This window comes from Rhodoblastus acidophilus, from assembly GCF_900187365.1.
In the GTDB taxonomy this organism is placed as follows: domain Bacteria; phylum Pseudomonadota; class Alphaproteobacteria; order Rhizobiales; family Beijerinckiaceae; genus Rhodoblastus; species Rhodoblastus acidophilus.
In genome coordinates, this window is sequence record NZ_FYDG01000018.1 from 1 (window position 1) to 41,107 (window position 41,107).

The 41,107-nt window shown below is 63.1% G+C and carries 28 protein-coding genes and 3 pseudogenes; 17 read left to right on the forward strand and 14 right to left on the reverse strand.

The window, feature by feature from the left end; genetic code table 11:
• Positions 1-96: 96 nt before the first annotated feature.
• Entirely contained in the window at positions 97-17,340 is a 17,244-nt protein-coding gene (locus CFB24_RS19440; RefSeq protein ID WP_206605499.1) for a tandem-95 repeat protein, read from the forward strand.
• Positions 17,341-17,580: 240 nt separating this feature from the next.
• Here the strand turns inward: CFB24_RS19440 and CFB24_RS19445 are convergent, their stop codons facing one another.
• Positions 17,581-18,339, reverse strand: a complete 759-nt coding sequence (locus CFB24_RS19445; RefSeq protein ID WP_088522301.1) for a hypothetical protein — start codon at positions 18,337-18,339, stop codon at positions 17,581-17,583.
• Between the two features lie 262 nt (positions 18,340-18,601).
• Positions 18,602-19,075: pseudogene (locus CFB24_RS19450) on the reverse strand (YrrC family ATP-dependent DNA helicase); the annotation flags it as partial.
• A 140-nt stretch (positions 19,076-19,215) separates the two neighbouring features.
• Between CFB24_RS19450 and CFB24_RS19455 the strand changes: the two are divergent.
• The 5 genes from CFB24_RS19455 (at position 19,216) to CFB24_RS19475 (ending at position 22,392) form a co-directional block, all read left to right on the forward strand.
• On the forward strand, positions 19,216-19,419 hold the full coding sequence (locus tag CFB24_RS19455; protein ID WP_088522302.1) for a hypothetical protein: 204 nt from the start codon (positions 19,216-19,218) through the stop codon (positions 19,417-19,419).
• Between the two features lie 600 nt (positions 19,420-20,019).
• The gene (locus CFB24_RS19460) at positions 20,020-20,316 is read left to right on the forward strand and encodes a hypothetical protein (RefSeq protein WP_088522324.1); all 297 of its coding nucleotides are present in this window, start codon (positions 20,020-20,022) and stop codon (positions 20,314-20,316) included.
• Positions 20,306-20,878, forward strand: coding sequence for a type II toxin-antitoxin system VapC family toxin (locus CFB24_RS19465; RefSeq protein WP_088522303.1), 573 nt, complete (start codon positions 20,306-20,308; stop codon positions 20,876-20,878). The genes CFB24_RS19460 and CFB24_RS19465 overlap by 11 nt, the downstream gene beginning before the upstream one ends.
• A gap of 388 nt (positions 20,879-21,266) precedes the next feature.
• Positions 21,267-21,656: an antitoxin Xre/MbcA/ParS toxin-binding domain-containing protein gene (locus tag CFB24_RS19470; protein ID WP_088522304.1), complete on the forward strand. Its 390-nt coding sequence runs from the start codon at positions 21,267-21,269 to the stop codon at positions 21,654-21,656.
• A 31-nt stretch (positions 21,657-21,687) separates the two neighbouring features.
• Complete coding sequence (locus CFB24_RS19475; RefSeq protein WP_244593318.1) at positions 21,688-22,392, forward strand: RES family NAD+ phosphorylase; 705 nt, start codon at positions 21,688-21,690, stop codon at positions 22,390-22,392.
• Positions 22,393-22,689: 297 nt separating this feature from the next.
• Here CFB24_RS19475 and CFB24_RS19480 read toward each other — a convergent pair whose 3' ends face one another.
• From CFB24_RS19480 to CFB24_RS19495, 4 genes are read right to left on the reverse strand one after another with little or no spacing between them, the layout of a single operon-like run.
• On the reverse strand, positions 22,690-23,991 hold the full coding sequence (locus CFB24_RS19480) for a nitrogenase component 1 (protein ID WP_088522306.1): 1,302 nt from the start codon (positions 23,989-23,991) through the stop codon (positions 22,690-22,692).
• Complete coding sequence (locus tag CFB24_RS19485) at positions 23,991-25,349, reverse strand: nitrogenase component 1 (protein WP_088522307.1); 1,359 nt, start codon at positions 25,347-25,349, stop codon at positions 23,991-23,993. The genes CFB24_RS19480 and CFB24_RS19485 overlap by 1 nt, the downstream gene beginning before the upstream one ends.
• Positions 25,350-25,351: 2 nt before the next feature.
• Positions 25,352-26,221, reverse strand: a complete 870-nt coding sequence (locus CFB24_RS19490; RefSeq protein WP_088522308.1) for a nucleotide-binding protein — start codon at positions 26,219-26,221, stop codon at positions 25,352-25,354.
• 38 nt (positions 26,222-26,259) lie between these two features.
• The gene (locus CFB24_RS19495) at positions 26,260-27,480 is read right to left on the reverse strand and encodes a radical SAM protein (protein ID WP_088522325.1); all 1,221 of its coding nucleotides are present in this window, start codon (positions 27,478-27,480) and stop codon (positions 26,260-26,262) included.
• 163 nt (positions 27,481-27,643) lie between these two features.
• Between CFB24_RS19495 and CFB24_RS19500 the strand changes: the two genes are divergently transcribed.
• A complete protein-coding gene (locus CFB24_RS19500) occupies positions 27,644-28,408 on the forward strand; it encodes an SDR family NAD(P)-dependent oxidoreductase (RefSeq protein ID WP_088522309.1) in 765 nt (254 codons plus the stop codon).
• A gap of 10 nt (positions 28,409-28,418) precedes the next feature.
• Here CFB24_RS19500 and CFB24_RS19505 read toward each other — a convergent pair whose 3' ends face one another.
• Positions 28,419-29,621, reverse strand: a complete 1,203-nt coding sequence (locus CFB24_RS19505) for an MFS transporter (RefSeq protein ID WP_088522310.1) — start codon at positions 29,619-29,621, stop codon at positions 28,419-28,421.
• Between the two features lie 96 nt (positions 29,622-29,717).
• Here CFB24_RS19505 and CFB24_RS19510 point away from each other — a divergent pair, with 96 nt between their 5' ends.
• The 5 genes from CFB24_RS19510 (at position 29,718) to CFB24_RS19530 (ending at position 33,904) form a co-directional block, all read left to right on the forward strand.
• A complete protein-coding gene (locus tag CFB24_RS19510) occupies positions 29,718-30,827 on the forward strand; it encodes an ABC transporter substrate-binding protein (RefSeq protein ID WP_088522311.1) in 1,110 nt (369 codons plus the stop codon).
• A gap of 118 nt (positions 30,828-30,945) precedes the next feature.
• Complete coding sequence (locus CFB24_RS19515; RefSeq protein ID WP_088522312.1) at positions 30,946-31,788, forward strand: ABC transporter permease; 843 nt, start codon at positions 30,946-30,948, stop codon at positions 31,786-31,788.
• On the forward strand, positions 31,785-32,600 hold the full coding sequence (locus CFB24_RS19520) for an ABC transporter permease (RefSeq protein WP_088522313.1): 816 nt from the start codon (positions 31,785-31,787) through the stop codon (positions 32,598-32,600). Before CFB24_RS19515 ends, CFB24_RS19520 begins: the two co-directional genes overlap by 4 nt.
• Complete coding sequence (locus CFB24_RS19525) at positions 32,597-33,418, forward strand: ABC transporter ATP-binding protein (RefSeq protein ID WP_244593317.1); 822 nt, start codon at positions 32,597-32,599, stop codon at positions 33,416-33,418. The genes CFB24_RS19520 and CFB24_RS19525 overlap by 4 nt, the downstream gene beginning before the upstream one ends.
• A gap of 99 nt (positions 33,419-33,517) precedes the next feature.
• The gene (locus tag CFB24_RS19530) at positions 33,518-33,904 is read left to right on the forward strand and encodes an HlyD family secretion protein (protein ID WP_088522314.1); all 387 of its coding nucleotides are present in this window, start codon (positions 33,518-33,520) and stop codon (positions 33,902-33,904) included.
• Between the two features lie 7 nt (positions 33,905-33,911).
• On the opposite strand, the gene CFB24_RS19535 is transcribed toward CFB24_RS19530, so the two are convergent.
• Positions 33,912-34,817 carry a LysR family transcriptional regulator gene (locus CFB24_RS19535; protein ID WP_088522315.1) on the reverse strand — a complete coding sequence of 302 codons (906 nt, stop codon included), beginning with the start codon at positions 34,815-34,817 and terminating at the stop codon, positions 33,912-33,914.
• 109 nt (positions 34,818-34,926) lie between these two features.
• Here CFB24_RS19535 and CFB24_RS19540 point away from each other — a divergent pair, with 109 nt between their 5' ends.
• Complete coding sequence (locus tag CFB24_RS19540; RefSeq protein ID WP_088522316.1) at positions 34,927-35,280, forward strand: hypothetical protein; 354 nt, start codon at positions 34,927-34,929, stop codon at positions 35,278-35,280.
• On the opposite strand, the pseudogene CFB24_RS24095 reads toward CFB24_RS19540, so the two are convergent.
• A pseudogene (locus tag CFB24_RS24095) lies at positions 35,252-35,392 on the reverse strand (hypothetical protein); the annotation flags it as partial. The gene CFB24_RS19540 and the pseudogene CFB24_RS24095 sit on opposite strands and share 29 nt — an antisense overlap.
• Here CFB24_RS24095 and CFB24_RS19545 point away from each other — a divergent pair.
• The 3 genes and pseudogenes from CFB24_RS19545 (at position 35,337) to CFB24_RS19555 (ending at position 37,612) form a co-directional block, all read left to right on the forward strand.
• A complete protein-coding gene (locus CFB24_RS19545) occupies positions 35,337-36,308 on the forward strand; it encodes an alpha/beta fold hydrolase (RefSeq protein WP_425332125.1) in 972 nt (323 codons plus the stop codon). The pseudogene CFB24_RS24095 and the gene CFB24_RS19545 overlap by 56 nt on opposite strands.
• Before the next feature lie 21 nt (positions 36,309-36,329).
• Entirely contained in the window at positions 36,330-36,776 is a 447-nt protein-coding gene (locus tag CFB24_RS19550) for a cupin domain-containing protein (RefSeq protein ID WP_088522318.1), read from the forward strand.
• A gap of 47 nt (positions 36,777-36,823) precedes the next feature.
• Positions 36,824-37,612, forward strand: a pseudogene (locus CFB24_RS19555) (SDR family NAD(P)-dependent oxidoreductase).
• Between the two features lie 29 nt (positions 37,613-37,641).
• On the opposite strand, the gene CFB24_RS19560 reads toward CFB24_RS19555, so the two are convergent.
• The 5 genes from CFB24_RS19560 to CFB24_RS19580 form a co-directional block, all read right to left on the reverse strand.
• Positions 37,642-37,842: a type 1 periplasmic-binding domain-containing protein gene (locus tag CFB24_RS19560; protein ID WP_088522319.1), complete on the reverse strand. Its 201-nt coding sequence runs from the start codon at positions 37,840-37,842 to the stop codon at positions 37,642-37,644.
• 58 nt (positions 37,843-37,900) lie between these two features.
• On the reverse strand, positions 37,901-38,041 hold the full coding sequence (locus CFB24_RS23190) for a hypothetical protein (RefSeq protein ID WP_158255323.1): 141 nt from the start codon (positions 38,039-38,041) through the stop codon (positions 37,901-37,903).
• The gene (locus CFB24_RS19565) at positions 38,038-38,298 is read right to left on the reverse strand and encodes a hypothetical protein (protein ID WP_088522320.1); all 261 of its coding nucleotides are present in this window, start codon (positions 38,296-38,298) and stop codon (positions 38,038-38,040) included. Before CFB24_RS19565 ends, CFB24_RS23190 begins: the two co-directional genes overlap by 4 nt.
• 117 nt (positions 38,299-38,415) lie before the next feature.
• A complete protein-coding gene (locus CFB24_RS23195) occupies positions 38,416-38,604 on the reverse strand; it encodes a hypothetical protein (RefSeq protein WP_088522321.1) in 189 nt (62 codons plus the stop codon).
• Positions 38,605-39,335: 731 nt separating this feature from the next.
• Positions 39,336-39,599 (reverse strand): type II toxin-antitoxin system Phd/YefM family antitoxin, encoded by a 264-nt coding sequence (locus CFB24_RS19580; RefSeq protein ID WP_244593316.1) that lies wholly within the window; start codon positions 39,597-39,599, stop codon positions 39,336-39,338.
• Between the two features lie 339 nt (positions 39,600-39,938).
• Here CFB24_RS19580 and CFB24_RS19585 point away from each other — a divergent pair, with 339 nt between their 5' ends.
• On the forward strand, positions 39,939-41,078 hold the full coding sequence (locus CFB24_RS19585) for an ArdC-like ssDNA-binding domain-containing protein (protein WP_088522323.1): 1,140 nt from the start codon (positions 39,939-39,941) through the stop codon (positions 41,076-41,078).
• Positions 41,079-41,107: the final 29 nt, after the last annotated feature.

Here is a 41,107-nt window from a genome sequence, read left to right on the forward strand (position 1 = left end):
GTTCAGCTCAATCTCGACAATCTGGTCGAGAAATTTGTTTTTTACGACAACACCTCGGATCATCCGAACTACCTCACAGTCGCCGATATCGAGCAGATGCTGCAAATCGCCGGCGGCAATATTGGCGACAACGAGATCCATGGCGTCACCGACCAGCCCAATGTGCTGGACGGCGGTCCTGGCGACGACAAGCTTTATGGCGGCGCGGCCGCCGATTCCTACGCCTTCTCAGCAGGCTACGGCTTCGATCTCATTCAGGAGACCCAAGACAAGCCGGGCGTTGTCGACAAAGTCGTATTTGGGGCGTCCGTGCATCCGGACGCGCTCAAATTCAGCCCCGGAGCGAATGGATCCGATCTTCTCATCGATCTCGGCGACGGCTCGGATGTTCTGACCATTGCGAATGGTTTGGGCGACGCCAGCGTCGAGCAATTCACTTTCGCCGACGGCTCCTCGTTGTCGATCGACCAAATCAAGGCGAAACTGCTGGTCGGAACGGCCAATGACGACAATCTCGTCGGGTTCGACGGTCGCAATGACGCATTTGACGGCGGAGCCGGCTCAGACGCGATGAGCGGCGGAACGGGCGACGACGTTTATAATTTCGGCTTCGGTGACGGCGAAGACAGTATTTTCGACACGAGCGGAACCGACACGGTCCGATTCGGAACCGGAGTAACCGCCGACAAGGTCGCGTTCTCGGTCATCAACAATGACCTTGTCGCAACCCTGTCGGCCACGGACAATCTTGTCATCATCGGCGGGGCCGGCAACACCCCGGTAGAGACTTTTGTCTTTGATGGCGGCGCGAGTCTGACGCTCGCGCAGATCAGGGCGCAAATCGCCGCGCAGCGCACTCTCACGGGCCAGGACGTCATTGACCTGACCACGTATGGCCAGACGGATTATGCCCAAGCCTCGACCGGGAATGACCGGATCAAGGTTGCGCCGGGCGAGACTCTGGTGTTCTCGTCCGGCGACGGCGTCGATGAGTTGCAATATGTGAACCGGGGCCAGAGCGACACCGTCCAGTTCTCTGACCTCGCCGCGAGCGCGGCGCTGGTGCGTCCATCCGGCAATGACGTGGTCATCAGCTTCACCGAGACTGGCGACAGCATTCGTATCGACGGCGCTTTGAACGGCGAACGTCAGACCACGATCCAGTTCGCGGACGGCGTTCGCTGGACGCCCGCGCAACTGGCGCAACAAGCGGTGCTGAGCCAGGAAACTTCCGGCGCTGACGTGATCATCGGCGGAAATGTCGCCGAAACGATCCAGGGCGGACTGGGCGACGATTTCATTCAGGGCGGCGCTGGAGACGACACCTATCTGTTCGCGCGCGGCGATGGCCGCGATGCGATCCTCGACACGACTGGCGGCGTGGACACGCTAAACCTGTCCGGCTACGCTCTGGCCGATCTGCGTGCGGCCTGGCTGGCGCCCGGCGAGAACGCCATCGTGCTGCGCTTCGCCGACAGCGCCGACTCCGTGACGCTCGCCTATGAGAGCGCGTTCAACGGAGTTGACTCCATCGTGTTCAGCGACGGCGCGCTCACGCGCGACCAGCTGCTGGCGCGACTGCGCGGGCAAGGGAGCGACGGCGATGACCGTCTGACCGGGACGACGGCGTCCGAGACATTCGCCGGCGGCAAGGGCAATGACACCATAGTCGGCGGCGGTGGCGCGGACGTCTATCTCTTCAGCCGTGGGGACGGTCGCGACCTCATTACCAGCAGCGGCGCGCCTGACGGCCAAGGCGTATTGAAACTCGGCGCCGGCATTTCGCGCGACGACCTCATTCTCTACCGCGACGCCTCCGGCGCCATCACCATCGCCTTGGCCGGAACGCAGGACAGCGTCACTGTGGCGGCGCCGACGGGATCAATCGACCCGCTGCTGTCGAAAATCATCTTTGCCGACAACTCCTCCTGGTCCTTCGCCGATCTCGCCGCGAGCATCCCGCAGACCTCTGGCGACGACACGATCATGGTCCCCTCGGGTGGATCGACCGGACGCGCCTCGACGGAGATCTTTGGCGGGCTCGGCAATGACATACTGCAAGGCGGACGCGGCAATGACATTCTCGAAGGTGGCCTCGGCGACGACACGCTGACAGGCGGCCCTGGGGCCGACGTCTATAGTTTCGGGCCGGGCGACGGCCAGGACGTGATTGTAGAAAATGGCGACGACGACGCAAACGTGATCGACCGCATCCATTTCGGACCCGGCATCGCCGAATCTGACGTTCGCTTGGTCGAGCGCGGCAGTGATGTCGTCGTGCTAGTTGGCGCAGGCGACCAGCGCATCACGATCCGCAACATGCTTGCGAACGGGGCGCAGGGCGTCGAGCAAATCGATTTCGCGGACGGCGGCGTTGTCTGGACGCGCGCTGACGTTATCGCGCGCCTCGCCACAGGCGGCGACGGCGACGACCGCATCGACATGAGCGCCTTTGGTTCGCGCTCCAACACCATTGCCGGCGGCAAGGGCAATGACACGCTGATCGGCGGCGCGAATTCCGACACCTATCTGTTCAACAAGGGCGACGGCCGCGACACCATTTACGAAGGCAACGAATACTGGTCCAACGCCGACGTCCTGAGGCTTGGCGGCGGTCTCTCAATCAACGATCTCGTGGTCACCCGCAACGGAAACGACCTCACCCTGCATTTCCGTGGCGTGGACGACGCCGTGACGATCAAAGACGAGACCGCGCCGAATTGGTGGAACGCACCAATCAATCAGGTGGTCTTCGCGGATGGTACCCTGACCGCAGACCAGCTCGTCGCTTCTGTCGTCAGCTCTGAACAGGCCGCCGTTCTCCTCGATTTGCTCCCGTCGCAGTCCTTCAATCCCGAAAACGTGACGAAGACGTTCGACGCCGTGGCGGATTTCACCAACGCGAATCCAAACGGCCCCTGGCAATATGGAGAAGGCGTCGCCGGAAGCAGTTTTACTGCGTTCACCAACTATTCGGTTGGGTCAAATGGCGTCAACGTTTGGGTTTCAAACGACGGGACGCCTTTGATCGGCGAGAATTTCTCCGGACAGACGCAGTCCGGGGGCAGCTGGGTGAACCCCACCGGCGTCCTTGTGGTCCATCCCGGTTCCTCGCGAGACGCCATTTTGCGCTTCGCCGCGAAAGACAGCGGGACATATCATTTTACGACCAGTTTCGCGCTTGAGGATCTCTCTCCGACCGGCATCGTGGGTGAAGTCTTCAAGAACAACACGCAGCTTTATTCCGGCGTGCTGACCGGCGCCGGCGCCACCGTCTCGAAGCCGGGCGCGTCCGAGAGTTTCTCCGGAGACGTTCATCTTTTCGCCGGAGAGACGCTGGATTTCGTCGTCAATAACTACGGTTGGTACGGCTACGACACCACAGCCTTGACTGCCAGGATTGATTTCACGCCGGACATCGATCCCAATGCGTTGACGGGTACGGCGGGGGCCGATGTCATCACCGGCGGAGCCGGCGATGACGTCATTTCAGGGATGGGTGGCGACGACACCCTTAGAGGCGGCCTCGGGAATGATACGTACATCTATAATGCGGGCGACGGCGAAGACACGATCGAAGAAGCGGGCGGCGTCGACAAACTAGCGTTCGGCCCCGGCATTTCAGCGACTGACATTGCGGTCCACGAGATCAACGGAACCGACATCGCGCTGCGGGTCAAGGGCGGCGGCGTTCTCATCAAGAACGCGCTCATCAAAACTGAAAGCCGCTTGGAGACCATCGCCTTCGCCGACGGCGCGCAATGGTCGTGGAGCGATGTCGTCACGCGAGCCATGCGGGGCGGCTCTGGCGACGACGCCATTTCAATGCTCAGCGCGCGTCAGCAGACGCAGTCTGAGAATCTCGTCCTCAACGGCAGTTTCGAGCTTTTCGACACCTCACGAGGTTCAAAGCAATCGTGGGGATGGTCGCAGCCTAACGGAACGGTGCCCGGCTGGACCGACGCCAATGGGGCGAATTTCGAAGTTCAGCCGAGCGGCATGGATGGGCAGTCGTCCAGCGACGCCACCTATTGGCTGGACATGGTCAGCTCGCGACCCATGGACATTTCGCAGACCATCGCCGGGCTCACCGATGGCGACAAGCTTGTTCTGAGCTTCGATCACGCCAACAGAACAGGCGCCAGTTACGGCGGCAACTGCGACGTATACTGGAATGGTCAGCTTGTCGGATCGGTGTCCGCGCCTTCGACAAGCTATGTGACGGATCAATTCGTCGTCACGGCGCAACAAGGCGACAATGTGCTGGAATTCAAGGAGACCGGCACGGTCGGTTGGGGCGGCGCCACGCTGGACAACGTTCGCCTTGTGCGCATAGCTGGAGGAACGGCGGATTCGGCGTCGATGACTGCTGACGGTGGAGCCGGCGACGACACAATCACGGGTTCCTCGGCCGCAGATATTCTGATCGGCGGAACCGGCGACGACCTGCTGCAGGGCGGCGGCGGCGATGACATTTACCAATTCCGTCTCGGCGACGGTCAGGACGTCATTGTCGATAGCCAGGGCGCCAATCGCCTGGTCTTCGACGCCAGCATAACTGCGGAGATGGTGAGCCTGGTTTCAGGCAAGCCGAATATCATCCTCCAGATCGCTGGAACCGGCGACCGCATTGATCTTGGCGCGCCGACGGCGGCGCAGACGCTCAGTATAGCGGAAGTGGACTTCGCAAGCGGCGAAGTCTGGACGGCGGCGCAGCTGATCGCGCGAGCGCGCGCGGCCACGCCGGGCAATGACGCGATCTTTGGCGACGCCGGCGCCAACGCGCTGTCGGGAGGCGCTGGCGACGATGTGATCGTCGCCCTCGCGGGCGATGACACGCTCGCCGGCGGCCTTGGCGCCGATATGCTGGAGGGCGGCGATGGCGACGACCGCTACGACTTCGCTCGCGGCGATGGCCAGGACGTGATCAGCGACGCCGGCGGCGCCGACACGATTTGGTTCGACGCCTCGATCGCCCAAGGCGATGTCTCGGTCAGCCAGAGTTCCGACGGCGCCAATCTCGTCATATCCGTCGTTGGAACCAGCGACCGCATCACGATCCAGAATGCGCAGGGCGACGGACGGGTGGAAACCATCCATTTCGCCTCCGATGGCGCGAATTGGACCGAGAACGACATTCTGGCTCGACTTGGATCGTCCGGAGATGATGTGATCTATGGCGACGACGGCTCCAATACGCTGGCTGGCGGCGCTGGAAACGACACGCTGATCGGCGGCGGCGGCGCCGACGAATATTGTTTCACCAAGGGCGACGGCCAAGATCGCATCATCGACGCTTCCGAGTGGAATAGCGGCGATGTCCTGAAAATTTACGGCTACGCGAGCACGGACGCCATTTTCTCCCGCGCCGCGCCAGGCAGTTCTGATCTGGTCATTCGCTTCACGGGTTCAACCGACTCGATTCTGATTCAGAACGAGTTCAACACGTCGCTATTTGGCGTTGAATCCGTCTATTTCGACACAGACAAGGTCTCTTTCGATCCGGCGGCGCTGCGCTCGCGCGTACTCGCCTGTGACGCCGCCGGCGGCGCGCAAACCCTGACGGGCCTGCCGGGGAACTCCGTCGCCGAAACCTTCGTGGTCGCGCCCACGGTCAGGGAGATCGTCGGTAGCGGCTGCAATGACCGCTACGAATATCATAAGGGCGACGGAAACCTTAGGATCGATCTCAGCGCGGGAAGCGACCTACTGAAGCTCATCGACTATGACGCCGGCGACGTTGCTTCGGTGCTGCGCGCTGGTCCCGACAGCTTTGATGTGATCATCACGTTCAAGGATTCGACCGATCGAGTCACGCTGGCGAACGCGCTTCACAATGACAATGGCGGTTGGTTCAACGCCCATATCGAATTCAAGGATCACAAAGACGCCGACGGCAAGATCGTAGCGACCGCCTGGAGCCGCGACGACCTGCGACGTATGGAACTCGCCTGCGTCGATACGGCGGGGAACGACAATGTCCTCGGATTCGACGGGGACGACACGCTGACCGCGGCGGCCGGAGACGACTACATGGCCGGCGGCGCCGGCAACGACACCTATGCATTTACGCGCGGCAACGGCGCCGACACGGTGGATGACGCCGATGGAAACAGCTGGAGCGACAAGATCGTCTTCGGCAACATCAACTCGACCGATGTGTCCGTCTCGCGCCTGTTCAAAGGCAGCACAAGCGTCGTCTTCACCTTTGTCGGCGACGCCTCCGACAGTGTGACCGTTTACAACGCGCTCAGCAATGACGGGCGCGGTGTCGAAACTTACGTTTTCGCCGACATTGACCCGGCCACCGGCAAGCCCGTCACTTGGACCAAGGCGCAAGTTCAGGCTCGTCTCGCCAATGGCGCGCCGACCGCCGTCGACGACGACGGTTTCAGCGCAACGTCAGGCGTTGCGGCGACGCTGTTAGCCAACAAGCTGCTGGTCAATGATTATGACCCCAACAACGACAAGCTCAAGATCGTCTCGGTCGACGCTGGCGCTTCCGGCGCGGCGAGCCTGAACGCGGCGGGGGATGTGGTGTTCACCGCTAATAGCGGTTTCACCGGAGTTGCGACGCTCATCTACACAATTTCCGACGGTCAGGGCGGCTTCGCCGAAGCCAATGTTTCCGTTCGCGTGCGCCCCGTAGCCACCGCCGTGGACGACAACGGTTTCTCAGTCGCCGAAGACGGCTCGATCTCGATCAAAGCCGCGAGGCTCCTCGCCAACGATCCGGATGGCGACCGCATGGTGATCGCCAGCGTGCTCGACGCGCAACATGGCGCCGTCACCCTGTCGAGCGACGGGTCGATCACTTTCACGCCCGAGCTTTATTATCGCGGCCCGGCGCAATTCTCCTATGTCGCCAACACGCCGGAGGGCGGGCGCGCCCAGGCCACGGTTTATCTGACGGTCACCCCCGTGAACCACGCGCCCCAGGCGCAGAATGACGGCGCCTATGTTACGCTCGAGAACCAAGCGTTTTCCATCGACGCGCATGAATTGCTCGTCAATGACGGCGACGTCGATCATGACGTTCTCACGCTTACGAGCGTAACTTCGTCTGCCGACATTCAGGTCGCTATCGCCGACGACGGCTCGATCATCGTGACGCCTGTCGATTATTTTTACGGGTCGAGCTATTTCGACTATACGGTCGCCGATCCCTCTGGCGCGACCTCCACCGCGCGCGTGACGGTCAATGTCACGGCGCGCAACCTGCCGCCGGTGGCGCGCGACGACGCGTTTACAGCCTATCAGGACAAGCCAATCCTCGAAAACGAAGCGGTGATCATCTCCGCCTCTGAATTGCTCGCCAACGACTCCGATCACGAGAACGATCCGATCCGTCTGATTTCCGTTGGCGGGGCATATGGCGGCTCCGCCCGGTTGCTCGACAACAACACGGTCCAATTCACGCCCTGGACCTATTTTAACGGGGCAGCCTCGTTCAACAACACGATCAGCGACGGAATCGGCGGTCAGGCGACCGCCACGGCGACGCTCACCTATCAATGGGTCAACCAACCGCCGGTCGCGGCGGACGATTCTTACAATAGCAACGATCCTGAACTGCAACGCGTCTTGGTCGGAACGGAAGGCCAGCCGTTGGAAATCGCCATAAGCGAACTGCTGAAGAACGACTACGACATCGAGGACGATGACGTGGTGTTCAAGAGCGTCGGCGGCGCCGACCATGGAAAGCTGACTATCACCGACCACGGCACGATCATCTACACGCCGGACGCGGGATATTACTCCTACGCCCAGTTCGCTTACGAGGTTCAGGATCCGCAAGGCCTGCCGGCGGCGGCGCGCGTCTTCCTTTACTTCAATCCCAGCTCGGAAGATGCGCCGCCGATCGCCAATACGGACCAGCTTGTCTCCCAAGAAGACGTTCCGCTGACGATCAAAATTTCCACGCTACTCACCAATGACGCGAGCGCCGACCGTGCGCCGCTGACCTTCCTCGGCTGGTCGCCGCCGAACGGATTCTCCGAGCGCCTGCACGGAACGCTTAAGACCGACGCCAACGGTGACCTGCTGTTCACGCCAGACGCCAATTGGAACGGGTTGTCGGTGTTCTACTACACCATTGGCGACGACAGAGGGCATACGGCGACGGGTAAAGTCACGATCGACACCAGCGCCACGGCCGATGATCCCACGGTGGTGGACGACGAGGGGTTCGTAACGCCACTCGATGTGCCTATGGTGATCCGCGTTTCCGACATTCTCAAGAACGATTATTCCGTCGACTATTTTAACTTGCAGTCCGGCGAACCAATCGTTCCCAACGATCTTCTGACCTTCGTCAGCGTCGATTCCATTGACCATGGCGCGGCGGAGGTAATGACCGTCGGCGGCCAGCAGTACATTGTGGTGCGCGAGGCGGACGGCTTCACCGGCAAGGTCACCCTGAAGTATCGCATTAAGGATTCGAACGGGCTGGAAGGCGCGGGATACGTCGTCGGAACCGTGCTCGACAGCTATTCCGGCGAGTTGAACGGAACGATCGTCAATGATCTCCTGATCGGCAACGGCCGCGACGAACTGATCAAGACTCTGACCGGCGACGACTATGTCGAGGCCGGCGACGGCGACAACGTGATCTTTGGCGGCGCGGGCGTCGACACGATCCTGTCCGGCTCGGGCGCGGACATCATTCACTCCGGGGTCGATCGCGGCTCTTACGCCGCCAATACCAGCAAGGCCGGCGTGATCTCTTCCGGAGGCGGCGACGATCTGGTCTTTGACGGCGCCGGCGCGGATTCGATCGACGGCGGGGCGGGCTTCGACATCGTCGATTATTCCGCCTCACACACTTTCGTCGTCGCCAGCCTGGAGGCGCGTCTCGGACGCAGCGGCGACGCCCAGGGCGACGTCTATTTGAATATCGAGGGCCTGACGGGTTCCAAATTCAACGACACGCTTACCGGCGACGCCAAGTCCAACCTGCTTGACGGCGGCGACGGGGACGATCTGCTGTCCGGCGGCGCGGGCGACGACACATTGCGCGGCGGCGCCGGCGACGACACGCTGATCGGCGGCGCGGGCGCGGATGTTCTCGACGGCGGCGCCGGCGTGAACACGGTTGATTATTCCGCCTCCTCGACAGCGGTGCGGATCGACCTTTCGCAGCAAACGGCCACGGGCGGCGACGCCGCCGGCGACACGCTCATCAACATTCGTAACGTGATCGGCACGCTCTACAATGACCGGATCGTGGCGAGCGACGCCGGCGGGCTGCTGTCGGGCGGACGCGGGGACGATACGTTGATCGGCGGCGCCGGCGACGACACGCTGATCGGCGGACGCGGCGCAGACCTGCTGCAAGGCGGCGGAGGCGTCAACACCGTTGATTATTCCGGCTCCGACGCCGCCGTCGTGGTAGATATGATGGACGCCGCAGCGGAGGGCGGCGAAGCCGCCGGCGACGTGTTCAGCAATATCCAGGTCGTGATCGGCACCGTGTTCGCAGACACATTGCGCGGCGATGACGCCGACAACGTCTTCGTCGGCGGTCCCGGCGCTGATGTCATCGACGGGCGCGGCGGCTTCGACGCGGTGGATTATTCCGATGCGACGGGCGCGGTCCAGATTGATCTCGCGGCGGGAACAGGCAAGGGCGGCGAAGCCGAAGGCGACACGCTCACCAACATCGAAAAGGTGATCGGGTCCCACTACAACGACCAACTCAGCGGCGGCGACGGCGCGCAGACCTTCGACGGCGGCTGGGGCGACGACGCGCTCGCTGGCGGCGACGGGTCCGACAGCTATCTGTTCGGCTTTGGCGACGGTCAGGACACAATCGTGGAGGCAGGCGAGGATTCGGACATCGACCGCCTCGTCCTCAAGCCTGAGGTCACGATCAAGGATGTGTCGATCCTGCGCCAAGGCGACGACCTGCTGGTCGAACTGGAGAACAAGAGCGGTTATATCAATGATATCGTCACGGTGAAGGCTCACTTCGCCGGCGCGTCGAACGGGGTCGAGCAGATCGTCTTCGCCGATGGGACGGTTTGGGACCGTGCGACAATCGCGGCGCTGGCCCGTGAAGGCCAGTTCAACGCGACCGATGACACGTTCCATTATGGCGTCGAGAACGAGACCTCGGTGATCGATCCGGCCAGTCTGCTCGTCAATGACGTGAGCGGCTCGACCGACGGCCTGAAACTGGTTTCGGTGCAGGACGCCGCGGGGGGCGTCGTCGCCCTCGACGGCAATGGCAAGATCGTCTTCACGCCAGACCACAATTTCCGCGGCGACGCCTATTTCTTCTATACCGCCGCGGACCAGTTCGGACGCGAATCGACCGCGCGCGTGCGCGTTCAGGTCAATCCGGTCGACCAGCCTCCGGTCGCCGCCGACCATTCCGGGCTTTACGGCTACGAGAACACCATTCTCAAGATCCCCGTCAGCTACCTGTTGAACGGCGCGACCGATCCGGAAAACGATACGCTGGCCGTGGTCGGCGGCGAGCCGCTGGTCGACGGCAATGGCGAAGCCGTCATGCGTTACAGCGAAACCGGCTATACCTCAGGTACGAATGTCGCCTTCAAGATTGAGGACGGCTACGTCTACATCAAGCCTGCGCCCGACTATTTCGGCTATGCCGGCTTCCAGTACATTGTCGCCGATCCGAGCGGCAAAAAGGGCGAGGCCAAGGTCGAACTCTACATCAAGCCCGTCAATCAGGCGCCGCGCAGCGGCAGGGATGAATATACGGTCCGCCTCGAGAAGACGACGACCATCTCACTCGCCAGCCTTATGGCCAACGATTATGACGTGGAAGGCGACGCCATCACGTTCACGGGGGTGAGCGATCCGACCAATGGATCGATCGCCTACGACGCGGAAGCGAAGAGCGTGAGCTTCACCCCGACCGAACTGGGCGAAGCCACTTTCTCGTACGGCCTCAAGGATGCGCTTGGCGCGACCTCGACCATCACGGTCAGGCTGAATGTCGTTCCGCTCAACGATGCGCCAGTCGCGCACGATGACAGCGGGTTCATGACTGACGAGAACCAGACGCTGGTCATAGATGTCGCGCGCCTGCTGGCCAATGACAGCGATCCTAATAAAGACGCGCTCACGCTAACGAGCGTCTCCCGTTTCGCGATCGATGGCGAGGTTACGCTCCGCGACGACAAAATCTTCTTCGTCCCGCGCGCCGACTACAATGGCGAGGCCGGATTCGATTACACGATCGATGACGGCCATGGCGGCGTCGCGACGGCCCATGTCTCCATCGACATCCTGCCGATCGACAAGGGTGCGACGCTACGCGACGACATTGTCCATGACGTGCAGGACACCCGCCTGACCATTCTGGCGGCGGAAGCGTTCGGGAACGATTCCGATCCGGAAGGCGACGTTCAGTTCTTCAAAACGGCGACCGTGCTCGGCGCGCTCGACGTGAAATATCTGTCGAAGAACGCGACGTTTTCGGCCCTCACCACACGCGGCGAAGCCCTTCCCTCCTGGCTGAGTTTCGACGCGCAAAGCCTGACCTTCCGCGGCGTAGTTCCGACGGACGTGACGACGCCGATCACGATCGAAGTCCGGGTTTTCGACCCTTATGACGCCGATCGCCCTAACGCCTTCGTGCGTTATTTCACCTTCGGCTCCGGCGACGCAAAGGCGCTCGCCGACGGCTTCAACGTGCGCGACGCCGTGCTCAAGGGCTACGCGATCCGAGGCGACTTCAGCCAGATCGACGCCTTCGGACCAGGCGATTTTGACGCCGCAACCAGCGTTCGCGCGACGCTCGCTGACGGCTCGGAGCTGCCGTCCTGGCTGAGCTTCGACGCCAGCGCGCTCAGACTGCAAGGCGTCGCGCCCGAGGGGTCGCCGTCCTTCGACGTGGTCTTAACTTACTCTCACGCCGGGACGACTCCAGCGGAAACAACAAGCTACGCTCAAACCTTCGCCGTGGACCCCGCAAAACTGGCGGGCGGCGTCACACTGAACACCGGTATTGTCGCGCTGGCGCTCGGCGGAGGCAAGTTTACAGCCAGACTGAGCGGCAACCAACCGCTACCGTCCTGGATCGCTTTCGATCCCGATCGCGTTTCTCTCAGCTTGTCCGGCGTCGCGCCGGCGTCCGACGCCCAAACCGCGCATGTGCAGGTCACGTTTACGCCAAAAGCGAAAGTGCTGCAGCCGGATGTCTACGCAGCCGCGACGGGCGCTTTCACACTTGAATTCTTGATTGATCCCAATGCGCCTTTCGATCCTGCGATCAATGCAGTTCTGTCAAATGCCGCCTTTTTCGCGTCGGAAGGCCTGTTTGGGCTCGACCTCAACAAGGCTGCTTCCGTCACGCCGATGGCAGCCAATGACAAGCCTCTGCCCTCGTGGCTGCATTTCAACGCCGCGACCCTCACCTTTTTCGGCTCGCCGCCGCCCGAATTCGTCGGCGCGCTGCCGGTCCGCTTGGGTGTCGTCGGAAAGGACTCGTTGCCGAGCTTCAGCATCCTCACGGAGGTCGTGGTCGACCCGACCTACAAGGTTATCGACGCCGGCGCCTTCTCTGCGACCGCGTCGCCGAAAGAAATCGAGCTGACGGCGCCAAGCCATTACAATGGCGAAGTGGCGGTGACCTATACCTCAGTCGACGACAAGGGCTTCGCCTCGGTCAATTCAGCGATCGACGTCGTCAATATCGCGCCGCGCGCCGTGCCTGTGCGCCCCGTCAACGATACCTTCACCTTGCTGCAGGGGCGCAGCGTGACGTTCACGCTGGACGAACTTCTGGCGAACGACCGCGACGACAATGGCGATTTCTTCCACGCCATCAGCATCGCGCGGCCGGAGCACGGCTCGCTGGTGATGATCACAGACAGTATCGATCTGGCGCCGCCACAGGCTCTCGCCGGGCTGAACGGAGGAACCTTCTCCGCTACGCTCGTCGACGGTTCGGCGCTGCCGGACTGGATGGTTCTCGACGCGGCCACGGGGCATATCTCCGCACGTCCGCCATTTGCTATCTCCGGCAATTACACGTTCGCCTTCGGCTGGACGGATGGGACAGCCCAGAAGCAAGGCAAGGCGACCTACGCGCTCGACGGCAACGACGCTGTTCGTTTCATCTATCGGCCGGACGCCGATTTCTATGGCGTCGACACGTTCGCCTATGCTGTCAGCGACGACAAGCAGACGCCTGTCACCGCGACGGTGGCTCTACAGGTGACGCAAGCGCTTCAGGCCAATGACGACACGTTCTCGACGCCGAGCGACACCGAACTCGTCATTGATCCGGCGACGCTTTTCTCCAATGACGTTAGCGGCGAAAAGCTCTCGCTGACCTTGGTCGGCGTCGGCGACGCCGTTAATGGCGCCGTCAGCTTTGACGGATCGAAGATCGTCTTCACTTCGGCGCATTATTTGGATGGCGAGGCCAGCTTCGCCTACCAGGTGACCGATGGCGACGGCCACATCTCGACCGCCCATGCAAAGCTGAACGTCACCTCAATCGACCACGCGCCGATTGCCGAGGATGTGAAATATTTATCGACAGAGGACGCGCCGCTGACGATCAGCGTCGCTGATCTGCTCAGCAAAGCCAGCGATGTCGACGGCGAGACGCTGCAATTGGTGCGCGTCGTTGCTGACGACGCCGCAAACGCGCGCGTTCTGACGCTGCCCGGGGACTTGATCCAGTTCGTTCCGAAGCAATATTTCAACGGCGACGCCGGCTTCACTTACTTTGTCTCGGATGGCTACAAGAGCGCCAGTGGCCACATCGTTGTGAATTACGCGCCTGTGAACGACGCGCCCATAGCCAATGTCGACGGAGTCTTCACCGGCGACGAAAACTCAACCCTGCGCATCAGCCTCGCCACGCTGGCGGCCAATGACGTTGATATCGAAGGCGACAGCTTCAGCGTTGTCAGCGTGATCAACGGCGTCAACGGATCGGTCGCGATCGATGGAAATGACGCCGTGTTTACGCCGCGCGCAGGCTATTATGGCAACGCCGGCTTTGAATATGTGGTGGAGGACAGCAAAGGAGCGCAAAGCCTCGGTCAGGTGAACCTGCAAATTAAGCCGGCTCATACCCCGCCGATTGCGGTGTCGGATTCCGGTTACACCATGTTGCAGGATACGACGCTCGACCTCGACCCGAAGGCGCTGCTTGCCAATGATATTGATCCTGATGGCAAGGGGCTCGTCTTCCTTGGCTTCACGGACTACCCAGTAACCAAGCTAGATAGCGGGCTCTACCGCGTCACGCCTCCGTTCAATTATTCCGGAAAGCTGAATCTCACCTACGCCATAACAAATGGCTCTGGCCTGGTGGCGACAACCGTCGTGAGCATCGACGTGCAGCATGTCGAACATGCGCCTGTTGGTGTCGACGACGCGTTCGCCATGGTTGAAGACCAGCCGCTGACAGTTTCTGTCAAGGATTTGCTCGCTAACGATTTCGATCTCGACTCGCAGGCGCTTTCGTTCGATGGGGTCGCGGACGCCTACCATGTCACTGCTACGGACGACGGCGCCGGCCATCTCGTGGTCACGCCCGACCTCAATACCGACGGCAAGGCGTGGTTTGACTATCGCATCGTCGATTCCACCGGCCGCACAGCGACGGCGCGGGTCAATCTCGACATAGCCCATGTCAATCACGCGCCAACCATTGGCGAGGCTCCTCTCCTCCAAACCGACGAGGAGCAGAGCTTCTCGATCACACTCGCAAACAGCGTGTTTGCCGACGTCGATGAAGATGCGCTGCTGGTCGACGTTCAGGGCCTCAATGGCGCGGCGCTGCCGGAATGGCTGCGTTTCGACCGCCAGACCCTGACGCTCAGTGGGACGCCGCCGAAGGGTTATTATGGCGAAGTCACGCTCGAACTGATCGCCGACGATGGCCAGGCGCGCGCGGTCAAAGCGACGACGTTCACCGTCAACCGCATCTTCACCGCCCCAACCGCCAGCGATGGCGTACTGATCGCGCCGCATGGCCAGTCAGTCGATATCAGCGAACTTGTCCGGTCTCTGTTCACGCCAGGACAGAACGGGGACGCCGCAACGATCGTCGGATTGACCTCGGCTAATGGCGTCGTTTCTCTCGTTGACGGCCACGCGCGCTACACGGCGCCGCAAAGTGGAGAGGACACACTCACCTTCACGGTTGAGGACAGTCATCTCCAGACAGCCCGCGGAACCATCTCTGTAACCGTTGATCCTGGTCCAAGCGTCGCCAACGGCGTCTTGACCGTTGGGCACGATCAGAGCCGGGATATTTCCACCCTGCTCGAAAGCCTCGTCGCGCCGGGCCTGCCCGGCGACAAGCTGTCGCTCGTCGGGGCGTCGGCCTCAAATGGGATGGTCGCCATCGTCGATGGCAAAGCGTCCTACATATCTCGCACCGGCGGAACAGACACGATCAGTTTCACCTATGCCGACGAACACGGCGACATCGCCACGGGCGTAGTGAATGTGGCCATCGACCCCGGCCCCACGCTGGCGTCGGCGAACGTGACCAAGATAGGCCATGGTCAGGCCACAACGATCGCCGCCGCCGCTCCGGGCCTGGCAGGCGACACCCTGACGCTTGTCGTCGCCACGGCGCCGGCCTTGGGAACGCTGAGCCTCATCGATGGCGCGGTAACCTACACGGCGCCCGCCAATGTTCCCGCGAGCGGCGCAACTGTGAGTTTCGCTTACAGAATTCAGGACGAATATGGCGACCTGTCCCCGCTCGTCACGAGCAGCCTTCAACTGGACCCCGGCCCGACGGCGGCCAACGCCAACATCAGCGTTGGTCACAATCAAACGCTGAACGAGACGGCTCTGGTGAAGAGCCTGATCACAGCAGGCCTTTCCGGAGACGTCGAAACCATCACCGACGTCAGCGGCGCTCATGTGTCTCTCGTCGATGGCGTGGTGAGCTATGCCTCGCCGGCATCTGGAACAGACTGGTTCACCTATACGGTCGCCGATCAACTTGGCGAAATGGCCGCCGGCATGTTGCAGATCAAGATCGACCCCGGCCCAACCGCCGCTGCGGTCAACGCTTCGGTAAATCTGGGACAGAGCCTCGATCTAACCAGCGCGATCCTCGCTGCAGCGAAGCCGGGGCTCCCCGGCGATACGCTCACCATTATCAGCGAGAACGCGACCGGCGCGCGAGGATCTGTGATGCTCGCCAATGGCGCACTGACGTACTCCGCTTCGGGCGCCGGACTTTCCTCGATGCAGGCGGGAGCGACGCTGAGCGATAGCTTCAGCTTCACCATCGCGGACCAGTATGGCGACACCTCCACCGCTGTCGTGACCATCACCGTATCCAATCCGGTGACGATCATCTCGGGCCCGCAATATGGAGGCGGGACGATCCAAGGCACGGGCGGCGTAGAAACCATCAACGCTTATGGCTATGGCAATATAATCTACGCCAACGGCGGCAGCGGCGCCATTAACGCGGGCCTCGGAAATGCAATGGTTTACGCAGGCAGCGGCAATCTCACGATCAATCTCGCCGGTTATTACGACACGGTCAAAGGTGGAGATGGCGATGACATCGTGATTGGTTCCGCCGGCAATGCAACAGTGACGCTGGGCAATGGCGCCAATACAATCAAAACTGGGGGTTATTACAATGTCGTCGTCCTTGGCGACGGCGCAGACGTGGTCAATCTTGGTCTCGGCAATGGGCGCCTCACTCTTGGCAATGGCGACGACAAGATCACTATTGCCGGATATGGAAATATCGTTGTCGCCGGCAATGGAAGCGACGTGCTGCAGGGCGGCGACGGAAACAGTACGCTGACGTTCGGCCAGGGAAATAACGCGATCTCAACGCAGGGCTATGGCAACATCATCAAAGTGGGAGATGGCGCGAATACGATTGTCGCCGGCAGCGGCAACGAAACCGTCAATGCAGGGAATGGCGACAACACCATCACCCTGTCCGGCTACAACAACGTCGTAACGGTCGGTTCGGGAAGGAACATCGTCAAGGGCGGCGCCGGCGGCGACAAGGTCACCGTCGGCGGTGGAACGGCGACGCTCACCTTCAACGGGTGGAGTGACCACGCCATCCTGAACAGCGGCGTAGGCGCGACCATCTACGACAACGGCTACGGATTGGAGGTTGATATCGGTTCAAGCGCCGGCGCGACCACAATCTATGGATTCGATCACGACTATTACGGAGTCATCGACCTGCTGAACAATGCCGGCGGTTTCACAAGCGCCAGCGCCGCCGTCGCCGCGCTCACGAGCGACGGTCATGGCGGAAGCCTGTTGTCGCTTGGAACGAACGGATCAATCGACCTCGTCAACGTCGCTCCCAAGCAATTGACGACCGCTAATTTCAAGATTGGGTAATTCATGCCAACCGGCTGCGCCGCCGTGACGCCGGCGCAGCCAGCTACGGAACAAACACGCCGAGGAGCGGCAACGACACCCCCATGAAATTTCCGCTCGTCGTCTTTCAAGCCGTCGGTGGGTCGGGTTCACATATGGTTGCAACGCCACGGGGTGCTGTCGTGATCAAACGGCCCAAGATAAGCCAACAAGAGCCCTCGCCAACAACCGCGAAGGTCGTTGGCGAGGTGCAAGCCTCCGTTAGAAGATCTCAACCTTGAGCTTGTTGTGAAAAGTCCTGCCGCGAAACTTCTCGAAGATTTCGACGGCGGCGAGGCTTTCGGCGTCGTTGTGAAGCGGCGTGCCCGGGCCGCGATCGCGAATGAGATCGCCGTTTGAGCCGCGCAGATTCGCGACGATGACGTCCACCTTGAACTCCTTGGCGGGGCCGCGGCCGATGCTGGCGGGCTTGGCGACCGTCGGCGTGAATTCAATGATCAGGCCGGCCTTGCGGGCGGCGCTGTTCAATTCGTTCGTCGTATAGCGGGCAGTGTCGCTACGTCCGCGCGAACCGGTCGCGGCGGGTTTTTTGGCGGCGACAGCGGCGGCGGCCTTGGTCCGCTTGCTCGCCGCGTTCACCACCTTGGCCAGCCTCGACGCCTTTTCGGGTTTGGCGCGCTTACCGCGACCGGACTTGACCGCAGTCGGGGCCTCGACCGTGTCCGTCACCTTGGCGGGCTTGGCCGCCTTCGCCGCCCGCACAGGGCTTCTTTTCTTCGTCGGCATCGCGACAGGCTCGTTGATTTCTTCCGAGACGGGCGTCACCGCTTGCTTCGCTTTCGCCCCTTTGCGCTCGCTTGTCGTCTTGGCCGGCTTCGTCGCCTTCGCGCCGCCGCGTGCTGCCCGCCTCGTCTTGACCGGAGCCGTCGTGGTTGAAGTCTCGACCGTTTCCGACGGCGTCGTCACAGTGGTCGGTTCAACGTCAGAAGTTGGGGCGGTGGCCTGCGTGTCGTCCGTCATGCGTCTGTCTCGCGCTTCAAGTATTCAGATGAGCAAATCATCGGCTACAGACGATCTTGCTTGTCAAGGGGCTCGGCGGGTCAGTCGCCATTGAAACTCGCCACGCATCCTTCAATCTCCCCCTCGAAGAGACTACGACCGCTGGCCGTCGACGCACGCGCGGCGCCCATTCGACCGGTTACGTCGACACGGACCGAAGTGGGCGGTGAAGCAACGGTGAGTTCGCGTCTTTCGGTCCTGCGTAGCGCCCCCTCGCCCGTCACACCATGATGTCGCGCACCGCCTTCTGCTCGGCCCAGCCAGCGGCGATCCGAGTCGCGCGCATTTCGCCGATGCCCGACACCTCGCGCAGCCGCGCCGGCTCTGCTTCGATGATCTCGAAGGTTCCCTCGCCGAAGGCGGCGACGATGCGCTGGGCGAACTTGGGGCCGATGCCGCGCACCATGCCGGAGCCGAGGTATTTCTCGATCCCCTCGGCGGTCGTCGGCGGCGTGGTCTTGAGGAAGTCGGCCTTGAATTGCAGCCCGTGCATCCGGTCGGTGAACCAGACGCCGACGGCGTGGATGAACTCGCCAGCCGAAATCGACGCCGCATGGCCCACCACGGGAACGAGGTCGCGGTGGCCGCGCGCCTTCACCTTCAGGACGGCGAAGCCGTTGTCCTCGTTGTGGAAGGTCACGCGCTCGACCGAGCCGACAAGAGTCTCCCTGTGCGGTGGCTCCTGCGGGTCGGCCAATCCCTAAAACCTTTCCTGTGCGTTGTTGCGGCGCCTCATAGTTCGCGTCGATCCGCGGCAATTGCGAATTGATCTCCGACAAAACGCCCGGCGCAAGATCGCGGGTGTAGGCCTCGCTTCGATTTTATACGGAGCTTCGAATGGCGCGGAAAGCATTGGAACTGGCGGGAATCGCCGCCGCCAAATTGCAGACGGCGAAAAACGAGATCATCGCCGCCGGCGACCCCGAAACCATTTCGTGGGCGCTCGATCGGTTCCGCGAGGTGGAAGAGATGCTGCGTGGGGTCGTGGCGTATGACGACACCTCGCCGGGCGAGGTCGAGGCGAAATCCGAAGCGGCGTGAGAGTTGCCGGGGGCATGGTCGCTTGGTAGGCGAACCCGCATCCAGTTTCCCCACGCTTTTGCTGTCGCCAAACGCGGGAATTCTGGTTCGGATTTCTGAAAAGATAAATTATTCTAGAACTGAACCGCTCCGGTCCTTAAAAAAAGCAATGGCCCCGTCGACAGTTGTGATCGGGGCCTAAGAAGTCGCACTTTGGCGCTTGCCGATGAAGATCAGCATCTTATGCGGCATACGACCGCGTAAAAATAGAGGTGTGTTGTCTGATCTGCTTCTCCCTACGTTGGCGTGACCTCCTAAACGTGCAGAAGAGTCGCGCACGTTGCGGCCTATCCTGGGCTGGAAGTCATCACTGATGAGGTGGAGTCATGCTCCCCGTCCATCTTTTCCGGGCGCTCCTGTGGCCCAGAGCTTCAGTTTGGTAGAAGTCTATTCGCTTCACGGCCTTTGCCCAAGCGCGCCATCCCTCCACATGGAGCAGGTGCGTGGATCAAAACGCCAAGCGCCAACAGGAAGGAAGCATTACCGGAGCTTCGCGCACAATAGCGCTGCCTTGCTATTGCGTTCAACGAGTTTTATATATTGTTGAACAAGGAGCAAGCCATGCCGCATCAATCCGTGAAATCCGAGCTTTCGGGCGTCGAGATGACGAAGAGGCGCAACCAGTTGGTGCTGGATCAGGCGAAATCCGTCGGCCTCATTGGCGCCGCCAAGGACGCGCGCGTCTCCGGCCGTGTTTCCGGCCATCTGCTCGCGGCGGCCAAGGCGCGCGCCCAGGTCAGTTCCGACACCGACCTGATCGAACTCGCCTTGTCACGTCTCGCGCTCGAAGACGATTTCGGGGTCAAGCTGCTTCGTCGTGAGGGCTCCGTTCCCAAGGGCCTCGACCTTGAGTTTTGAGCTTTCAAGCGCCCTCAACCGGATCAAGCCGCAAAAACAAAAAGCGGTTCTCATGCGCCGAGCGGATGGCGACCTGCCGTTTGTCGACGACGAGCCTCTTGTCGGCGGCCCCCTGCTTTACGACACCACCGTCTATATCGATGTGTTGCAGGGCAACGCTCCGGACGCGCTCAAGAGCCTCATCGCCATGCGCATCTGTGAGCATTCGGCTGTCTGCCTGTCCGAGCTCACGCATGCTTTCGGCCGCCTCGATCCCGGGCATGCCGACACGAAAAAGAGTTTGGCGGCGATCAAGGGTGTCGTGGACGACATCCCCGCCCATCGGCTGCATGCGCCGATCGCTAGGACATGGGGCGAAGCGGGCATCCTGGCCGGCCTCCTCATACGCCTTGCGGGAACATCGCCGTCGCAAGGCCAGGACCGCAAATTCCTCAACGACGCGCTGATCTATTTGCAGGCGCAAGCGCTGGGCGCGACCGTCCTGACCCGTAACATTCGCGATTTCGATTATCTCAGTCAAATTGCGCCCGGAGGTCGTGTCCTCTTCTATCGCAAACTTTGATCGGAACAACGCGCGCGGTGCGCTGAGAGGCGCGAGGCGGAGCCGCTGGCGTAGGAGCGGAGGCGGCGGGTGGCCGTGAGAAAATGATCAGCAAACGGTTCTTCTCAAGATCGATAACCCGCCCCTTATCGATAGTGAGGAGGCCTGCCCGCCGCGCGAGGAGCGCAGCGGAGAAGCCAAGGTCACGTCGATATTGCTTGCGGGAGAGCACCCTGGCTTCCCCCTAACGACCGCAGGCAGGCCGCCTAAAAACATCAGCGTCAGCGGATGGAAGCCCGAAGGGGCCGAAACTACCTGCGGGTTACGATTCCGTGCTCGGACTTCGTTTCTGATCGTCGACGTTCGCAATTCCATTTCTATTGAAAGATTATTGTGGTATTAATTTCTCATGAAAGCTGCGTCAAAGTCTCCCAAGACCCCGTCCCCATCGAAGGAAACCGCTGTCATTGCAAAAGCGACGCTTCGCGCCGCCGAGCGGCTTGGCCTGACCGCCAAGATGCTCGGCAAGGTGATCGGCGTTTCCGAACCGACGGTTTCGCGGCTCAAGACCGGCGCCACAGTTCTGGAGCGGGATGGCAAGCCGTTCGAACTTTCGGTGCTGTTCGTGCGATTGTTCCGGGCTCTGGACGCGATGACCGGCGGCGACGAGGCCGTGGCCCGCGTTTGGCTCACCAGCCCGAACCTTGTGTTCAACGATGCGCCGATCAATCGGATCATGACGATCGCCGGTCTGGTGGACGTCATCGCCTATCTGGACGCCCGTCGTGCGATCGTTTGATGTTCGACTATACGAAGGCGTCGGTTGGAGATTGGTCGAAGCGCAACATAAGGTTTCAACTCTCAAGCTGACGGATGATCTCGAAGAACAGGAGATTCTCGAAAGCCTGATAGAGCAGACCAAGCCGGATATGCCCGCCGAATGCCGCACGCTCGATTATTTGCTGGCGACGCCTTTTCGCTATGGGGCGATCTACCCGCACGGCTCGCGGTTTCGCCGCGCGGGCAAGACGCCCGGCGTATTCTACGCTGCGGAGCAGCCGGAAACCGCCATGGCGGAACTCGCCTTTTATCGACTGCTGTTTTTCGCGGAGTCGCCCCAGACGCCTTGGCCAGTCAACCCGTTTGAGTTCACCGCCTTTTCGGTGGCGTTGCGGACGGAGCGCAGCCTGGACCTCACCGCGGCGCCCCTCTCCGATGAGCGGGCGACCTGGACGCACCCAACCGACTATTCCGCTTGCCAAGCGCTGGCCGACGACGCGCGCGCCGATCATATCGCGCTGTTGCGCTATGAATCCGTGCGTGATCCGCAACACGGCAAGAACCTCGCCGTGCTCGATCGCGCCGTCTTCGCCGAGCCGCGCCCGCTGGAGCGCCGCACGTGGCGGCTAAAAGTCGGCCCGGCCGGCGCCCATGCGATCTGCGAATTTCCCGTCGGGAAGATTGGTTTTGATCGCGCCGCCTTCGCCGCCGATCCGCGCATCGCGGGGTTTGTCTGGGAGCGGCCGGGAGGGTGATGGCTCCGAGACCGCCGCTTTCGAAGCTTTGACCTATGGCATTCATTCAGGGTAGTTAATGATCATCCCTGCGGATGCGGGGCTGAACTGCCCGCCGAGCCGTGGCGGATTACAATGGTCCCCGCTCCAGCGGGGCTCGCATCTATTTGGCCGAAAGGAAATGTCGTACCTTCAGCCATGCTTGGACTGGCGCCGCCCAGTCCCATCCCATGAAAGAAGGTTCCTCGATCGTTTTCATCGAATATGGCCAGATCGACGTGATCGACAGCGCCTTTGTCGTCATCGACAAGATCGGAATCACGCCCGCGCGGCCGCGCGCTTCGTCTCCACAACCGGCGTCTGCGCCGCCGTGAGTGCGGCGAGCAGGCGAGCGACGCCGCGCGCGCCGGTAAAACCGCCAGACAAGGCGGCGCGGCCGCCGAGATCGGCGATCGGCGCGAAAGGGATGGCCAGTTCGCCGGCCAGCGCGCCGTAACGCGCGCCCGCGATCAGGAAATCCGGTTCGGCGTCGCGGATCGCCGCCTTGACGGCTGCCCCATCGGCCGTCGAGATCACCCGCCCGGCGAAAGCGGAAAGGCCGGAGTCGCCCGTGGGTTCGTCGGTCAGCACCAGCGCCCGCCCGTCCCAGCCCAGGTTCGTGACCAGGAAGCGGGCGATCGGCCCCGCGATCACGCTGTTGCCGGCGATGGCGACACGGCGCCGGCCAAGACGGCTCAACGCCAAAAGCGTTTCGTCGAGCGCGAAATCCTCGAAGCGCCGTTCGGAAATCAGCAGGCGCTCGACCGCCGCATCGTCGATCAGCGAAGTCGCCGCGGCGAGGCGGCGCAGCAGATCTTGGACGGCGTCGGCGCCGACCGGCAGTCCCTCGACCGCCACGATGGGAACGCCGGCCTTGGCCTTCAACGCCTCGGCGGGCGCCAGCCCCCAGGGCGACAGCACGAGGCTCGCCACGGCCTTGGGCAGAGCCGCCAGGGAAGACAGGCCTCCGCCCGGCCCGAAAATCGGATTGGCGACGAGGCCGACCGCAGCCAGCAGCCGGCTGATTTCGTCGAGATCGGACGCCCAGGTCTCGTCATAACGGGGAACGACGCCGAAAATATTGACCAGTCCCGGCGCTGCCGGCGCGGCCGGCAATCGAAGTTCGTCCACCCGCGCCGCCAGGGCGGCGAGAACCCGTTCGTAGCCGCCATGGGCGGAGCCGAGAAAACCGGCGGCCCCGACATCGATCACCGACTCGCCCTGCGTGACGGCCTCCCGCACCATGGCGGGAACGTCGTCGCCGATCATTTCGGTCGGGCATCCCGTGATCACCACCAGCAGACCGCGCGGCAGCACGCTCAGGGTGTTCTTGATCTGCTCGCGCAGCCGCGAGGCGCCGCCGAACACAATGTGCTTCTCGGCCAGATTGGTGGAGGAAATCGGCGACAGATGGATCGGCGCGCCGCGAAACCCTTGCGCGCCCGCCGTGGCGAAAGCGCCGCGCAAGGCGCAGCCCGGCGTCGAGTGCACCAGAGGCGTCACGCCCTCGATCGCTGCGACCGTGGCCAGCGCGCCATGCAGGGCGCAGCCGTCATGGAATCCGACCAGCGGACGGGACATTACTTCACCTCCAGCTTGACGTGCCAGTCCGGGCTGCGGCGCAGCCAGCCGGCGGAATAGCGCGCCGAGCTGCGCGCGAGCCGCGCCGCCAGCGCGGCGCCGGCGAGGGCGTCGTCCACGGCCTTGGCGAGGGCGCGCGCGCCGGGAACGCCTATCACGGCGGCGGGGTCGAGCCGCGCGGCGGGGACGCCGAGCCGCAACGCGGCGGCGACCGCGTCGGCGGAGCCGACGACGACGTCGGGCGCGAGACGCTGCAACACATTGGCGAGTTCGAACCCCTGGGCCTCGCCGACATGGATCTGCGCCCGGGGACGGCGCGCGGAGAAGCGCGCGAGATTTTGGGCGTGAGAGCGGTCGAGATGCGGCACGGTCAAGCCGACCACCTCGCCGCCGGCCTCCTCGACGAGATCGGACAGCGCGAAGGCGAAAGCCGAGGGTCCCGCCAGAACGACGCGCCGGCTCCGCAGGCTTTCGATCGGCGGCGACGACCCGTCGACATGGATTTCTCGGCCAACGAGATCGGCGAGGCCCGTAAGGGCCGTGGCGGTGGCCATCGGCCCGACCGGCGGCGGCGTTTCGAGAACGGGGACGCCGAACCGTTCCGCCAGGCCGGAAGCGAGCGCGTCCAGACCGTCGGGATCGAGCACGACGCTCGCGCTGGCGCGCGCCGCCCGTCGAAGGTCGGCGACATGGGCGCCGGCGGGCAGCAGGTTGACGCGCAAGCCAAGAGAATCCAGTGCAGCCACGAAATCGTCCACGGCGGCGCCCGTCCAGCATGTCAGGACATTGACGAGGTCCGGCTCGCGTTCGCCCTCCGGCGCCCCGATCAGATTGAGAAGGGCGTCGGCGGCGGCGTCGGCGCCGGTGGCGGCGATGTGGGAGCGGAACCCGTCGGTGCGCGCCCAGACCACGGGCTTGCCGATCTGGTCGGCCACTTCGGCGACCACAGCGCGAATTTCATCGTTGTTGATCGCGACCACCGGCGATCCCAGCACCACAAGGGCGGCGGGACCGGCGGTTTCGTCCAGGCGCAGGAGCGCGCGGGCGAGGGCGTCGCCGGCGCCGAGCACGGTGTCGCGCTGGTCGAGATCGGTGACGGCGATGCGCTCCAGGGGCGCGTCGGCGCCCACCGCGCAGCCGCGCGGGCCGTGGACGACGAGACCGAGGTCTTCGACGAGTCCGAGCACATGCAGGGCGACGCTGAGATCGTCATGCGCGGCTTCCGAAAAGGTGCGGATGCGCTTTTGCGGCAGGTCGTCGCCGGCGAAATCGGCGGCCACGGCTTCGGCGTCGGCCAGACGCGCGCCGAGCGCGCCCAGGCGGGTTTCGCGGGGGAGCAGACGGGAGCGGCGCGCCAAGGCTAAAGCCTCGCCTCGTTGTTGGCGTCGCGCTCGACGCCGAAGATGCGGTCGCCCCAGCTCCTGGCCCAGTCCTTCAACTCCGGGCCGTTGAGCGGCCTGGGCAGGCGCGTTTCGTGATCGCCGACCACCCGGCGCGCCAACGCGCGATAGATTTCCGCCTGCTCCGAATAGGGCTGCGCCTCGATCACCGTCTGCCCATAGAGTTCGGACTGCGCGACCGCCTGCGAGCGCGGCACATAGCCGACGATTTCCGTTCCCGTGCGCGCGGCGAAATCGTCGAGCAACTCGCGGGCGTAGGGCGTCTGGATGCTGTTGGCGATGACGCCGCCGAGCCGCGCGCCGCCCGTGGCGGCGTATTTGTCGATGGCCTTGAACAGGTTATTGGCGGCGAACACCGCCATGAAATCCGACGAGGCCACCACGAAAGCGCTTTCCGCGATGCCGTCGCGGATCGGCACGGCGAAGCCGCCGCAGACCACGTCGCCGAGCACGTCGTAAAGCACGTAGTCCGGCTTGAATTTCTCGAACACCTGCAGTTCGTCCAGGAGGTCGACCGCGGCGGCGATGCCGCGCCCGGCGCATCCCACGCCGGGCACCGGGCCGCCGGCCTCGATGCACAGCACGCCGCCGAAGCCGATGGTCGAGATCTGCTCCAGGCTGGGCCGCGCGCGGTCGCGCAGGCTGTCGAGCACGGTGGGCAGTTCGGCGCCGCCGCGCAAGATCACGGTGGAATCGCTCTTGGGATCGCAACCGATCTGGATGACGCGGCGCCCCGATTCCGCGAGGGCGGCGCTGATGTTCGAGGTCGTGGTGGACTTGCCGATGCCGCCCTTGCCGTAAATGGCGATATGCTTGGGTGTCGAGCTCAAGAAATTTCTCCTCGCGCTGCTGAAAGAGGCCGGTCGAATTACTCGGCGGCGGCGGCGAACTTGCTTTGCTTGAAGATCGGCAGCGTCTCGCGCTCGATGCGCCAGATGTCGTGCTGCAACGTTTCAACGCCCGCATTGGAATCGTAAAGATTGGCCCAGGTGAAGCCCGCCTTGCCCCAGATCGACGCGATCTGGTGGGCGAGGTCGATGTACCAGGCCGGCTCCGGCGCGCGATGGCCGTAAAGCTCGGAACCCGGATTAGGGCACCAAACGCTCGCGGTGGCGACCACGCCCTTGTTGGACAAATATTCGACGCCCTTGAGCGTCGAGCGCTTCGGCTCGATGCCGGCGACAATGTTCGAGCGCACATGGCCGTGGCCGAACACCTTGACCGCATATTCCAACGCCGCGCGCCAATGGTCCCAGCCGCCGCTTTCGCGCGACTTGCCGGGGCAGATCACGTCGTAAATGCCCTTTTCCCAGATTTCGATGTTCATCGCCGTGGTGCGGAAGCCGGCCTCCTTGAAGCGGTCGATGTTGCGCAGGTCGATCGGCGCGGCGACCACGGCGGTTCCGTTGAAATCCTCGACGCCGCCATAACGCTGGATCGCCTCGGCCACATCGTTGTAATATTCCAGCTCGCGCCGCTCGGGGATGACGCCGCCGGAGATGGTGACCTTGTCGACGAGGTTGAGGCGGCGCGCCTCGGCGTAAACCTCGCCGATCTGCCGGGCGCTCTTCCAGAAAACGCCCTCACGCTCGCCATAAGTGTCGGCGGTGAAATTGATGTTGCAGAACAGGCAGTCTTCGCCCTTCTCCTTGTAGGAGCATTCGTTGGAATAGGCGACGAACAGCTGCCGCTCGGCGCCGAGCAGGCCGATGGTCTCCATGGCGGCGCCGTCGCTGGTCTTCTTGCCGTAATAGCCGGGGCGCTCGGGGAAGGTCGCTTCGGAAAGCTCATGATCGCCGCGCGCGACAATGACGCGCCCGCCATCGAGCGTCAGGCGGTTCTGCGCCTTGGGATTCCATCGGAACGGCACGACAAGGCCGAGCGGCAGCCGGCAATACGCCGGAAGCTGGCCCTTGTAGACCTCGAAATCCATCGCGAACAGGCAGTGCACCGCTTCCTGCGTCTTCACGCCCGGCGCGATGGATTGCAACGTCTGCGAATCGATGGCGAGGCCATCGGTCTGCAATTCGGCTTTCAGGGCAAGTTCCTGATACAGGCGGTCTTTCAATCCGATTTCCGATGTCGCCATCATGTCTCTCCTGTTCTGGAAAAAGGGTGGCGACGCCTAATGCCGCCTCTATATCACTATAAATCCGATCGATAATATGTTATTTAAAGCCACACGGTCGCGAGCGCAAGCGGTTTGATCGCGCGCCTGCCGGCGCCGCCAGACTTTTGTTCGGAGAGCATTCATGAGTTTCGAAGGAAAGGTCGCCCTCGTCACCGGCGCGTCATCGGGCATTGGCGAGGCGATCGCCCTCGCCTTCGCCGCGAGGGGCGCGGCGGTCGTCGTGAACGGCCGCGACCCCGACCGCATCGAGCGCGTGGTCGGGCGCATCAAGGCGGCGGAGGGCGCGGCCATCGGCGTCCGCGCCGACGTCGCCAGCCGGTCCGAGGTCCAGCGCCTGGTGGAAAGCGCGCTCTCCGCCTTCGGCCGCATCGACATTCTCGTCAACAACGCTGGCGGCGACGGCGGCGCAAAGCGGGTCGAGGACATATCCGAACAGGAATGGGACGCTGTTTTCGCCACCAATCTGAAAAGCGTGTTCCTGGTCACGCAGGCGGTTCTGCCCGTGCTGAAACGGCAGGGCGGCGGCAAGATCGTCAACATTTCGTCGCAAGCCGGACGGGCCATGACCATTCTCGCCGGCCCCGCCTATTCGGCCGCCAAGGCCGGCGTCCAGGCGTTCAGCCGGCAGGTCGCCCGCGAGGCGGCCCCATTCGGGATCAATGTCAATGTGGTCGCGCCCGGAATCATCCGGTCGAGCTCGCGTCTCGATGCGGTCTGGGACGATTTGCCCGACGACCTGAGAGCGCGCATCCTGTCCGACATACCGGCCGGACGCTTGGGCGAGAACGCGGAAATCGTCGCCGCGGCGCTGTTCCTGGCCTCACCCGACGCCAGCTATCTCATCGGTGCGACGCTCGACGTGAACGGCGGGCGCTGGATGCTGTGAGCGCCGCCCGCTAAGCCGTTTCCGGAGCCTCGTCTTCCTCCAGCGGGACGTCCGCCCGTCGGCTGGCGGTATAGGCCGCCAGTAGCAGGCAGGTCGGAACGAAGGCGATGAAGACGGCGCGACACCCGCAGAAAGTGGCGACGATTCCGGCGTAAATCGGCGCGACCACGATGCCGACGCTCACCGCCGTGGAAAACAGCGCCGCCACCTTGCCCTTTTCGCCGGGCAGCGTGGCCGCGCGGGTCGCGGCCGCCAGATTGAGCAGGCCGAGCCCGACGCCGAGCAAAGCGGAAAAACCGATCAGGACCTCTTCGCCCGACGACAGCGACACGCCGGTCAGCGCCAGCGACAGCAAGGCGAGTCCGGACAACGCGACGGCCCGGTAGCCATGGCGCTGCGCGAGCCGTCCGAGCAGGAACAGCGCGAAAATATAAGCGACGCCTTCGGCCCCGACGAACAGGCCGGCTTTCCAGGCCGGCATGGCCAACTCCGTTGTCACGGCGACGCCGATGAAGGCGTTGAAGATGTTGAAACAGCCGGCGCTGATCGCCTCGGCGCCCAGGGCCGCCGGCACGTCGCGATGCGCGAGCAGGCCGGCATAGGCCCGCGCGGCGCCGCGCACGCCAAGGCGTTCCGGCGCCGATGCGCCTTTGCGCCGCATCGGCGCCAGCCGCGCGAAGATCAGGCTCGGAACGAGCTGGATCGCCGCCGCCAGGAAGAACACGACGGCGAAGTCGCCGCGCCCGACCAGCGCCCCTCCGAGCAGCGGCCCGACGAAGCCGAGCCCGATTGAAAAGGACGCGCGCGACCAGCCGACCTTGTCGACGCCGATCAACGGCAAGGCGCGATAGAACGAACTGCTCAGCGCGTTGAACTTGACCGAACGCGCGACGCCCTCCGCGCCCAAGGCAAACAGCAGCAACGACAGCGCCTGGATCGACGGCAGCATGAGGCAACAGAGAATGCCCGCGACATTGCCGATGTGAAACATGGCCTGCGAGCCGAACCGGTCGTTTAGCAAGCCGGCGGGAATGGCGGTGAGCAGCAGGCCGGCCCCGGCCACGGCGCGCATCACGCCGATCTCGGCGGGCGAGGCGCCGAGATGAAACGCGAACAGCGGCAGCGCCAACTGCGTCATGCCGACGGCGATTCCGATCGAGGCGTTGAGAAGGAGATAGCCCAGGAGCAGGCGGCGGGCGTCGGAGGACTGCATGGGGATCTTTCTGGCGCGGCGGAGCGGTCTTGCAATGTTATAATCTATATTTATGATCGGATAACAAGATAATTAGGCCGCAATCGGAGACTTCACATGGTCGCACGCCGTCCTTCCCTGGCCGCCCTCATCCTTCTCGCCCTTTTTCCGGGCGCGCTCGCCGCCGCCGGGGCGGGCGCCGAGACGCAAATTCGGATCGGCATCCCCGGAACAGGGCTCGAAGGCCGGCCCTTCGTCCCCAACAGCCTGGTCGCGGTGGCGCATTCGGAGAAATTCGTCGAGGCCGAATTCAAGGACGAGCCGGACGTCAAAATCAGCTACACCCTGTTCCGCGGCGCCGGCCCGGCGGTCAATGAATCGCTCGCGGCGGGGCGACTCGACTTCGTCGCGCTGGGCGATCTTCCCGCGCTGGTCGGCAAATCGCGGGGGCTGCCGACCAAGCTGGTGCTCGGCGTCGGCGTGCGCGAACCGCTCTATCTGGTGACGCTCGCCAATTCCGACATCAAGTCCATTGCGGATTTGAAGGGGCGAAAAGTCTCGCAATTCCGCGGCACCAACCTCCAGATCGCCATGGATCGCGCCCTTGAGGCGCATGGTCTGAGCGAGAAGGATGTCCGCTTTGTCAGCCTGGACCAAGCCGCCGCCATATCCGCCCTGCTGTCCGGCAATGTCGAGGCGGTGTTCGGCGCCGCCGAATATCTTGATCTCGTCCGCCGCGGCTTGGTCAAAGTCGTCTATTCGACCAAGAGCGAAGCGAACGAACTGGGCCGCAGCGCCGCGGTTCTGGTGACCGACGCGTTCGAAGAGGCCCATCCCGAGGCCACCCAAAAGGTCGTAACCGCACTGGTCAAGGCGGCGCGCTACACGTCGGACGAAGCCAATCGCGACAAGGTGTTCGAAATCTGGGCCAAATCCGGCATTCCCGTCTCCAGCTTCGTCGTCGATCACGAGGGCGAACGTCTGGCGGATCGAAGCACGCCCCTGCTCGACGCCTACGCCATCGCCCGCCTGAAGTCGCAGGCCGGGCGCGGCAAGGCATACGGCCTGCTGAAAAAGGACATCGACTTCGATGCGTGGATTGAGACGAAATATCTCGACAAGGCGCTGAAAGATCTTGGCCTGGAGCATTTTTGGCCGGTCCATGACGCCAAGGGCGAAAAGATCGCCGACGGCGAGGTGGAAAAATCCCGCGACGCCAGCAATTAGCCCGCGCCGGGCGCAGGCGTCGGCCTGCGGCGACAAAGCGCTTGACGCGCTCTCTTAACAGTCTATAAAATACATCAGTTTTATATATTTTAACGGACTGCGCCGGGAGGCCTTGCGCATGAGCTTTGGATGGACCCTCGCCCCGCCCGCGCCGGTCGCGGGCGGGACCGCCATTGCAGCCGGTCTGCGCCAGTTGCGGACTTTCGCCGCCTCGGCGGGTCTTGCTCTCGCCGTCCCGCTGCTGTTGGCGGCGCTCTGGATCTTCTGCGCGCGTTATAGCTGGATTCCGGATCAAATCCTGCCCGCGCCCGCCGCCGTCTGGCAGACCCTGCGCGAGGGCTGCGCCGATGGCTCCCTCCGGGACGCGACATTGATCAGTCTGCAGCGCGTCCTAGCGGGCTTCGGCATCGGCGCTGGCGCCGGCGTGCTGGTCGGGGGCCTGCTCGGGGCGTCGCGGACGTTGCGCAGCTATATCGAACCGTTCTTCCTCGCCTTCAACCAGGTCCCTCACATCGCGTGGATGCCCGTGCTGATGGTGCTGTTCGGGATCGGCGAGGCGCTGAAGATCATCCTGATCGCCTGGGCGGCGTTCATGCCCGCGGCGCTCTACGCCTTGCAGGGCGTCCGCGATGTTCCCGAAGGTTTTCGCGAGCTTGGCCGCGCGCTGATGCTCGACCGCCGCGCGACTTTTTGCACCATCATCCTGCCCTCGGCGCTGCCCTCGATCTTCACGGGCCTGCGCGAGGGCCTCGCCCATGCCTGGCAGGCGCTGGTGGCGGCCGAACTGCTCGCCTCGTTCGAGGGGCTCGGCTACCTGATGGCTTATGGCCGGCAATTGTTCCAGTTGGATGTCGTGCTGGCGGCCATGGCGATCATCGCGCTGATCGGCGTCGCGTTCCACGTCCTGCTGAGCATGGCTGAAACCCGGCTGCGCCGCTGGCGGTTGGAGGGCGCGCAATGAACTTGACCGCCGCTCTCCGCGCCACCCGCTCCCGTTCAACTTATCTTCTCGCGCTGCGGCCTAATGCAAAGAGCTGGCGCCCCTGGCTCGCCCCCCTGGCGGCGCTGCTGATTTGGGAGGCTTGCGCGCATCTTCCCGGCGTCGACCCGCGCTTTCTGCCGTCGCTGGAGGCGGTGGCGGCGCGGGCGTGGGAGGGTTTCGTCCATGACGATTATCTCGGCCATCTGCTCGCGAGCCTCGGTCGCGATCTCGCCGGTTTTTTCCTCGGCGGCCTCGCCGGCGTCGCCACGGGACTCGCCCTCGGCTTTTCCCCCTTGCTGGCGCGGGTCGTGGGGCCGACGCTGATGACCTATCGCCAGATTTCGCTGTTCGCCTGGATCCCGCTGGTCTCCATGTGGTTTGGCGGCGGCGAGGCCGGCAAGATCGCCTTCATCGCCATGGCCGCGTTCCAACCAACGCTGGTCAACAGCTGGCGGGGCGTCGCCGAAATTCCCAAAAGCTATCGCGAGCTTTCCGATGTCCTGCTGCTGGGGCGGTTGGGCTTTGTCGCGCTGATCGCCCTGCCCTGCGCGCTGCCGCAGATTTTCACCGGGCTGCATTCCGCGCTGATCTGCTCCTGGGCGGCGACCGTCGGGGCCGAACTGCTGTTTAACCTCGCGCCGGGGCTGGGCGGCCAGATGAACGAGGGGCAGCAGATGTTCCTGATGGACAAGCTGCTGCTGTGCATCCTGCTGCTCGGCAGCGTCGGGGTCGTCTTCAACCTGCTGGCCCGCGCGGCCGAGCGCCGCTGCTTGCGCTGGAGGACTCTGTGATCGACTCTCTTGCGCCTTCCGCCACGAACGCGCTGGAAATCTCACGTGTCAGCAAGCGGTTTCTGGTCGCGGGGCGTCCTTCGCCGGTGCTCGGCGGCATTGACCTCCGGGTCCGCGACGGCGAGTTCGTCAGCATTGTCGGCGCTTCCGGTTGCGGTAAGTCCACCCTGCTGCGGCTGATCCTCGGGCTGGACACGGACTATGACGGCGACATCCGGATCGATGGCGCGCAGGTGGCGGGTCCCGGCCTCGACCGCGCCATCGTGTTCCAGGACCATCGGCTGCTGCCATGGCTGAACGTCCGCTCCAACATCGCGGTCGCCTTGCGGCATAGTGCGCTCGGTAAGGGTGAAAAGGCCGGACGCGTCGACGAGTTGGTCAAGCTCGTCGGTCTCGAACGTTTCGCCGAAGCCTGGCCCGCGCAACTGTCTGGCGGCATGGCGCAGCGGGTCGCGATCGCGCGGGCGCTGGCCAACCGGCCGCGCTTCCTGCTGCTGGACGAACCGCTTGGCGCGCTCGACGCTCTGACCCGTTTGCGCCTGCAAAACGAACTTCTGCGCATCGTCCGCCAGGGCGGGACCACAGCGATCCTGGTGACCCATGATGTCGATGAGGCGATCTATCTCGGCGATCGCGTCGTGGTGATGCGGCCTGATCCTGGCCGGATCGCCGCCGTGATCGCCGTTTCCGGCGCCGAATCGCACGACCGCTCGGCGCCCGAATTCATCCGCTTGCGGGACCGTATCCTGGCGCTGCTGGGCGTGGTCAGGAGCGAAGCCGACGCCTCGGCCGGCCACGGCTTGGCGCCCGTCGCCTGATTTCGCCCCCTCGGACGGCGTCGCTACTCGCGAAGGAGAGCGTAAAGCGCCTGCGGCAATCCGCGAAGCGACAGCGGCAGTTTAACGGGGCGGCCGACCATGACCGTCGTGGACAGCGGTTCCTTCTGGCTGGCCGGCTATTTCGAAGAAACCCAGATCGCCGGAATCCGCGACGGCGACGCCGTCGATTTCGTGCTGATGGGCTATCCGGGCCGCACGCTGCATGGCCGGGTGGACAGCATGAGCCAGGGCATCGCCGACCAGAACGGCGACAGCTCCGGCGCAAGCCTCGCCTCCGTCAATCCGGTCTTCACCTGGGGGCGCCTGGCGCCGCGCATTCCCGTGCGCGTCGCGCTCGACGCCATCCCCGGCGACGTGAAGTTGGCGGCGGGCATGACCTGCACGATCACGATCGGTGCGCAATCCGGATTGCTGGCCGACCTCAAATATGCCGTGCGTTATTGGACAACGGGCTGGCGCGGTTGACGCCCCTTTAACCCAGTCGCCCGAGCGCGGCATGGGCGACCAGCCGATCGACCACGTGACGCACACGCGGGTTGAGCTGTTTGCCGCGCGGCCAGACGGCGTGGATTTCCACCGTCACATCCGAAACCTCCGGAAGCACCCGCAGCAGCGCGCCGCGCGCCAACGCCTCGCGCACCATGAAAATCGGCAATTGGCACAGTCCAAGGCCGGCAAGCGCCGCATCGATCATGGCTTGACCGTCGCCGAACTGGTGGGTGACCGGAGGCAAAAATCGCTTTTCGGCGCCATTCTCCCGTACGAACCAGGCCAACGGCGGGCCCTTGGTCGAGCCCAGAATGCAGCGATGCTCATGCACGGCCGCAAGCGAGGCCGGCGCGCCATAAGCGCTGAGATAGTCCGGCGAGGCGCAGATCACCCGCTCCTGGGTCGCCAGACGCCGGGCGATCAGCGTGCTGCTGTCCTTCAAGGCGCCGAAGCGAATGGCCAGATCGACATCGTCTTGCAGCAGATCGCTCTTGGCGTCGGTGAAATTCAGCCCAAGGCTCAGGCCGGGATGGGTCCGCACGATGTCGAAAAGGATCGGCAGCAGGACCTTTCGTCCAAACACCACGGGCATGTCGATGCGCAGACGCCCGCTCAGTTTGCGGGCGCCGGACGCCAGCGCGTCCCGCGTCGCCACGATCTCGTCGAGCGCGGCGGCGCAGGTGGCGAGATAGGCCTCGCCGTCGGCGGTCAGACGCGAGATGCGGGTGGTGCGGTGAAACAGCTTGAATCCGAGCTGCTCCTCCATCTTGGCGATGGTTTTGCCAACGGCGGATTTGGTGAGGCCGAGCCGATCCGCCGCAAGGGTGAAACTGCCGGCGCGGGCGGCGGCGACAAACACCGTGACGCCCGCCAGCGGATCTTGCCCCATTATTGTAGCCTCTCACTCTATCAAGAGTGGCATAATACCGGCTTTATCAATCCTCGGGCAATATTACATTCGACAAATACAATTGAAGCCAGATCGAGAGGCGCGCCCCATGCATGCGGACATCATCACGCAATATCACCTTAGCGTAGACCCCGCCGATTTTGATCGATTTCATGATCTGGTCAAGGCAATCGTGGCGGAGGCCCGAAAGGAAGCGGACACGCTGACCTACCAATACATGGTGGATGAGGCCCGTTGCGTCGTTCACATCGTCGAAGGCTATCGCATGAGCGGCGTACTGCCGCATATCGACCAAACGTTCGCGCCCTATGCCGAAACCTTTTTGTCTCTGGCCAAGATCGAGAAGCTCTATGTCTACGGCGAGCCGACGCCGGAGATCCGCGCAAGGCTTGACGGGTTCGGCGCGATCTATCTCACGCAGTTCGAAGGTTTCGAGATATGAAATCCCGGTTGCGAGGCGGCGCGCTTATAAAGACGCTGGCCGCCAGCGCCCTGAGTCTGGCGACGACCGCCGCCACGCTCGCGCCGGCGCGGGCCGAACCGGCAATCAGCGTGCTGGGCGCGGACTTCGTCTTTCCCAACAAAATCCAGGGCTTTCCGTCTCGCCTCAGTGAGTTCAGCGAACTTCAGATCCATCATTTCACCACCAACGACGGGGTGAAGCTCGCCTATTGGGAGGCGGGTCACGGCGAGCCCCTGATCTTCGTTCCGGGCTGGTCCGGAAACGGCGCGGAATACGTCAACGTGATGTTCCTGCTGGCGAAAAACCATCGCGTGATCGTGCTCGACCCGCGCAACCAGGGGCTCTCGCAGAAGGTCGCCTATGGGACGCGGATCGCGCGGCTCGCGATGGACCTGAAGCAACTGGTCGATCATCTGGGCGTCGAACGCGCCGACCTTTGCGGCTGGTCGATGGGCGCTGCCGTGATCTGGAGCTACATCGATCTGTTCGGAACCAAGAGCATACGCAAGCTTTGTTTCGTCGATGAGCCCATCGCCATCGTCGGCCACCCGGACTGGTCGGCGCAGGAACGCAGCGAGGCCGGCGCCATGGCGTCGGCGCCCGATCAGGTTCTGGCCGCGCTCAACCAGCCGCCGCCTGCAGCGCCGCGCGCCGACGACACCAGCCTGCTCGCGCGTTTCATGCTGCGGGATTCGCCGTGGTTCGCGAACTCGGAAGCCTTCGCGCAACAGGTGATCCGCAATGACCCGAAGGCCATGGCGCTGGTTTTGTGGGATCACGCCAACAACGATTGGCGCGATGTCGTCCGCGCCAAGATCGACAGGCCAACGGCGATTTTCACCGGCGAATTCAGCGCGAATGCGCCGAGCCAGCGTTGGGCGCACTCCGTCATCCCCAAGGCCGAGCTTCATGTTTACGGCAAGTCCGAGCAAGGCGATCATTTTCTGATGTTCAAGAACCCGGTGAAATTTGCACGTGACCTGGAGGTGTTTCTTGGCGGAAATTGAACGCTCTTGTGGAGACGACATATGAAAACATATCACCTCGCAACCGCCGCGCTCATACTCGCGGCGATCTCGATCGCCGCATCGGCGGAAGCCCCCCAACCCGCTGTGAAGGCTGACGTGCTGGTCAAGAGCAGCGAGGCCTGGAACGGACGGCCCTATGGACGCTATCCCGAGGGCCAGGCCGAACTGACCGTGCTGCATCTGACCATTCCCGCCCACACCACCCTGCCCTGGCACAAGCATCCCATGCCGAACGCCGCCTATATCCTTTCCGGCCACCTGACCGTTGAAGACCGCGCCACAGGCGAAAAGCGCGTCGTCAAGGCGGGCGAGGCGCTGGCCGAACAGGTTGGAACCGAGCATCGCGGCGTCACCGACGATGAGCCCTGTTCGGTTATCGTCACCTATGCGGGGACGCCGGGCCTGCCGACGTCGATCTCCGCGCCGGGCGAGAAGCAGGAATATTGAACACGGATCCGTGAGTTCATGATCAACCCAAATCCGAGGACGACGCCATGCAAATCGAGTTCAAGGGTAAAACAGCGATTGTGATGGGATCGACCTCGGGCATCGGCTTCGCGATTGGCCTTGGCCTGGTGCGATCGGACGCCCGCGTTATTCTCAATGGCCGCAAGGAAGCCCGCTTGAACGAAGCCGTGGCGCGCATGCGCGCGCTGGCTCCGGGCGCCGAGATCAGCGGCCCCGCCGCCGATCTGGCGACGACGAAGGGCGTCGACGCCTGTATCTCGGCCGCGGGATCGGCCGACATTGTCGTCAACAACCTCGGCGCCTTCAAACCAAAACCGTTCGGCGAAATCACGGACGCCGACTGGCTGCGGTTTTTCGAGACCAACGTCCTGAGCGGCATCCGCCTTTCGCGCCACTACCTGCTAGCAATGATCTAGAAAAACTGGGGCCGGATCATTTTCCTCTCCAGTGAATCGGCTCTGAACATTCCGCCGGAAATGATCCATTACGGCAGGACCGAGACGGCGCAACTCGCCATCTCGCGCGGCCTTGCGGAGTTCACGGCCGGAACCGGCGTCACGGTGAATTCCGTCCTGCCAGATCCGACCCGTTCGGAAGGCGTCCGCGATTTCTTCGGCGAAATGGCCCAGGCCCAAGGGATTTTCCAGCAGGAAATGAAAACGCGTTTCATCGCGGAGCACCGGCCCAGTTCATTGCTGCGCCGTCTCGCCGGGGTCGAGGAAGTGGCGAACATGGAGGTTTATCTCTGTTCGGCGCAAGCCTCCGCCACCAATGGCGCTTGGGTGCGCGGCGGCGTGGTCAAAACAATCGCCTGATCATCGCCGCCTGGAGGCGCGTGTTCGACCTATGCGCATTCACGCTCGATGATGTGAAAGCCGATGTCGAGGATTCGGTCGTCAAGCGGTCTGCCGTCGAGGTCTGCCAGGATCGCTTCCGCCGAGATCCGTTCAATCTTGCGGCGGTCGAAATGGACCGTTGAAAGCGCGGGAAGCGCCGTCGCGCTGTACGGTAACCCGCACAGGAAGATGAATATGCCGCCGAACAAGCCCGCTATGCCAATCCCTGATGCAAGTCCGCGCCGCTATGGAGCGCGGCCAGCCGTTTCAACACGAAAGCGCCTCGTCGCGCCAATGCAGCATCTCCAGATCGAACGCGGCAAACCGGCGTGGGCCATTTTCATCGGGCTGGAACGCGAACAGGGCGATGTCGCCATGATCGCGGCGCCGCCAGGGGCGCGTCGTCACGTCGAGTTCGAACAGGTCGGGTCGCCATTCGAGACGCGCGCGTTGTCCCGCGAGAAAATGGCGCCGCCGAAAATCAGGAGTCCGGTTTCGCCGATCCGCTCGGCGCGATGACGGGAAATCCAGTCCGGAACCTCGCCCGAGGTCTCGACGGTTTCGACGTGAAAATCGCGCGTGTCGAGGCGAAGCGCCTGAATCGCGGCGCCGCGCTCGAAATGATAGCCATAGGATCCGACGAGATAGATCGCCTCGCCGATCAAGGTGGCGGTGTGGAAATCGGTCGGCGGGAAAAGCTCGCGCGGGTAGAGGTAGAAGTCGACCTATCCATCGGGATGTTCGACGATGACATCGTTATAGATGTAAAAGTCGGGGTCGTACTAATCCTCGTGTTCGCCTGCGACGTGGACCAGACGGCCGTCCGGCAGGCGCGTCGAGGTGCGGCTGAAACGGTCGAAGCTCCAGAACGGGCTGTTGCCGTCGAACATGCCCCGACTTTCGCAGGTTTGGCTCAACCGCCAGCCGGTCCAATTTTCACGGAAGGCTTCGAGCCAAAGCGGATTGTCCACCTCTCCGGATTGGAAACGCCGAAGCGCAGGTTCACTGAAGCTGAGGAGATACGATTGGTCATCAGATACGATATGGGGAAAAGTCGATAAGGTGTTCACGCCACCATTCTCTCTAGGCAAGGATTTCGAAATCGTTTGCAGCGTGAAAGCGACGTCGCGGGAATCGAAGCGCCAACACGGCGCCGGTTCTGACTTGGGCAACGCGACGGTCTGCTTCGGTCTATCTATCAGCCGTTCGTGGATTGAGCCCGCAATGTCGCAAATAAGCCGGCAAGGGTCCAAGGCGACAGTCACTCGGTTCTCGCCACGACGCGGGACGCCCGCGTTGCGCGAAGCGCCAACCATTTATCGCGAACTTCCATGAATAGCGCGCGCGGGAGCAGGCCAAACGCGACGCTGGATGCGTCTCCCCTTGGCGCCGGCCTCAAGTCTGGCCCAGGCCAAATGAAGCGATTGCTTTCCGTTAAGACAATCCACGAACGTTCATGATCGAGACCGAGACGCAGTTTGGTCGCGGGCGGGATCTCGACTGCATGGTCCGATTCGGAGGGCGGCGTGTGCGTGATCGGTAGCACTGTTACGCGCTGCTCACCGCTTTCATCCGCCAATGCAAGCAGCACAGCGCAGGGCCTATCCTTCACCCCTTCTTCTTGCCCGCGCAAAAATTCGCTGAGCCAAAGATATGAGTAACGAATGACCAGGCCGGGCGTCGGCTTCGTACAAGTCACGTGTCAGCGCTGCAGTTCGCTGTCGAAATTCGCCGCGTCATCCGGCGCGACAGCGCCGCGCACAGCTTCCACTTCCGCCTCCGTGAAATCGTCGATGCTCAAAACCTCACGCGCCCGCCTCTGTAGGCGCCGGTATTCCTCGGTTGAAAGCAGGACACAGCTTTCGCGGCCGTTTCGGGTGACAGCGACCGGTTGGCGCAAAGCGAGGTCTTGATACCGACCAATGTTGCGCTGAAATTCAGCTGCAGAGACCTTAAGCACGTCCATGTGCCCTCCATTGCATGGCTTGCATAAGATATATGATCCGCATGAACGTCGCCAGTCTGATTTGACGGTCAAGTCATCGCCGCTCTTTGCCAAGCGCTCGCCGTGAACATGGCGGGTGGCGGCCCGACGGCTTGGCGCGCCCCCATCAAATCGCTTGCTGCTTGCCGTTGCCGCGCGGCCAAGAAGGAAAATAACAAAAAAGAGAGCAAAGGAATTCCCGCTACCGCATCGCGGTCGCCCGCCGCAAGGGTCAAGCCCGGCGCTTCGCGCCCTTGCGGCGGTCTCCGGGATGCGAAGCGCAGAGGCTGTTTTCGGACCAGAATATGGAAAGGACAGCCGATGAAAAAGTTCAGCAACGCCAGCACGCGCCGCGACCACTGCGAAGAACTCACCCAAACCATCATCGCCAAACTCGAAGAGGGCGTCATGCCCTGGCGCAAACCGTGGGACGCCTCGAAATGCGCGGCGGCCAACAGCACGATGAACCCGACCACGGGGCGTTTCTATCGCGGCATCAACGCGCTTGCGCTCGCCATGGCTCCGTTCAGCTTCACCTCCGGCGATCCGCGCTGGTGCTCGTACAAGCAGGCCGACCAACGCGGCTGGCAGGTGCGCAAGGGCGAGAAGGGGACCATCGTCTTTTTCTACAAGAAGCTGAACATCAAGGACGAGAACCAGGAAGACCGCACGATCCCGTTGCTGCGCGCCTATACCGCGATGCTTTCCGCAGCCCTGACGCGCGCCCTGACCAAACCGGCCTTCAGCGCCGGCGATTTTACTCCGACCAAATGGAATTCCGCCAAGGACAAGGCGGACTTCGCCAACGCCCTGATGAAATTCGTCGCGCAGGATTTTCCCCGCACGAAATTCCACAATGCCTTTTACCGCAGGCTGTCAAACACCTTCGGGAATATAGCTCACTATGACCGCGACGTCTTCTACGAGACGTTTTTTCTGAGCGCGAAAGGCAAAATCACGGCTCTGGAACAATGCGTGAGCCGGCCCTGCTTCGGCGATCCGACCTATACCTATCGCGACGTCGAGCGCGCCGTGATCGCGCGCCTGCGGAACGCCAACATCCTCACCCTCCTGCGCCAAATTCAAATCGGCAAAGAAGATCCCTACCGCCCGTCATGGATTTTCCATCCGGCCGTCCGGGCGAGGACGCCGCCGAATCCTGCAACCTTTGCGGAGGCATTCAAACAGATCGGCAAGCCGCCGCCCTCGCCGAACGCGGCGGGACCGGTCACGCTCTACTGCGGCAATCTTGGCTCGGGCGTTCTGTTCCTGCGTGCGACGCCGCTGCAGATCGAGCGCGAGAACCACAAATTCGTCGACCTCGAAGTCACCGGCGCTTGTTCCGACGTCGATCTCGCCCTGATCGATCGCCTCGCCCACGCGGAAAGCGCCGAACGCGTCGGCGCGCGCCGGCGCGGCGCCGAAATCGGCAATGCCCCGGAAAATCAGGAGGCGGCATAGAAATATGCCCGCCTATCGGCAGAGAGCGG

Coding starts and splice junctions, on each gene's coding strand:
- CFB24_RS19440 (WP_206605499.1), top strand. CDS start 97: ATGCTGCAAATCGCCGGCGGCAATATTGGCGACAACGAGATCCATGGC.
- CFB24_RS19445 (WP_088522301.1), bottom strand. CDS start 18,339: ATGACGGACGACACGCAGGCCACCGCCCCAACTTCTGACGTTGAACCG.
- CFB24_RS19455 (WP_088522302.1), top strand. CDS start 19,216: ATGGCGCGGAAAGCATTGGAACTGGCGGGAATCGCCGCCGCCAAATTG.
- CFB24_RS19460 (WP_088522324.1), top strand. CDS start 20,020: ATGCCGCATCAATCCGTGAAATCCGAGCTTTCGGGCGTCGAGATGACG.
- CFB24_RS19470 (WP_088522304.1), top strand. CDS start 21,267: ATGAAAGCTGCGTCAAAGTCTCCCAAGACCCCGTCCCCATCGAAGGAA.
- CFB24_RS19480 (WP_088522306.1), bottom strand. CDS start 23,991: ATGTCCCGTCCGCTGGTCGGATTCCATGACGGCTGCGCCCTGCATGGC.
- CFB24_RS19495 (WP_088522325.1), bottom strand. CDS start 27,480: ATGGCGACATCGGAAATCGGATTGAAAGACCGCCTGTATCAGGAACTT.
- CFB24_RS19500 (WP_088522309.1), top strand. CDS start 27,644: ATGAGTTTCGAAGGAAAGGTCGCCCTCGTCACCGGCGCGTCATCGGGC.
- CFB24_RS19505 (WP_088522310.1), bottom strand. CDS start 29,621: ATGCAGTCCTCCGACGCCCGCCGCCTGCTCCTGGGCTATCTCCTTCTC.
- CFB24_RS19510 (WP_088522311.1), top strand. CDS start 29,718: ATGGTCGCACGCCGTCCTTCCCTGGCCGCCCTCATCCTTCTCGCCCTT.
- CFB24_RS19515 (WP_088522312.1), top strand. CDS start 30,946: ATGAGCTTTGGATGGACCCTCGCCCCGCCCGCGCCGGTCGCGGGCGGG.
- CFB24_RS19520 (WP_088522313.1), top strand. CDS start 31,785: ATGAACTTGACCGCCGCTCTCCGCGCCACCCGCTCCCGTTCAACTTAT.
- CFB24_RS19530 (WP_088522314.1), top strand. CDS start 33,518: ATGACCGTCGTGGACAGCGGTTCCTTCTGGCTGGCCGGCTATTTCGAA.
- CFB24_RS19535 (WP_088522315.1), bottom strand. CDS start 34,817: ATGGGGCAAGATCCGCTGGCGGGCGTCACGGTGTTTGTCGCCGCCGCC.
- CFB24_RS19540 (WP_088522316.1), top strand. CDS start 34,927: ATGCATGCGGACATCATCACGCAATATCACCTTAGCGTAGACCCCGCC.
- CFB24_RS19550 (WP_088522318.1), top strand. CDS start 36,330: ATGAAAACATATCACCTCGCAACCGCCGCGCTCATACTCGCGGCGATC.
- CFB24_RS19580 (WP_244593316.1), bottom strand. CDS start 39,599: ATGGACGTGCTTAAGGTCTCTGCAGCTGAATTTCAGCGCAACATTGGT.
- CFB24_RS19585 (WP_088522323.1), top strand. CDS start 39,939: ATGAAAAAGTTCAGCAACGCCAGCACGCGCCGCGACCACTGCGAAGAA.